This window comes from Curtobacterium salicis (assembly GCF_011759505.1).
Lineage (GTDB): Bacteria > Actinomycetota > Actinomycetes > Actinomycetales > Microbacteriaceae > Curtobacterium > Curtobacterium salicis.
In genome coordinates this window covers 1-56,351 of the sequence record NZ_JAAOYO010000001.1, presented here as the reverse complement: position 1 = coordinate 56,351, position 56,351 = coordinate 1, and the positions used below count along the sequence as shown (strand labels likewise).

55 protein-coding genes, 3 tRNA genes and 1 pseudogene (1 of these 59 running past the window's edge) are annotated in these 56,351 nt (G+C 71.2%); 14 read left to right on the top strand and 45 right to left on the bottom strand.

Going from position 1 to position 56,351, the window contains the following annotated elements; translation table 11 throughout:
- The 5 genes from trmD to E9228_RS00275 form a co-directional block, all read right to left on the bottom strand.
- Positions 1 to 29: the 5' end (the start) of a tRNA (guanosine(37)-N1)-methyltransferase TrmD gene (gene trmD / locus E9228_RS00295; RefSeq protein ID WP_166778665.1), read on the bottom strand. Its footprint begins 658 nt before the window's first position; 29 of the gene's 687 nt are visible here — the first part of the coding sequence; its start codon is at positions 27 to 29; the stop codon falls past the left edge of the window.
- Between the two features lie 3 nt (positions 30 to 32).
- Positions 33 to 629: a ribosome maturation factor RimM gene (rimM, locus tag E9228_RS00290; protein ID WP_341849709.1), complete on the bottom strand. Its 597-nt coding sequence runs from the start codon at positions 627 to 629 to the stop codon at positions 33 to 35.
- A gap of 19 nt (positions 630 to 648) precedes the next feature.
- The gene (locus E9228_RS00285) at positions 649 to 885 is read right to left on the bottom strand and encodes an RNA-binding protein (protein WP_110826143.1); all 237 of its coding nucleotides are present in this window, start codon (positions 883 to 885) and stop codon (positions 649 to 651) included.
- Positions 886 to 888: 3 nt separating this feature from the next.
- Positions 889 to 1,299: a 30S ribosomal protein S16 gene (gene rpsP / locus E9228_RS00280; RefSeq protein WP_166778664.1), complete on the bottom strand. Its 411-nt coding sequence runs from the start codon at positions 1,297 to 1,299 to the stop codon at positions 889 to 891.
- 184 nt (positions 1,300 to 1,483) lie between these two features.
- Positions 1,484 to 3,598, bottom strand: a complete 2,115-nt coding sequence (locus tag E9228_RS00275) for an oxidoreductase (RefSeq protein WP_341849708.1) — start codon at positions 3,596 to 3,598, stop codon at positions 1,484 to 1,486.
- A 94-nt stretch (positions 3,599 to 3,692) separates the two neighbouring features.
- Here E9228_RS00275 and E9228_RS00270 point away from each other — a divergent pair, with 94 nt between their 5' ends.
- The 5 genes from E9228_RS00270 to E9228_RS00250 all read left to right on the top strand — a co-directional run bounded on the left by E9228_RS00270 (position 3,693) and on the right by E9228_RS00250 (position 9,464).
- A complete protein-coding gene (locus tag E9228_RS00270; RefSeq protein ID WP_166778663.1) occupies positions 3,693 to 4,823 on the top strand; it encodes a glutamate--cysteine ligase in 1,131 nt (376 codons plus the stop codon).
- A 46-nt stretch (positions 4,824 to 4,869) separates the two neighbouring features.
- Positions 4,870 to 6,000 (top strand): tetratricopeptide repeat protein, encoded by a 1,131-nt coding sequence (locus E9228_RS00265; protein ID WP_166778662.1) that lies wholly within the window; start codon positions 4,870 to 4,872, stop codon positions 5,998 to 6,000.
- Between the two features lie 322 nt (positions 6,001 to 6,322).
- The gene (locus E9228_RS00260) at positions 6,323 to 7,120 is read left to right on the top strand and encodes a tetratricopeptide repeat protein (protein WP_166778661.1); all 798 of its coding nucleotides are present in this window, start codon (positions 6,323 to 6,325) and stop codon (positions 7,118 to 7,120) included.
- Entirely contained in the window at positions 7,117 to 8,385 is a 1,269-nt protein-coding gene (locus E9228_RS00255) for an ATP-binding protein (protein ID WP_166778660.1), read from the top strand. The genes E9228_RS00260 and E9228_RS00255 overlap by 4 nt, the downstream gene beginning before the upstream one ends.
- Positions 8,382 to 9,464: a tetratricopeptide repeat protein gene (locus E9228_RS00250; RefSeq protein ID WP_166778659.1), complete on the top strand. Its 1,083-nt coding sequence runs from the start codon at positions 8,382 to 8,384 to the stop codon at positions 9,462 to 9,464. Before E9228_RS00255 ends, E9228_RS00250 begins: the two co-directional genes overlap by 4 nt.
- Positions 9,465 to 9,561: 97 nt before the next feature.
- Here the strand turns inward: E9228_RS00250 and ffh are convergent, their stop codons facing one another.
- The 6 genes from ffh to ftsY form a co-directional block, all read right to left on the bottom strand.
- Positions 9,562 to 11,109 carry a signal recognition particle protein gene (ffh, locus tag E9228_RS00245; RefSeq protein WP_166778658.1) on the bottom strand — a complete coding sequence of 516 codons (1,548 nt, stop codon included), beginning with the start codon at positions 11,107 to 11,109 and terminating at the stop codon, positions 9,562 to 9,564.
- A 71-nt stretch (positions 11,110 to 11,180) separates the two neighbouring features.
- Positions 11,181 to 12,143: a DUF4337 domain-containing protein gene (locus tag E9228_RS00240; protein WP_166778657.1), complete on the bottom strand. Its 963-nt coding sequence runs from the start codon at positions 12,141 to 12,143 to the stop codon at positions 11,181 to 11,183.
- On the bottom strand, positions 12,140 to 12,511 hold the full coding sequence (locus E9228_RS00235) for a PadR family transcriptional regulator (RefSeq protein WP_215905453.1): 372 nt from the start codon (positions 12,509 to 12,511) through the stop codon (positions 12,140 to 12,142). Before E9228_RS00235 ends, E9228_RS00240 begins: the two co-directional genes overlap by 4 nt.
- A gap of 139 nt (positions 12,512 to 12,650) precedes the next feature.
- Positions 12,651 to 12,818, bottom strand: a complete 168-nt coding sequence (locus tag E9228_RS00230; RefSeq protein WP_166778656.1) for a hypothetical protein — start codon at positions 12,816 to 12,818, stop codon at positions 12,651 to 12,653.
- A 66-nt stretch (positions 12,819 to 12,884) separates the two neighbouring features.
- Positions 12,885 to 14,306: a hypothetical protein gene (locus tag E9228_RS00225; RefSeq protein WP_166778655.1), complete on the bottom strand. Its 1,422-nt coding sequence runs from the start codon at positions 14,304 to 14,306 to the stop codon at positions 12,885 to 12,887.
- Positions 14,303 to 15,172 carry a signal recognition particle-docking protein FtsY gene (ftsY, locus tag E9228_RS00220; RefSeq protein ID WP_166778654.1) on the bottom strand — a complete coding sequence of 290 codons (870 nt, stop codon included), beginning with the start codon at positions 15,170 to 15,172 and terminating at the stop codon, positions 14,303 to 14,305. The genes E9228_RS00225 and ftsY overlap by 4 nt, the downstream gene beginning before the upstream one ends.
- Positions 15,173 to 15,446: 274 nt before the next feature.
- Between ftsY and E9228_RS00215 the strand changes: the two genes are divergently transcribed.
- Positions 15,447 to 16,475, top strand: coding sequence for a TerC/Alx family metal homeostasis membrane protein (locus E9228_RS00215; protein WP_166778653.1), 1,029 nt, complete (start codon positions 15,447 to 15,449; stop codon positions 16,473 to 16,475).
- A gap of 72 nt (positions 16,476 to 16,547) precedes the next feature.
- Here E9228_RS00215 and E9228_RS00210 read toward each other — a convergent pair whose 3' ends face one another.
- The 7 genes from E9228_RS00210 to E9228_RS00180 form a co-directional block, all read right to left on the bottom strand.
- Positions 16,548 to 20,264 carry a chromosome segregation SMC family protein gene (locus E9228_RS00210; RefSeq protein WP_166778652.1) on the bottom strand — a complete coding sequence of 1,239 codons (3,717 nt, stop codon included), beginning with the start codon at positions 20,262 to 20,264 and terminating at the stop codon, positions 16,548 to 16,550.
- Between the two features lie 33 nt (positions 20,265 to 20,297).
- Positions 20,298 to 21,308 carry a bifunctional DNA-formamidopyrimidine glycosylase/DNA-(apurinic or apyrimidinic site) lyase gene (gene mutM / locus E9228_RS00205; RefSeq protein ID WP_166778651.1) on the bottom strand — a complete coding sequence of 337 codons (1,011 nt, stop codon included), beginning with the start codon at positions 21,306 to 21,308 and terminating at the stop codon, positions 20,298 to 20,300.
- 4 nt (positions 21,309 to 21,312) lie between these two features.
- Positions 21,313 to 22,044 (bottom strand): ribonuclease III, encoded by a 732-nt coding sequence (gene rnc, locus E9228_RS00200; RefSeq protein ID WP_166778650.1) that lies wholly within the window; start codon positions 22,042 to 22,044, stop codon positions 21,313 to 21,315.
- A gap of 13 nt (positions 22,045 to 22,057) precedes the next feature.
- Positions 22,058 to 22,261, bottom strand: a complete 204-nt coding sequence (gene rpmF / locus E9228_RS00195) for a 50S ribosomal protein L32 (RefSeq protein WP_110902027.1) — start codon at positions 22,259 to 22,261, stop codon at positions 22,058 to 22,060.
- A gap of 47 nt (positions 22,262 to 22,308) precedes the next feature.
- A complete protein-coding gene (locus tag E9228_RS00190) occupies positions 22,309 to 22,923 on the bottom strand; it encodes a YceD family protein (RefSeq protein WP_341849707.1) in 615 nt (204 codons plus the stop codon).
- A 68-nt stretch (positions 22,924 to 22,991) separates the two neighbouring features.
- Complete coding sequence (gene coaD / locus E9228_RS00185; protein ID WP_166778649.1) at positions 22,992 to 23,480, bottom strand: pantetheine-phosphate adenylyltransferase; 489 nt, start codon at positions 23,478 to 23,480, stop codon at positions 22,992 to 22,994.
- A gap of 70 nt (positions 23,481 to 23,550) precedes the next feature.
- Entirely contained in the window at positions 23,551 to 25,782 is a 2,232-nt protein-coding gene (locus tag E9228_RS00180; protein WP_166778648.1) for an ATP-dependent DNA helicase RecG, read from the bottom strand.
- A gap of 189 nt (positions 25,783 to 25,971) precedes the next feature.
- Between E9228_RS00180 and E9228_RS00175 the strand changes: the two genes are divergently transcribed.
- Positions 25,972 to 26,538, top strand: a complete 567-nt coding sequence (locus tag E9228_RS00175; RefSeq protein WP_166778647.1) for an RsmD family RNA methyltransferase — start codon at positions 25,972 to 25,974, stop codon at positions 26,536 to 26,538.
- A gap of 9 nt (positions 26,539 to 26,547) precedes the next feature.
- Here E9228_RS00175 and thiL read toward each other — a convergent pair whose 3' ends face one another.
- A complete protein-coding gene (gene thiL, locus E9228_RS00170) occupies positions 26,548 to 27,549 on the bottom strand; it encodes a thiamine-phosphate kinase (RefSeq protein ID WP_166779315.1) in 1,002 nt (333 codons plus the stop codon).
- 84 nt (positions 27,550 to 27,633) lie between these two features.
- Between thiL and E9228_RS00165 the strand changes: the two genes are divergently transcribed.
- The gene (locus E9228_RS00165) at positions 27,634 to 28,143 is read left to right on the top strand and encodes a DUF3515 family protein (protein WP_166778646.1); all 510 of its coding nucleotides are present in this window, start codon (positions 27,634 to 27,636) and stop codon (positions 28,141 to 28,143) included.
- A gap of 183 nt (positions 28,144 to 28,326) precedes the next feature.
- Here E9228_RS00165 and E9228_RS00160 read toward each other — a convergent pair whose 3' ends face one another.
- The 6 genes from E9228_RS00160 to leuC form a co-directional block, all read right to left on the bottom strand.
- Positions 28,327 to 29,472, bottom strand: a complete 1,146-nt coding sequence (locus E9228_RS00160; protein ID WP_166778645.1) for a D-alanine--D-alanine ligase family protein — start codon at positions 29,470 to 29,472, stop codon at positions 28,327 to 28,329.
- Between the two features lie 31 nt (positions 29,473 to 29,503).
- Complete coding sequence (locus E9228_RS00155) at positions 29,504 to 30,517, bottom strand: NAD(P)H-dependent glycerol-3-phosphate dehydrogenase (RefSeq protein ID WP_166779314.1); 1,014 nt, start codon at positions 30,515 to 30,517, stop codon at positions 29,504 to 29,506.
- Positions 30,518 to 30,623: 106 nt separating this feature from the next.
- Positions 30,624 to 31,436 (bottom strand): lysophospholipid acyltransferase family protein, encoded by an 813-nt coding sequence (locus E9228_RS00150; RefSeq protein WP_166778644.1) that lies wholly within the window; start codon positions 31,434 to 31,436, stop codon positions 30,624 to 30,626.
- Positions 31,433 to 32,800 (bottom strand): UDP-N-acetylglucosamine 1-carboxyvinyltransferase, encoded by a 1,368-nt coding sequence (gene murA / locus E9228_RS00145; RefSeq protein WP_166778643.1) that lies wholly within the window; start codon positions 32,798 to 32,800, stop codon positions 31,433 to 31,435. The genes E9228_RS00150 and murA overlap by 4 nt, the downstream gene beginning before the upstream one ends.
- On the bottom strand, positions 32,800 to 33,396 hold the full coding sequence (gene leuD / locus E9228_RS00140) for a 3-isopropylmalate dehydratase small subunit (protein WP_166778642.1): 597 nt from the start codon (positions 33,394 to 33,396) through the stop codon (positions 32,800 to 32,802). The genes murA and leuD overlap by 1 nt, the downstream gene beginning before the upstream one ends.
- A complete protein-coding gene (leuC, locus tag E9228_RS00135; RefSeq protein ID WP_166778641.1) occupies positions 33,396 to 34,847 on the bottom strand; it encodes a 3-isopropylmalate dehydratase large subunit in 1,452 nt (483 codons plus the stop codon). Before leuC ends, leuD begins: the two co-directional genes overlap by 1 nt.
- Before the next feature lie 147 nt (positions 34,848 to 34,994).
- On the opposite strand from leuC, the gene E9228_RS00130 reads away from it, so the two are divergent.
- Both E9228_RS00130 and E9228_RS00125 read left to right on the top strand, forming a co-directional pair.
- A complete protein-coding gene (locus tag E9228_RS00130; RefSeq protein WP_166778640.1) occupies positions 34,995 to 36,062 on the top strand; it encodes an FUSC family protein in 1,068 nt (355 codons plus the stop codon).
- A gap of 49 nt (positions 36,063 to 36,111) precedes the next feature.
- Entirely contained in the window at positions 36,112 to 36,537 is a 426-nt protein-coding gene (locus tag E9228_RS00125) for a GNAT family N-acetyltransferase (RefSeq protein WP_166778639.1), read from the top strand.
- A gap of 67 nt (positions 36,538 to 36,604) precedes the next feature.
- On the opposite strand, the gene E9228_RS00120 is transcribed toward E9228_RS00125, so the two are convergent.
- From E9228_RS00120 to E9228_RS00110, 3 genes are read right to left on the bottom strand one after another with little or no spacing between them, the layout of a single operon-like run.
- Positions 36,605 to 37,207 carry a histidine phosphatase family protein gene (locus E9228_RS00120; protein ID WP_166778638.1) on the bottom strand — a complete coding sequence of 201 codons (603 nt, stop codon included), beginning with the start codon at positions 37,205 to 37,207 and terminating at the stop codon, positions 36,605 to 36,607.
- Positions 37,204 to 37,578, bottom strand: coding sequence for a fluoride efflux transporter CrcB (gene crcB / locus E9228_RS00115; protein ID WP_166778637.1), 375 nt, complete (start codon positions 37,576 to 37,578; stop codon positions 37,204 to 37,206). Before crcB ends, E9228_RS00120 begins: the two co-directional genes overlap by 4 nt.
- On the bottom strand, positions 37,575 to 38,033 hold the full coding sequence (locus tag E9228_RS00110) for a fluoride efflux transporter FluC (RefSeq protein WP_166778636.1): 459 nt from the start codon (positions 38,031 to 38,033) through the stop codon (positions 37,575 to 37,577). Before E9228_RS00110 ends, crcB begins: the two co-directional genes overlap by 4 nt.
- Before the next feature lie 50 nt (positions 38,034 to 38,083).
- On the opposite strand from E9228_RS00110, the gene E9228_RS00105 reads away from it, so the two are divergent.
- Positions 38,084 to 39,280 (top strand): substrate-binding domain-containing protein, encoded by a 1,197-nt coding sequence (locus tag E9228_RS00105; protein ID WP_166778635.1) that lies wholly within the window; start codon positions 38,084 to 38,086, stop codon positions 39,278 to 39,280.
- Here the strand turns inward: E9228_RS00105 and E9228_RS00100 are convergent.
- The 5 genes from E9228_RS00100 to E9228_RS00080 form a co-directional block, all read right to left on the bottom strand.
- Positions 39,234 to 40,289 carry a glycoside hydrolase family 76 protein gene (locus tag E9228_RS00100; RefSeq protein WP_166778634.1) on the bottom strand — a complete coding sequence of 352 codons (1,056 nt, stop codon included), beginning with the start codon at positions 40,287 to 40,289 and terminating at the stop codon, positions 39,234 to 39,236. The genes E9228_RS00105 and E9228_RS00100 overlap by 47 nt on opposite strands.
- On the bottom strand, positions 40,286 to 41,542 hold the full coding sequence (locus E9228_RS00095; protein WP_166778633.1) for an ABC transporter substrate-binding protein: 1,257 nt from the start codon (positions 41,540 to 41,542) through the stop codon (positions 40,286 to 40,288). Before E9228_RS00095 ends, E9228_RS00100 begins: the two co-directional genes overlap by 4 nt.
- 61 nt (positions 41,543 to 41,603) lie before the next feature.
- The gene (locus E9228_RS00090; protein WP_166778632.1) at positions 41,604 to 42,542 is read right to left on the bottom strand and encodes a carbohydrate ABC transporter permease; all 939 of its coding nucleotides are present in this window, start codon (positions 42,540 to 42,542) and stop codon (positions 41,604 to 41,606) included.
- Positions 42,539 to 43,522, bottom strand: a complete 984-nt coding sequence (locus E9228_RS00085) for a carbohydrate ABC transporter permease (protein ID WP_166778631.1) — start codon at positions 43,520 to 43,522, stop codon at positions 42,539 to 42,541. Before E9228_RS00085 ends, E9228_RS00090 begins: the two co-directional genes overlap by 4 nt.
- Positions 43,519 to 44,829 carry a glycoside hydrolase family 125 protein gene (locus tag E9228_RS00080; RefSeq protein WP_166778630.1) on the bottom strand — a complete coding sequence of 437 codons (1,311 nt, stop codon included), beginning with the start codon at positions 44,827 to 44,829 and terminating at the stop codon, positions 43,519 to 43,521. The genes E9228_RS00085 and E9228_RS00080 overlap by 4 nt, the downstream gene beginning before the upstream one ends.
- A 140-nt stretch (positions 44,830 to 44,969) precedes the next feature.
- Here E9228_RS00080 and E9228_RS16840 point away from each other — a divergent pair.
- A pseudogene (locus E9228_RS16840) lies at positions 44,970 to 46,028 on the top strand (glycoside hydrolase family 76 protein); the annotation flags it as partial.
- A gap of 66 nt (positions 46,029 to 46,094) precedes the next feature.
- Positions 46,095 to 46,508 carry a carbohydrate-binding protein gene (locus E9228_RS16835; RefSeq protein WP_341849764.1) on the top strand — a complete coding sequence of 138 codons (414 nt, stop codon included), beginning with the start codon at positions 46,095 to 46,097 and terminating at the stop codon, positions 46,506 to 46,508.
- Positions 46,509 to 46,561: 53 nt separating this feature from the next.
- On the opposite strand, the gene E9228_RS00065 is transcribed toward E9228_RS16835, so the two are convergent.
- Positions 46,562 to 46,637: transfer RNA gene (locus tag E9228_RS00065), tRNA-Glu, on the bottom strand.
- Between the two features lie 33 nt (positions 46,638 to 46,670).
- Positions 46,671 to 46,746, bottom strand: a tRNA-Glu gene (locus tag E9228_RS00060).
- 118 nt (positions 46,747 to 46,864) lie between these two features.
- On the opposite strand from E9228_RS00060, the gene E9228_RS00055 reads away from it, so the two are divergent.
- Entirely contained in the window at positions 46,865 to 47,692 is an 828-nt protein-coding gene (locus E9228_RS00055) for a DUF72 domain-containing protein (protein WP_166778627.1), read from the top strand.
- On the opposite strand, the gene E9228_RS00050 is transcribed toward E9228_RS00055, so the two are convergent.
- The 10 genes from E9228_RS00050 to gltX all read right to left on the bottom strand — a co-directional run bounded on the left by E9228_RS00050 (position 47,682) and on the right by gltX (position 56,163).
- Entirely contained in the window at positions 47,682 to 48,326 is a 645-nt protein-coding gene (locus E9228_RS00050; protein ID WP_166778626.1) for an MBL fold metallo-hydrolase, read from the bottom strand. The two genes, E9228_RS00055 and E9228_RS00050, sit on opposite strands and share 11 nt — an antisense overlap.
- Before the next feature lie 60 nt (positions 48,327 to 48,386).
- Complete coding sequence (locus E9228_RS00045; protein ID WP_166778625.1) at positions 48,387 to 49,394, bottom strand: substrate-binding domain-containing protein; 1,008 nt, start codon at positions 49,392 to 49,394, stop codon at positions 48,387 to 48,389.
- A gap of 20 nt (positions 49,395 to 49,414) precedes the next feature.
- On the bottom strand, positions 49,415 to 49,678 hold the full coding sequence (locus E9228_RS00040) for a hypothetical protein (RefSeq protein ID WP_166778624.1): 264 nt from the start codon (positions 49,676 to 49,678) through the stop codon (positions 49,415 to 49,417).
- A 2-nt stretch (positions 49,679 to 49,680) separates the two neighbouring features.
- Entirely contained in the window at positions 49,681 to 50,505 is an 825-nt protein-coding gene (locus tag E9228_RS00035) for a carbohydrate ABC transporter permease (protein WP_208385464.1), read from the bottom strand.
- 74 nt (positions 50,506 to 50,579) lie between these two features.
- Complete coding sequence (locus E9228_RS00030; RefSeq protein WP_166779313.1) at positions 50,580 to 51,554, bottom strand: carbohydrate ABC transporter permease; 975 nt, start codon at positions 51,552 to 51,554, stop codon at positions 50,580 to 50,582.
- Between the two features lie 155 nt (positions 51,555 to 51,709).
- Positions 51,710 to 52,933, bottom strand: coding sequence for an ABC transporter substrate-binding protein (locus E9228_RS00025; RefSeq protein ID WP_166779312.1), 1,224 nt, complete (start codon positions 52,931 to 52,933; stop codon positions 51,710 to 51,712).
- A 260-nt stretch (positions 52,934 to 53,193) separates the two neighbouring features.
- Positions 53,194 to 53,484: a zinc ribbon domain-containing protein gene (locus E9228_RS00020; protein WP_166778622.1), complete on the bottom strand. Its 291-nt coding sequence runs from the start codon at positions 53,482 to 53,484 to the stop codon at positions 53,194 to 53,196.
- A 146-nt stretch (positions 53,485 to 53,630) separates the two neighbouring features.
- A tRNA-Gln gene (locus E9228_RS00015) sits at positions 53,631 to 53,702 on the bottom strand.
- 44 nt (positions 53,703 to 53,746) lie between these two features.
- Positions 53,747 to 54,670 (bottom strand): NAD(P)/FAD-dependent oxidoreductase, encoded by a 924-nt coding sequence (locus E9228_RS00010; RefSeq protein ID WP_341849705.1) that lies wholly within the window; start codon positions 54,668 to 54,670, stop codon positions 53,747 to 53,749.
- A gap of 5 nt (positions 54,671 to 54,675) precedes the next feature.
- The gene (gene gltX, locus E9228_RS00005) at positions 54,676 to 56,163 is read right to left on the bottom strand and encodes a glutamate--tRNA ligase (protein ID WP_166778621.1); all 1,488 of its coding nucleotides are present in this window, start codon (positions 56,161 to 56,163) and stop codon (positions 54,676 to 54,678) included.
- Between the last annotated feature and the right edge of the window lie 188 nt (positions 56,164 to 56,351).

Here is a 56,351-nt window from a genome sequence, read left to right as displayed (position 1 = left end):
GGGAAGATCGTGACGATGTCGATCCGCACGGATCAGTCCTCGTCGTCGGGAGCCGACGAGTCCGTCGAGGACGCATCCGACTCGGACGGGGTGACCGTCTCGGGACGGCTCATGTCCTCGGGGTCCTCGAACAGCCCCGTGGGCGGCGTCACCGTGACGGTGCCAGCGTCCAGGTCGACCGCGGGGACGATCGCCGCGACGAAGGGCACGAGGACCTCACCGCGGGACTCGGTGTCGACCGCGAGCAGGTCCTGGGCCGGCATGTGGTCGACCCGTGCGACGGTGCCCACCTGCACGCCGTCGCGGAGGACCGTCAGTCCGACCAGCTGGTGGTCGTACCAGGCGTCGTCTTCGCCGGTCTCTTCCTCGGTGTCCTGCTCGACCCAGAGGATCGCACGCGCGAGGGTCTCGGCGGCGCTGCGGTCGGCGATGCCCTCGAAGAAGGCGACCGGGTGTGCGTTGTACCAGCGCAGCTCGTCGAGCGCGATGGTCTTCCCCGACCAGGGAGAGTCGTCGGGGACCTGGAGCGTGAAGACGGCTCCGGGCGTGAACCGACGATCCGGGTCGTCGGTGTAGAGCTCGAGCTTGATGCCGCCCTTGAGCCCGTGCGCCTTGGTGATGCGACCCACCCGGAGCTGGGTCGTCTCCCTAGGAATCGCTGTCCACCACGTCGACCCGCACGCGCTTGCCGTCAGCCAGGGCCGTGACGAGCGTGCGGAGCGCCTTCGCGGTGCGACCGGCGCGACCGATCACGCGGCCGAGGTCCTCGGGGTGCACACGCACCTCGAGGACCTCGCCACGCGCAGAGGTGGAGCTGGCGACGCGCACGTCGTCAGGGTGATCGACGATCCCCTTGACGAGGTGCGTCAGCGCGGATTCGAGCAAGGACTACGCCTCGGTCGTCTCGTTGGCGGTCTCGGCTGCGGCCGGAGCGGCGGGGGCCGTCTTCTCCGACTTGGGCTTCAGGACGGCCTTCTTGGAGCTGTCGACCGTGAACGGCTGCTTCGGCTCGCGGACCTTGACCTTGGACTCGGTGTCCTTCTCGCCCTTGAACTTGGCCCAGTCACCGGTCAGCTTGAGGAGCGCGGCGACCTGCTCGGTCGGCTGCGCACCGACGCTGAGCCAGTACTGCGCACGCTCGGACTGGACCTCGATGAACGAGGGCTCCTCGGTGGGGTGGTACTTGCCGATCTCCTCGATCACACGACCGTCGCGCTTGGTGCGCGAGTCGGCGACGACGATGCGGTAGTAGGGCGCTCGGATCTTGCCGAGGCGCTTGAGACGGATCTTGACAGCCACAATGACTCCTGTTGCGTACGTGTTGTGGTTGAACCGGAACCGCGGGCGTGGGGGCACACACGGTGGAAGCTCGATGAGATCGCGATCCGCTGGATAGAGGGTCGAGCGGACACGATTCGACCGTTCATTCTTGCAGATTCCGGAGCGGGAAGCGAGCCACGTCCCGCGGCGCGTCGGCGGACCGCTACGGCGCCAGGCGGCGGACCGCCTCGAGCGCCTCGCTCGTGGCCCGGACGGCGTCCACACTGCGGGCATCGCGTGCGCCACCGACGACCGCGTACGGCACGTCCGCCGATCGCAGGCCCGTGGTCAACTCGTCCCGCGCCTCCTGCCCGGCACAGACCACGACGACGTCCGCCGGGACCGCGACCGCGTCCCCGGTCTCGTCACGGAGCCAGAGGCGGCCGGGCTCGATCCGCAGGTACTCCTGGACCCCGCCGACCATCCGGACCCCGGCGTCACGCAGCCGGCCGAGGGCGACCCACCGGGAGGTGAGGCCGATGCCGTGCCCGAACTTGCCGCTCCGGCGCAGCACCGTGACGAGGTCCCCGGGCCGGACCGAGCGGTGCGCGGTCGGCTCGCGTTGCGGCAGGTCCCCGACGATCTCGTCGGACACCGGCACCTGCCACCGCGCGCCGAACTCGGCGGCGCGGACGGCCTCGTCCGGGGACTCGGTGAGGAACGCGGCGGTGTCGATGCCGATCCCGCCGCCGCCGATGACCGCGACCGTCCCGTCGGGCACCCCGTCACGGAGGGCCTGCTCGTAGGTGAGGACGTGCGGCAGGTCCGCGCCGGGGACGTCGACCGCGCGGGGCGTCACGCCCGACGCGAGCACCACGGCGTCGCTGTCGACCAGGTCCTCGAGGGTGGCCGGACGACCGAGGTGGACCGTGGCGCCCCGCTCGACGAGTTCCGCGCGGGCCGCCCGCACGGGTCCGGCGTAGTCCTCCTTCCCAGGGATCTCCGCGGCCAGCCCGAACTGGCCGCCGAGCACGTCGGAGGCCTCCCAGAGCCGGACGTCGTGCCCGCGTCGTGCGGCGTCGACCGCTGCTGCGAGGCCCGCGGGTCCACCGCCGACCACGTCCACGCGCTTCGGCGCTGCCGTCGGCCGGAGTGGGAACCGCACCTCACGCGCGGCCCGCGGGTTCACCAGGCACGACACCGGCGCACCGACGACGGACCGGTCGAGGCACGCCTGGTTGCAGCCGATGCAGGTGTTCACCAGGTCGAAGCGCCCGGCCAGTGACCGTGCGACGAGCCCCGCGTCCGCCAGGAACGGCCGCGCGAGCGCGACGGCGTCGATGCGGCCGTCGGCCAGGACCGCTTCGCTGTCCCGCAGGTCCGTCATCCGGTTCGACGCGATCACCCGCACGTGCGGGTGGTCGGAGGCACGGACGACACCCGCGATCCGCCGCGCCTGCTCGATCCACGCGCCGTGCGGCACGGAAGCCTGGATCGTCGGGGTCCGGGACTCGTGCCAGCCGATGCCGACCGAGATCGCGTCGAGGCCGAGCGGCAGCAGCTCGAGCACCAGGGCGTCGACGTCCGCGTCGGTGGAGGACCCGGGCATCAGGTCGGCGCCGGAGAGCCGGATCGTCACGGCCAGGTCGGGCACGGCGGAGCGGACCGCACGGACGACCTCGATCGCGAACCGACGACGGCGTTCCGGGCTCCCACCCCACTCGTCGTCGCGGAGGTTCGTCAGCGGTGACTGGAACTGGTTGACGAGGTACCCCTCGGACGCCATGATCTCGACGCCGTCGAAACCGACCGCCGCAGCCGCACGGGCAGCCGCCGCGAAGTCCTCGATCGTCCGCCGGACCTCGTCGGCCGTCAGTTCCTCGGGCACCACGCCGCGCGCCGCCGCCCAGGGCAGTGCCGAGGGGGCGACGGCACGCTGGGGTCGGCCGTCACGGTCGGTCAGTCCCCCGACGAGTGCGTACCGGCCGGCGTGGAACAGCTGCGCCAGGACCGTGCCGCCCGCGTCGTGCACGGCGGCGACCGCACGGCGGAAACGCTCGTCGGCACCACCGACGCCGAACACCGCGAAGTCGGGGCCGCCGCGGGCCTCGTCGCTCACCGCGATGCCCCCGGTGATGATGCAGGCAGCGCCCCCGGCCGCACGCTCGCGGTAGAACTCGGCCATCGCGACGCCGCCGTCGTCCAGGACCTCGAGCCCGGTGTGCATCGACCCCATCACCACGCGGTTCGACAGGTGCAGCGGGCCGAGCGTCCAGGGCGACGCGACGGTGCGGAGCTCGGCGGGCACGTCGGCAACGGGCGGAACGACAGCGGTCACGCATCGAACACTAGGCGAACCTGCCCGCTCACCGGCAGACCGGACACGCCGGGCTCTCCGTTGTTCCGGCGGGACGGACGGGCAGGATGGCCCCATGGACATCCGGTTCTCCGAATCCGCTCCGTCGACCATCGGCGTCGAGTGGGAGCTGCCCCTCGTCGACCGTGCGACGGGTGACCTCACCCCGCGCGCCCCGGCGGTGCTCGCCGCGGTCCGCGAACGCCTGCACGATCCGGACCGGGTGACGGAGGAGCTCCTCACCAACACCGTCGAGGTCGTCACCGGCGTCCACCACAGCGTCGGCGGCGCCACCCGTGAGCTCTCCGGCATCATCGGCGAGGTCATCGACGCGGCCGAACCCCTCGACGCGCAGGTGATGTGCTCCGGCACGCACCCGTTCGCGCAGTGGGACCAGCAGGAGATCACGCCGGACAGCGAGCACTACACGACGCTCATCGACCGGACGCGGTGGTGGGGCCGGCAGATGCTGATCTGGGGTGTGCACGTGCACGTCGGCATCGACGACCGCGACAAGGCGGTCCCGATCATGAACGCGATGCTCGGCTACGTCCCGCACCTGCAGGCGTTCACCGCGTCGAGCCCGTTCTGGGCGGGCACCGACACGGGGTACGCGTCGAACCGGGCCCTGATGTTCCAGCAGCTGCCGACCGGTGGGCTCCCGCCGCAGCTCGGCGCCTGGGCGAACTTCGAGGAGGTCGTCGGTGACCTCGTGCACACGGGCGTCATCGACGGCGTCAAGGACCTGCGCTGGGACATCCGCCCCTCGCCCGGCTGGGGCACGATCGAGAACCGGGTGTCCGACGGCATCTCGACCCTCGACGAGGTCGGCGCCGTCACCGCGCTCGTGCAGTGCCTGGTCACCGAGAGCTCGGACCGGATCGACGCCGGCGAGACCCTGCAGGCGATGCAGCCGTGGTTCGTCCGCGAGAACAAGTGGCGTGCGGCCCGCTACGGCATGGACGCCGAGATCATCACGAACGTCGCCGGCGACGAACGACTGGTCACCGACGAGGTCCACGACCTGGTCGCCCGACTCGACCCGGTCGCCGAACGACTCGGCTGCCAGGAGGAGCTGCACCACCTCGACACGATGATCGAGCGCGGCGCCTCGTACCAGCGGCAGCTCGCGGTGGCGCAGGAGAACAGCGGCGACCTCCGCGCCGTCGTCCGACACCTGGTCGCGGAGCTCCGAGCGTCGCTCTGACCCTTCTGCGCCGAGCGGTCGCGCCGTGCCGCTACAGTCGTCCCCCGTGGCGGGGTCGGACGTGGGGCGGAGCGCAGGTGCGTCCGTCGAGCGTGCCGCCGCGCTCGTCGACGCAGGTCGGCCCGACGACGGCCTGACCGAGCTCGCCGCGGCGGAGCGCGAGCACGGGGAGACCGCTGCGGGACAGCGGGTGCGAGCCGTGGCCCTCCTCGACTCCGACCGGCTCCCGCTGGACGACGCCCTCGCCGACGCGGTGCGAGCCGCCCGCCGCGCCGTCGAGCTCGCGCCCGACGAACCGGCAGGCCTCCTCGTCCTCTCGATCGCCCTGCGCCAGGCCGGTGACCAGCGGGCGGCGGTCGTCGCTGCCCGAGATGCCGTCGCCGCCGACCCAGGGTCGTGGCAGACCCACCTGGCGCTGGCCGACGCACTGTCCGCGAACGGCCGCAGCCCCCGGGAAGCGCGGCAGGCCGCGGCACAGGCCGTGCGGCTCTCGCCGACGGAGCCGCTCGCACACCGCCGCCTCGGCGACCTGCTACGGGCTGCCGGCCGGGGCCGAGCGGCGCGGGCCTCCTGGAACCGCGCCCTCGCGCTCGCCCCCGAGGACCGCGGCACACGACTGAACGTCGCCGCCGACCGGCTCCGGCGGGGACACGAGGGCGAATCCGCCGTCGTGTTCGCGGGACTCCTCGCTCCGGACCCCGGCAACGCCCTCGCCCGACGCAACCTCGTCGTGAGCTTGCTCAACCCGCTCCACCGCATCCGGGTGACGCACTTCTCGATGGCCGTGTTCGGGGTCCTCCACTTCGTCGCGGCACTCGACCGCCCGGGTGGTCCGAGTCGCTGGACGACGGGGTTCCCGGCAGCGGTGGCGCTCGCCGTGACGGTTGCGCTCGCGGTGAAGTTCGCCGTCGGGGCGCGGCCACGGCTCCGCTGGCTGCTCGACTCGGCGAGCAGGGCGATTCCCGGGTGGAACGCGCTCATGGCGGTCCTCGCCGCCTCCGTCCTGGCCGCGGTGGTCGGCCTGTTCCTGCCACCCGTCGGCGGTCTGGTCGCGCAGTGCCTGGTGCTCGTCGGTGCCGTCGTCGGCACGGTCCTGCACGCCCGCGTCCTCCGAGCGCACCCGCTCACCCGTGCACGCGTGCACGACGAGGACGACGAACTCCCACCCTCCCGCTGACGCCTCCCGGCGGGTACGTCTCCGCAGGACGTCCCGCCAGGCTCCTCCCGCCGGGACCACCCCGCGAGCGCGGCCCGGCGGGCGCATCCCGACGCGACCGCCCGGCGCTCGGGAGGCCCGTGGCGGGCACGCACCGCGCCTCCAGACCGTCCCCCGGTCGCCCGCCCCTCGCGACCCGCGGGGTCGCCGCCATGTCGCGCTCCGCGAGACGCGGACTACCCCTGGTCGTGGGCCGGTGCAAGCGGCCGACCCACGGTAGCGTTCTCGCATGGAGCGGGGGAAGCGCGCCCGCGGTCGCGCGGCGCGCGGTGGACGACGCGCGGTGAGCGACCCAACGGAGCTGACGGCGCTGCTCGGCACCGCGCCGGAGGACCCCGACGTCATCGCGACCATGGGTGACGTCCTGGCGAACAGCGGCCGGCTCGACACCGCCGTGGTCGCGTACGAGCGCGCACTCGCCGTCGACCCGACGCACCGGCACGCCCTGCGGCGCCGAGCGGCCGTCGTCGGCGTCGCCAGGCACGACACCGCCTCGGTCGAGGGGTACTGGGGCATCGTCGCGGAGCGGCCCGGTGACGCGGCCGCGACGCAGGGACTGCGTCAGGCGGTGCTCGGGAGGATGCGGCGGCTCCGGGTCCTGCTCGGGACGGTCGCGGTCGGGACGCTCGTCGTCAGCGCGGACTGGACGGAGAGCTCCCCGGACCCGAGCGGCAGCGACGTCGCTGCCGGCTCCCTCGTCATCCGGCTCATCGGGTGGGCGATCGTGATGGCGGCGGCCGTGTCGACCGTCGTCGTTGTCCGCCGGTCACTCCGGCACAACCGGACCGCACTCATGCGGGTGGCGCGCGGTTGGCCGCTGCTCCTGGTTGTCCTCGCCGTGCCGGCGGGCTCGGCGCTGCTCGTCGTCGCCGTCGCGACCTCGGCGCTGCTCGGTGTCGTCACGGTCGCACCCCCGTGGTCCTGGCCGTGGCCCGGGCTCGCGGCGTTCACCCTGGTCATGGTGGCGTCGGTGCTCTCCGTCGCGCTGCACTGGCAGGCCAGTCCGCCCCCTCGCGCCGCCCGGAAGCACACCCACCGTTCCGCTGCACGATCCGAAGCCGACCCCGGAGGACCACGATGACCGACCAGGCGCCGAACGACGCTCCGCAGCGGGACCCGCTGCTCGACGCCCTGCGTCGTGCCGTGCAGGCGGCCCCGGACGACGTCGCGCTGCGGGTGCACCTCGGGCAACTGCTGCTCGACGCCGGGCGCACCGAGGAGGCGACAGCCGAGGCAGCCGCGGCACTCGCGACAGCACCGGCCGACTCCTCGGCAGCGGCACTCATGCTCGCGGCACTGCAGCCGGGCACCGGATCGCTCGCGGAGCCGGAGACCGCCGCGGCGCCCACGACCCAGGCCGCCCGACCGGTCCCGGAGTTCGACTGGCACGCGGCCGAACAGCAGGTCGACCACATCGCCGAGGCGGCGTTCGTCGACGACGGTGCCACGCCGGACGCCGACCCCTCGAGCGCCTGGTCCCCCGAGTCGTCGAGCGTGACCTTCGCCGACGTGGGAGGCATGGAACACGTCAAGGCCCGCCTCACCGCGTCGTTCCTCGCACCGCTCGCGAATCCCGAGCTCCGCGCCCTCTACGGCAAGAGCCTGCGCGGCGGGCTGCTCCTCTACGGCCCGCCAGGCTGCGGCAAGACGTACATCGCACGGGCGGTCGCCGGGGAGCTCGGCGCGCGGTTCATCAGCGTCGGCATCGCGGACGTGCTCGACCCGTACCTCGGCGTGAGTGAGCAGAACATCCGCGGGGTCTTCGAGGCTGCCCGGGCCGCCGCACCCTGCGTCGTGTTCATCGACGAGATCGATGCCCTCGGCCAGCGACGCAGCCAGACGCGGAGCTCTTCCGTCCGCGGCATGGTCAACCAGCTCCTCACCGAACTCGACGGCGTGGACGGCGGCAACGACGGGGTGTTCGTCCTCGCTGCGACGAACCAGCCGTGGGACGTCGACCCCGCCCTCCGCCGCCCCGGCCGTCTGGACCGCACGGTGCTCGTCCTCCCGCCGGACGCCCCGGCGCGTCAGGCCGTCTTCCGCTCTGAGCTCAGCCGTCGGCCGGTCGAGGGGATCGACCTCGCGACGCTGGCCGCCCGGACCGAGGGCTTCTCCGGCGCCGACATCGCCTACGCCTGCGAGGTCGCCGCCGAGCGGGCGCTCATGGACAGCGTCGCGACGGGCACACCCCGGCTCATCGGCATGGCCGACCTGACCGCTGCGGTCAGCGAGCTCCGCCCGTCGACCGGCCCCTGGCTCGATACCGCCCGCAGCGTCGTGACCTTCGGCGAGGACGACGGCACGTACGCCGAACTCCGTGCCTACCTGAAGAAGCGCAAGCGATGAGCGACGTCGCCGCCGTCGCGTCGGCTGCGGCGCTGCTCGACGCCGGTCGTCCCGAGGACGCCCTCCGAGCGCTGCGGGGGCCCCTCACCCGCTCGCCGGACGACCACGACACGCTCGTGCTGGCCGCGAGTTCGCTGCTCCGGCTCGACCGCTTCCCGGAAGCCGAGGCGACCGTACGACACGCACTCGCGCACGGGCAGTCCGCGGGTGCCCTGCAGGTCCTGGCGCTCGCCGCCGGCCGCCGGGGCGACAGGGCGACGCTGTGGGAGGCCATGACCGAGGCCGTGCACCTCGCTCCGACCGACTGGAACGTCCACGCGTCGGTGGTGGTCGCGGCGGTCGCCACACAGCGGTACCGCGATGCCGTCCTCGCCGGGGAGACCGCGGTGCGCCTCGCGCCGGACGCCCCCGGCGCGCACGTCGCCCTCGGGGACGCACTCCTGGCGTCGAACAAGGTGCAGCAAGCGCTCGAGGCCTACGGGACAGCCCTCGGCCTCGATCCGACCTCGACCGCGGCGCGGACGGGGATCGCGCGTGCGCAGGTCACCGCCCGCCGCCCCGGGGAGGGAGCCGCACGCCTGGTCGACCTGCTCGCCGAGGACCCGTCGTCGATCGCCCAGCGCAAGCAGCTGTTCCTCGCCGTCGACCACCTCAGCACGCTCACGATGCTCCCGCTGGGGTCCGCGGTCCTGGGGACGATGGCTGCCCTCTCATGGGCCCCGGGACACGGTGTGTCGAGCTCGGCGACCGGTTCGCTCGTCGCGTCCGGGGTCAACGCACTCGCGGTGGCGCTCGTCGTCGTCGCCCAGGTCCGGTTCTTCCGGTCCACGGCGCACCGACTCCGGCCGATCGTCCGGTCGGTCCGGCGCTACGGGATCGCGATCATGGCCCGGTGGGAGGCACTCATGCTCGTCACGGTGCTCTGCGCGCTCGTCGCGGCGTTCCCCGGGCCTGCACAGGTGTTCCTCACCGTGCCGGCGCTCGTGTTCCTGCTGCTGTCCTTCGCCTACCAGTCCCGCGCGCACGCCGAGCTGAGCGGAACACTCCACCGGAGGGAACGGCGACGCCAGCGTCGCTGACCTCCGAGCGGACCTGAGCGGTCGGAGCGGTGACAGAACGCGACGGGAGGCCCGGCACCAGCTGGTACCGGGCCTCCCGTCGTGTCGGGCGGTCGCGTCAGCGCTCGAGGAACTTCTGCAGCGAGGCCAGCTCCTCCTCAGAGGGGGCCTTCCCGCCCTTGCCCATGCCGAGCCCGAGGCCGGCACCGCTCGGGGCCTGCTGCGGCGCGGCCGGGGCACCCGCGGCGAGCGCCGCGCGCTTGGCCGGGTTGCCGACCTTCTTCTTCTTGGTCTGCGGCTGCTGCTTCTTGCCGCCGTGCATGCCCGGGATCGGACCCATGCCCGGCATCTGCGGCACACCGCCGCGGGCGACGGTCTTCATCATCTTCGCGGCCTGCTCGAAGCGGTTGACGAGGGCGTTGACCTCGGTCACCGTGGAGCCGGCACCGCGGGCGATGCGCAGGCGACGGGACCCGTTGAGGAGCTTCGGCAGTTCGCGCTCCTGCGGGGTCATCGACTGGATGATCGCCTCGGTGCGGACGATCTCACGCTCGTCGAAGTTGTCGAGCGCTTCCCGCATGCCCTTCGCGCCGGGGAGCATGCCGAGCATGCCCTTGATCGAGCCGGCCTTCCGGAGCTGCTGCATCTGCTGCAGGAAGTCGTTCAGCGTGAAGTTGTCGGTCGCGATCTTCTCGGCGACCGCGCGGGCTTCGTCTTCGTCGAACGCGGACTGCGCCTGCTCGATGAGCGAGAGGATGTCACCGAGGTCGAGGATGCGGCTCGCCATGCGGTCCGGGTGGAACGGCTCGAAGTCGTCGAGCCCTTCACCCGTGGACGCGAACATGATCGGGCGGCCGGTGATCGAGGCGACCGACAGGGCGGCACCACCACGGGCGTCACCGTCGAGCTTGGACAGGACGACGCCGGTGAAGTCGACGCCCTCTTGGAAGGCGCGGGCCGTGGTGACGGCGTCCTGACCGATCATCGCGTCGATGACGAAGAGGACCTCGTCCGGGTCGACGGCCTTGCGGATGTTCGCAGCCTGCTTCATCAGCTCGGCGTCCACACCGAGACGGCCGGCGGTGTCCACGATGACCGTGTCGTACTGCTGGTCGACCGCGGCCTTGATGGCGTTCTTCGCGACCTTGACCGGGTCGCCGACACCGTTGCCGGGCTCCGGGGCGAAGACGTGCACGCCGGCCTGCTCGCCGACGACCTGCAGCTGCTGGACGGCGTTCGGACGCTGGAGGTCCGCCGCGACGAGCATCGGGGTGTGGCCGTCCTTCTTGAGCCACTTGCCGAGCTTGCCCGCCAGCGTCGTCTTGCCGGCACCCTGCAGGCCCGCGAGCATGATGACCGTCGGCGGCCGCTTCGCGAACTCGAGGCGCCGCTGCTGCCCGCCGAGGATGCCGACGAGTTCTTCGTTGACTATCTGGACGACCTGCTGCGCCGGGTTCAGCGCCTTGTTGACCTCGTCCGAGAGTGCCCGTTCACGCACCGAGGCGGTGAAGGACTTCACGACCTCGAGCGCGACGTCCGCGTCGAGCAGCGCCCGCCGGATCTCGCGGACGGTGCCGTCCACGTCGGACGGGGTCAGCCGTCCCTTGCTCCGCAGGTTGCGGAAGGTCTCGGTGAGCCGATCGGAGAGTGAACCGAATTGCGCCATGATCCGACCATCCTACCGTCCGTGGCGTGCGCCCCGGGAGGCGCGGCACCGGCCCGTCACACCGGTGCCGTTCACGCGCGCTCGCGTCGGGACCGCTGCGGCACCCGACGGGCGATCACCAGGGCGGTGAGCGCCATCAGGGTCGAGCCCACCGCCATGAGGACCGATGCGGCGTCCTCTGCGGCGAAGTACCGGAGCGTGATGGTGCCGGCGACCGCCCACGGCAGCCAGGCCACGGCGAGCGCGGCGGCGAGGACACCGTGCCGACCGCGGACGAGTTCGACGACCGTCACGAGGACGAGCACCCCGACCACGCCGAGGAGCGCCGGATTCACCGCGGTCCCCCACAAGCCGGAGTCGCCGAACAGTGTCGACTCGAACGGGTGCCCGGTCGGCAGCTGCAGGCCGGCGAAGAGCGCGAGTCCGGCCGCCACCACCCCGAACGCGATGCCGAGGGCGCGGCGGTCCCGTGGTGCCCCGAGGTTCGCGACGACGACGAGCGCCGCCACCGTCACGAGTGTGGTCGTCCCGGGTCCGTTCCAGTTCTCGGTCGCCTGCACCGTGATGCGGGCGACGACGAGGCCGAGCACCGCGAGGACACCGGCCAGGTGGGCGAGCATCCGCTGCCGCCCGAGTGCGGCGAGCGCGCCGAGCAGGATCGGGACGGCGAACAGCACACCGGCGTTCCGGAACGGCCCGAACGCGGGCAGATCGGGCCAGGCCGTGCCGGGTGGTGGCCCCCACGGCACCCAGGAGACCGCCAGCAGGTAGACCAGGGCGAACCCGGCGGCGGCTCCGGTGCCGATCGACGCCGCGAGCACCCGGACGTCGTCCGGGACGACGGCGTTCACCCGTTCGCGGACTCCCTGCCACCGCAGCTCGGCGAGCTCGCCGGGTGCCGGACGACTGCGCCCCTCACCGTCGGCGACGTCGAGCAGCGTGCCGAGCATCGCCAGCCCGTGCGTCCGTCGCCACCGCGTCGGGTACCACCCGAGCGCCCTGCCGTAGTCCTGTTCCAGCCTCGTGTTCGTCACGACACTCCCCCCGGTCGGATGTGGATGCTGCGTGCGGCCGGGTTCGGCCGCCATGCGCTGAGCCGCGTCCGCGCGGCGGCGGCGTTCGCCTCGATGCGACGGACCTCGGTGTCGAGGGCGTCCGCTCCGGCGTCGGTGAGTTCGAAGTAGCGCCGGAGTCGCCCGTCGACCACCTCTTCCCCCGCACCGGCGACGAGCCCCTGGTCGAGGAGCCGGTCCAGGACGGCGTAGAGCGTGCCGACCTTGAGTCGGACCCGCCCGTCGGACAGTTCGGCGGCGTCCCCGATGAGGCCGTACCCGTGCTTGCGTCCTCCTGCGAGGGAGGTCAGCACGAGCAGGGTCGGTTCGCGCATCTCGGCGTTGCTCATGTGGCGAAGATACTCTGTCCATCATAGCATGGCAAGACCCGTCGTCGCCGAGTGCTGCAGCCTGCCGACCCGCCGCAGACGGACGGGAGGCTCCCCACCAGCTGGTGGGGAGCCTCCCGTTGCGTCGTGTCGCTGCGTGTCAGACGCGCGAGCCGCCACCGCGGACGCGTCGGAGGATCCAGCCGATGACGGCCAGGACGATGAGCACCAGGCCGATGAAGAGCAGGACCTTGAGTGCGGCGCTGACGATGCCGGTGACCAGCAGGACGACGCCGACGATGATCGCGATGATGAGCAGTGCGGGCATGGTGGGGTTCCTCTCCCAGTCGGTCAGTACGAGTCGTTCGGTCACGTACGAGCCGGACGGTACACGTCAGGAGCCGACGACGGCCGATCGGTCGTGGTCGCCCGCGTTCGTCGAGGGCGTCGGGACGGTGTCGTCGCGGTCGGCGTCGCTGTCGACGGCGTGGCTGCGGAGGAAGACCACCGCGAGGATCGGCAGCAGGATGATCTGCCCCCAGATGCCGATCGACTGGGCCTCGTCAGCCCAGCTCCGGGCCGTCATGCCGACCGCCTTCAGCGCGAACGCGTGGAACCAGCCGACGAAGAGCAGCAGGTTGGCGGTCATGTACGCGACGACCCACCACAGGCGGATCCGCACGACGACGAAGAACGGCGTCAACCACAGCACGTACTGCAGTGAGTCCACCTTGTTCGCGACGAGGTACGCGCAGAGCAGTGCCGCGCTGGTCTCGATCCACGGCATCCGGCCGCGTCGGAGCCCGATGAACAGCCCGATGAGCAGCACCGCGAGGACCGCCACGGCGGTCGCGCCGGTGGAGAGCAGGTTGAGCCGGTGTTGGACCCCCGGGTCCGTCTGGGCCGACCACGGCTGCAGCCCCCAGAACCAGATCGACATCGTGCTCGGGTCGATGTCACGTGTGCCCTGGAACCGGATCACCGAGAACCACGACGACGCGTTCACCAGCACGAACGGCAGGTTGGCGACGAGGACGATCCCGACCGCGCCCGCCACCGCGCCGGTGGCACGACGGAACCGGTCGCCCCAGGCCACTCCCGCGTCGACGAGGAAGGCGAGGGCGAACGGTGCCACGAACGCGAGCGGGTAGAGCTTGAACGCCCCGCCGAGCCCGAACAGCGCCCCGACGACCACGGCACGCCAGACCGGTGCCACACCCGCCGGCCACCGCACCGCCGCGAAGAGCCCGGCCGCGGTGCAGAGCACGGTCAGCAGGTCCCAGTTGTAGAGGGCGTAGAGGAAGAGCGGCGGTGTCGCGGCGAACACCCACGCCCGGCGTCCGGCGATGCGTGCCAGGAAGACCGTGACGAGCACGACCACGGGCACGAAGGTCAGCGCCGTCACGACGAGGAACCCGCGGAGCGAGTCGACGGGCAGGGCGCTGAGCCACGCCCACAGCCCGGTGAGGGTCGGGTACTCGAGGGTGCCGGGCGGCAGACCACGCTCGTTCAGCGCGCCGACGTAGGGGAACACGTGCGAACCGAGGTCGCGGATCCCCCAGAGGCTGAGGGTGTCACCGAGGCAGGCGTGCCGCGTCACGTAGGCCAGGTCGAGCCCGTCGGCCGCGCACTGCAGCTTCTGGAACAGGCTGCCGATCGTCAACGCGACGGCGACGGCGCACATCACGACGAGTTCGACGACGGAGACGGTGCCGGGCGCCCGAGTCGTCAGACGGGACAGGGCCGTCAGACCGGACAGGCTCGGGCGGTTCGGGCGACGCAGGCCGGTGGCAGGGGGTGCCGATGGACCGCTCACCCGACGAGGTTCTGCACGAACACGTGCGGCGTGAAGCCGGTGAGGTCGTTGATGCCCTCGCCCTGGCCGATGAGCTTGATCGGGATGCCCGTCTTCTCCTGCACGCTGAGCACGAACCCGGCCTTGGCCGACCCGTCGAGCTTCGTGATGACGAGGCCGGTCACACCGGCACCCTCGATGAACGCCTGCGCCTGGGCCAGGCCGTTCTGCCCGGTCGTCGCGTCGAGGACGAGCAACACCTCGGCGATCTCGGTCTGCTTCTCGACGACCCGCTTGATCTTGCCGAGCTCGTCCATCAGACCGGCCTTGGTGTGGAGCCGACCCGCCGTGTCGATGACGACGATCTCGATCCCCGTGCGGATCGCCTGCTCGACCGTCTGGTACGCGACGGAGGCCGGGTCCTGCCCGGGCTGCGAGGGCCGGACCACGTCGACGCCGGCACGCTGGGCCCAGGTCGCGACCTGCTCGACGGCCGCCGCGCGGAACGTGTCCGCGGCACCGACCAGGACGGTCCGGTCGTAGGTGCGGAGGAACTTGGCGAACTTGCCGATGGTCGTGGTCTTGCCCACGCCGTTCACCCCGACGACGAGGACGACGGCCGGACGGGCGCTGAGGTTCAGCGTCGTGTCGAGCTTCGAGAGCCGTTCCTCGAGCACCTCGCGCAGCATGCGGTTGAGGTCGGCGGGGTCGGTCGTGCCGTAGCGGTCGACCCGGGCGCGGAGGTCCTCGATGATCTCCTCGGAGATGTCCGGCCCGAAGTCGGCGCCGATGAGCGCGGTCTCCAGGTCCTCCCACGTCGTCTCGTCGATGGTCTTCCGCTGGAAGAGACCCCGGAGCCGGGAGGACAGTGACCAACTACTCGCCATGTTCCCAGCTTAGAGGGGCCCGGGTGAGCGCGACCTTCGGTAGTGTCGGAGATGCGAAGGGGAGTATTCCCTCTCGGCGACCCCGTCAGTACGGCCCGGAACGACCCGGACCCGGGGCGTCGGTCGCGGCCCAGCTCGGAACCGACATCGTCGGGACCCGGACGGACCGCGGCGGAAGAGACCTTCAGGCTCTGGCGTACCCGTTTTCCGGACCACCTCCGTGGTCGGAGCTCGTCGATGGACGATGTGGTGCGCCCCTGACCTGGAGGTTCCAGTGGACGTTCCCCTGTACGTGTGGCTCATCACGATCGCAGGCATCCTCGCCTTGCTCGTGTTCGACTTCTTCTCGCACGTGCGCACCCCGCACGTGCCGCACATCCGCGAATCGGCCTTCTGGTCGGTCGTCTACATCGCCCTCGCGATCCTCTTCGGCGTCGGCGTCTGGGTGTTCGGCGGCGGGCAGGCCGGCGGTGAGTACTTCGCCGGGTGGTTGACGGAGAAGGCGTTGTCGGTCGACAACCTCTTCGTCTTCCTCATCATCATGACGACCTTCGCTGTGCCGAAGGAGTTCCAGCAGAAGGTCCTGCTGGTCGGTGTCGCGATCGCCCTCGTCGCCCGCGGTGTCTTCATCGCCCTCGGCGTCACCATCATCGAGAACTTCTCGTGGGTCTTCTACCTGTTCGGCATCCTGCTGTTCTGGCTCGCCTGGTCGCAGGCCAAGGGCGGCGACGAGCACGGTGCCGAGGACGGCGACTCGAAGCTCATCCGTCTGCTCCGCCGGGTCATCCCCACCTCGGACCACTTCGACGGCGACCGCATGACCACCCGCGTGAACGGCAAGCGCCTGTTCACCCCGATGCTCCTCGTCATGGTCTCGATCGGTCTGACGGACGTGCTCTTCGCGCTCGACTCGATCCCCGCGATCTTCGGCCTGACGCAGGACGCGTTCATCGTGTTCACCGCGAACGCGTTCTCGCTGCTCGGTCTGCGCCAGCTGTACTTCCTCATCGCCGGGCTGCTCGAACGACTCATCTACCTGGGTCAGGGTCTGGCCGTCATCCTCGCCTTCATCGGCGTGAAGCTCGTCTTCCACGCGCTGCACGTCAACGAGGTGCCGTTCATCAACGGCGGTCAGCACGTCGAGTGGGCCCCGGAGATCCCGATCTGGTTCTCGCTCGGGTTCATCCTGCTGACGATCACCGTCGCGACGGTCGCGAGCCTCGTGGTGTCGAAGCGTCGCCAGCAGCGCGGCCTGACCCCGTCGGGAGACGAGCCGTCGGAGGTCCAGGCGGACGCGAAGTAGGCGTTCCACGGCACGGACGGGAGGCCCGGTACCAGCTGGTACCGGGCCTCCCGTCCGTCGTCTGGTCGCCGGTCAGGCCACTGCCGGCTCGGCGGCGGGTTCCGGCCGCTGCACCCGCTGGCCGACGACCGCCGAGACGCCGTCCTGCCGCATCGACACCCCGTAGAGCGCGTCCGCGATCTCCATCGTCCGCTTCTGGTGCGTGATGACGATGAGCTGCGACGCCTCGCGGAGCCGGCCGAACACGGTCAGCAGGCGGCCGAGGTTCGCGTCGTCGAGGGCCGCTTCGACCTCGTCCATGATGTAGAACGGGCTCGGCCGGGCGGTGAAGATCGCGACGAGGAGCGCCACCGCCGCCAACGACCGCTCACCGCCGGACAGCAGCGTCAGGCGGTCGATCTTCTTGCCCGCGGGCTTCACCTGCACGTCGATCCCCGTGGTGAGCATGTCGTCGGGGTTCGTCAGCGAGATCGAGCCCGAGCCGCCCGGGAACAGGATCGGGAACACGACGTCGAACGCCGCCTGCGTGTCCTCGAACGCCGACGCGAAGATCGTCTGCATCTTGCCGTCGAGCTCCTCGATGATCGTCAGGAGGTCGGTGCGGGTCTGCTGCAGGTCCTCGAGCTGCTCGGTGAGGAACGCGTGGCGCTGCTCGAGCGCCTGGAACTCCTCGAGCGCCAGCGGGTTCACCTTGCCGAGCCGGCCGAGGTCCCGCTCCGCGGCGGCCAGTCGGCGCTCCTGCTCCTCGCGCATGTACGGGGTCGTCGGGACGTCTGCCGGGTCGACGTCGGGCGCCTCGAACTCGGGGAGGGCCGGACCGCCGGGCAGGGTCGACTCCGCGTCCACGAGCTCGGTGTCGGCATCGAGCTCGGTGTCGGCATCGGTCTCGGCCTCGGGGGTCGTGTCGCCGGCCGCGGCCGCCGCAGCCCGGGCAGCATCCCGGTGTCGACGCGCCAGGACCCGCGGGTCGACCAGCACGTCGACGGGCACCGGCACGTCGGGCCCGTACTCGGCCACCAGGACGGACTCCCCCAGCCCGAGCTCGCTCTGCGCCCGGTCCAGGACCCCGGTGACGTGCAGGCGCTTCTCGTAGATCTCCATCTCGAGCGAGTGCACGCCGTCGGTGATGCTCTGCAGCCGGTCACGCAGTTCGCGCTCCTCGTTCCGGATCGTCTGCAGTTCGGTGTTGCGGCGGGAGCGCTCAGCCTCCTCGGTCGCGAGCTGCACCCGGGCCCCGGCCAGCGACCGATCGACCGCCGTCAGCACCACCGGCAGGTCGGCGAGCACGCCCTCGGCCGAGGCGATCTGCGCCCGGCGGATGACCGCGAGGCGTGCCGCTTCCTCGGCGGCGGCACGCTCGGCCTCGAGCTGCCGCTCCAGCTGCTCGGCGCGCCGACGTTCAGCACGCGCGCGCTCCCGGGCGGTCTCGACCTGCAACCGGTGCTCGATCTCGGCCGCACGGGCAGCGTCGACCGCGTCCTGCGCCGCGGGGCGGGCCGAGGCGTCGACGACGGGCTTCGGCCGGTCGGTGAACACCCGGAGCGCCGCCTCCGCCTCGGCCAGCGCCGCGTCCGTCGCCGCCGTCGTGCCGTCGGTCTCCGCCAGGGCCGCACGCAGGCGGTCCACCTCGGCCGCCGTGTTCTCGGCACGCGCCCGGGCGGACGCGCTGGCCCGGTCGTACTCGGCGCTCGCACGGGCGTGCTCACGCGCGGCGCGGTCCGCCTCGTCCACCGCCCGTCGTGCCGTCTCGACCGCGGTGCGCGCGGCCTGGAGGCCCGTGGCCGCCTCCTCCGCCTCGGTCACGACGGTCTGTCGTCGCGTCTCCGCGGCGTCCCGGTCGGCGACGAGCTCGATGCGGGACGTCGTCCGCGCGCCGCCGCCGGTCACCCGGGCCGCGCGGACCAGGTCACCGGAGCGCGTGACGACCGTGGCGTCCGGGGCGGCGGCGAGCACGGCCTCCAGGTCGACGTCGTCGTCCGCGACCAGCGTGTCGGCCAGCAGCGCGGTGAGTGCGGCGGGGCCGTCCACCAGGTCGAGCGCCCGGCGGACCGCGGACGGCAGCACGGCCGGGAGCCGCGAACCGGAGCCGGCGACGTCGGCGACGACCACGTCGATGCGGCCGAGGTCGGCGGCACGTGCGTGCTCGACGGCGTCGAGTGCGGTCGCGCGGTCGTCGGCGAGGACCGCGTCGGCCAGGCCATCGAGCGCCGTCGCGACGGCGGCCTCGAAGCCGGGTGTGACGGTGAGGCGGTCGGCCAGACGGCCGACGATGCCGTCGCGGCCGGCGTCGATGACGGCCTGGGACCCGTCGCGCACGTCGATCGACAGCGCCAGGGCGGCGATCCGGGCGTCGAGTGCGTCCCGCTCACGTTCGAGCGTGTGCAGCCGGTCACGGTGGGCGTCGCGGTCGGACTGCGCGTGGTCGAGCTGCTCGCGCGCGGCGGCGAGGGCCGTGGTGAGAGCGTCCTCGTCGGTGTCGGCGGACGGGTCGCGGCCGACGTCCGCGAGCGCGGACGCCGCCTGCTCGGCGCGGGCGACGGCCTCGGTCAGCGACCGCTCCCGACGCTCGCGGTCACCGGCGGCCGATGATCGCCGTGAGCGGGCCACCTCGACCGCACTCGACAGGCGCTGCCCGTCGAGGTCGTGCTGCGCGACCAGTGCGGCCTGTGCGGCGATCTGCTCGTCGAGGGCGTCGAGCGCGGCCCGTGCGGCACGCACCTGCTCGGCGACCGTCGTCGTCCCGCCCTGCATCTGGCGCGCACGCTCGTCCAACCGGTCGGCCTCAGCACGGACCCCGGCGACCCGCTCCGGCGTGATCGTCGGGCCCTGCTGCGGCGCCTCGGCCTGCTGCGCCAGGAACATCAGGCGCTGGTTCGCGAGCATCGACAGGCTCCGGAGGCGCTCCTGCACGCTCTCGAGCCGGTGCACCACGGTCCGGGCGCGATCGACGTCGTCGCCGACCATGCTCGCCTCGACCTGCTGCTGACGCTGCCGGATCTGGTCGAGCCGTTCCTGCAGGACCCCGCGCTCGGACTTCCGGCCCGTCTCGACCGCCAGGTGGTCGCGCAGTTCGCGGCGGAGACGCACCACGTCGTCCGCCAGGAGCCGCGCCTTCGCGTCCCGGGCGACCGCGGCGACGGACTGGGCCCTGCGGGCGACCTCCGCCTGACGGCCGAGCGGCTTCAGCTGCCGACGGATCTCGCCCGCCAGGTCGGAGAGTCGGGTGAGGTTCGTCTGCATCGCCTCGAGCTTGCGGAGCGTCTTCTCCTTGCGCCGGCGGTGCTTGAGGATGCCGGCGGCCTCCTCGATGAACCCGCGCCGGTCCTCCGGGGTGGCGTGCAGCACCTTGTCGAGCTGACCCTGGCCCACGATGACGTGCATCTCGCGGCCGAGACCGGTGTCGCTCAGCAGTTCCTGGACGTCGAGCAGCCGGCAGTTCTCGCCGTTGATGGCGTACTCACTGCCGCCGTTGCGGAACAGCGTCCGGGAGATCGTCACCTCGGCGTACTCGATCGGCAGCAGGCCGTCGGCGTTGTCGATCGTCAGCGTGACCTGCGCACGGCCGAGCGGGCCCCGGGTGGCGGTGCCGGCGAAGATGACGTCCTCCATCTTGCCGCCGCGCAGGGTCTTCGCGCCCTGCTCGCCCATCACCCAGGCGAGGGCGTCGACCACGTTCGACTTGCCGGAACCGTTCGGCCCGACGATGCACGTGACACCGGGTTCGAACGCGAAGGTCGTCGGTTGCGCGAAGGACTTGAACCCCTTGATGGTCAGGCTCTTCAGGTACATGCGGTCTCCGGGGTCCTCGGCGTCCGCGTCAGGCTAACGCAGGCGGGCCCTGGGCCTCGGTTGGCACACGGGACAACGGTGGCTCGAGCGGTTCATCCACGGCTCGCGCACGATCGGCGTGCCGCACCGTGGGCACGGCTGACCCTGCTGTCCGTACACCGCGAGGCGCTGCGAGAAGTAGCCGGACTGCCCGTTCACGTTGACGTACTGCGCGTCGAAGCTCGTGCCACCGTCCTCGAGCGCGCGGCGCAGCACCGCCCGGACCTCGTCGAGGAGCCCGCGGAGGGTCGCACGCGGCAGCCGGTCGGCCGGACGGTCGTGGTGGAGCTTCGCGGCCCACAGCGACTCGTCGGCGTAGATGTTCCCGATGCCGCTGACGACGCCCTGGTCGAGCAGGACCCGCTTGATGCCGCTCGACCGCTTGCGCGCGGCGGCGAGGAACCGGTCGTCGTCGAACGCGGGGTCGAGCGGGTCGCGGGCGATGTGCGACACCTGGAACGGGATCCGGCGACGCCAGGCCGCGTCGGGGTCGAGCGTGTCGACGGCACCGGCGAGCCCTGCGGGAGCCCCGTCCAGCGTCGGCAGCATCCGGTCGATCGCCATCGACCCGAAGGTCCGCTGGTCGACGAATTCGAGCTGGACGGGCGCCTCGGCAGCGCCGTCTCGGTCCGTGCCGGGAGGCTGCACGTCGAGCACGATGCGGCGGTGCCGGGCTGCGGGGCGGTCGCGGCCGAGCAGGATCTGGCCGCTCATGCCGAGGTGGGCGACGAGGGCCTCGGGGTGCGCGTCGGCTGCTGCTCGGGGCTGCGCGTCGGCCGCTGGTCCGGGCTGCGCATCGTCGAGCAGGGGGAACCACATGAACTTGCCACGGCGGACGGCAGCGGCGATCGTCCGCCCGGTCAGGCGGTGTGCGAAGTCCTCGGCCGGCCCGTCGTGCCGGGTGAGGGCACGCTCGTCGAGCACCTCGACGTGGAGCACCCGTGCACCGGTGACCGCGGGTTCGAGACCGGCGCGGACGACCTCGACCTCGGGGAGTTCGGGCACCTGGTCAGGCCCCGGTGGTCCGCCCGGACAGTCGCGTCCAGGCGTCGAGCGCGGCCGACATCTCGGCGGTCTTCTTGCTCGTCCCGGTGCCGGTGGCGATGTCCTCGCCCTGCAGCACGACGGTGGCGTGGAAGGTCTTGTCGTGGTCCGGACCCGCTTCGGTGATGCGGTACGCGGGGTTGCCCAGGGTCAGCGACGCGGCGAGTTCCTGCAGGCTCGTCTTCGGGTCCATCGCCGCACCGAACCGGGCGGGGTCGACGAGCAGTGGCGCGACGAGGCGCAGCACCAGGTCGGTGGCGGCGTCGGCTCCGGCGGACAGGTAGGTCGCACCGATCACGGCCTCGACCGTGTCGGCGAGGATGGAGGACTTGCCGCGGCCTCCGGTCTGCTCCTCGCCCTTGCCGAGCCGGAGGAAGACACCGAGCCCGATGTGCCGACCGATCTCGGCCAGGGCCACCGTCGAGACGAGGCTGGCGCGCCGCTTGGCGAGCTCGCCCTCGTCGAGCTCCGGGTAGTCCCGGAAAAGTTTGACCGTGACGGCCTGCCCGAGGATGGAGTCGCCGAGGAACTCCAGCCGCTCGTTGTGCCGGATGCCACCGTGCTCGTACGCGTACGAGCGGTGGGTCAGCGCGAGCTGGAGGAGCTCGAGGTCCACCGGGACACCGAGCAGGTCACGAAGACGAACGACGTCCGGCCCCACGGGGCTGGACCCCGCGGCGCCGGACGTCGCAGTCATGAGTGCTGTCCGATCAGACGTCGGCGACCTTGCGGCCCTTGTACTCCATGTACAGGGGGGTGCCGGCGGAGTCCTCGACGACCTTCGCACGGTGCGGGAGGCTGTAGACGACCTTGCCGTTCTCGATCGTCTTCACGAGCTGGACCGGTGCGGCCTTCCACTGCGATCGACGGGCGTGCGTGTTCGCACGGGACTGCTTGCGCTTCGGGACGGCCATGGTGGTTCTCTTTCGTTTGGTCGGTGGTCAGTCGCGGATGGTGGCGGTCACTCGGCCTGGTCGGCCGGCGCCCGCTCCTCATCCGCGGTGGTCTGGTCAGCGGCGTGGTGCCCGCTGGGGTTCTGGTGCTCGTTGCTGTCGTTGCTGTCGAACTGGATCCCGCCGAGCGCTGCCCAACGGGGATCGGTGACCGACGGAGCCGGTCGTTCGCCGATGTCCGCCAGGCGCTCACCCGTCACCGGGTCGAGTCCTGGACAGTCCGGTCGGCAGAGCGGGGTGAACGGCAGCGACAGCACCACCGCGTCTCGAACCACCGGTTCACAGTCCACGTGGTCTTCGTGAACCTGGTAGTCGAATTCCTCCGAGGCATCATACGCGAACAGTTCCGCGAATTCGACCTCGATGGGCTCGCTGATGTCGATGAGGCAGCGCGAGCACTCCCCCGTCGCCTCGGCCCGGGCGTGTCCGGAGACCAGGACGCCCTCGTGCAGGCCCTCGAGCTTGACGTCGAGGTGCATCTGGTCGCCCTCGCGCACCGCGATCAGACCGGCGCCGAGCGTGCTCGGCACGGCGATGTCGACCGAGACCTCGCGCATGTCGCCCGCACGCTGTGCGAGGTCACGCACACGCAGGGCGTAGGGGCTGTTCACGGGGGAAGACACGATCAACCAGCCTAGCGCGCCTGAGCCGAGGAGTCGAGCACCCGACGCGTGTCGGGGTGGTGTCGGCCTCAGTGCCGGTCGGCGAGCGCGCGGGCGACGACCTGGGGAACGTACGGCGTGACGTCCCCGCCCAGGCCCGAGACCTGCCGGATCAGCGAGCTCGACACGTGCGCCCGTGCGGCGTCCGGCAGCAGGAACACCGTCTCGACCCCGGCCAGGTGGCGGTTCATGATCGCCATCGGGGTCTCGTACGCCACGTCCTCGCCGGAGCGGACGCCCTTCACCAGGATCTTCGAGCCGACCTGACGGCAGTAGTCGACGAGGAGCCCGGCGGTCCACTCCCCGACCACGACCGTGCCGGGCACGCCGACCTCGGTCAGGGACTCCTCGATCAGACGCACCCGGTCGCCGGCGTCGAACAGCGCGGCCTTCTTGTCGGGGTTGTGGACGACGAGCACGTGGACCTCGTCGAACAGCTCCGCCGCACGGGCGATGACGTCGAGGTGGCCCAACGTCACGGGATCGAAGGAACCGGGCACCACGGCGATCTTCGTCATGCAGGCGACCATACCGACCCGGTCCTGACCCGCCGCGGCGCCGTCCGGCCTCGTGCCGATCGCGTCCCGGTCAGTTCTTGCCGAGGAACGCCGCGTCGGACTCGTCCAGTCGCCGTGCCAGGGCGTCCAGCAGCGCCGGGCTGCCGCTGAGGTCCGGGTCGCGCTCGAGGAGCCGCTCGGCCTCTTCGCGGGCGTCGATGATGACGTCCGCGTGCTGCACCACCCGCAGCAGGGTGAGCGAGGACCGTCCGCCGGACTGGCGTTCACCGAGGACGTCGCCCTCGCGGCGGAGCTCCAAGTCGACCCGTGCCAGTTCGAACCCGTCGTCGGACGCCGCGACGGCGTCGACCCGCTCGCGCGAGACCGTTTCGGCCTCGGCGTGGGTGACGAGCAGGCAGACGCCGGCGTACTGCCCGCGGCCGATGCGTCCACGCAACTGGTGCAGCTGCGAGACGCCGAACCGGTCGGCGTCGAGGACCGCCATCATCGAGGCGTTCGGCACGTCCACACCGACCTCGATCACCGTCGTGGCGACGAGGACGTCGACGGCGCCGTCGGCGAAGGACGTCATCACCCGGTCCTTCTCCTCCGAGGTCATCCGTCCGTGCAGGACCTCGATCCGACGTCCCTGGAGCACGGGCATCGTCCGCATCCGTTCGGCGGTCGCCGTCACGGTGGCGGGCTTCCGGGCCGGCGTGCCCTCCGGATCGCCGTCGGCCGTCGGACCGGGTGCACCGTCGTCCTCGGCGTGCGCGTCGTCGATGGCCGGGCAGACCACGAACGCCTGCCGACCGTCGGCCAGTTCCTCGGCCATCCGCGTCCAGATCCGGGACTCCCACCCGGGGTGCTCGGCCAGGCCGACGGTGAAGGTCTCCACCCCGGCGCGACCGGAGGGCATGCCCTGGATGGTCGAGACGTCGAGGTCACCGAACACCGTCATCGCGACCGTGCGCGGGATCGGCGTGGCCGTGAGCACGAGCACGTGCGGCGGGGTCGCGCCCTTCGTCCGCAGGGCCTCACGCTGCTCGACGCCGAAGCGGTGCTGCTCGTCGACGACCACCAGCCCGAGCTCGGCGAAGTCCACGCGGTCACCGAGGAGCGCGTGCGTCCCGACGACGAGGCGGGAGCCGCCGGAGGCCGCCGCCAGCAGCGCCCGTCGGCGTTCGTCGGTCGACTGCGAACCGGTCAGGATCACCGGACGGAGCGCCGCCGCCAGGTCGGGGCCGAGGAACTTCACGATCGACCGGAGGTGCTGCGCGGCCAGGACCTCCGTCGGGGCGATCAGGGCGGACTGTCCGCCGGACTCCGCCACGGTGAGCATCGCCCGGATGGCCACGAGGGTCTTGCCGGAACCGACCTCACCCTGCACGAGCCGGTGCATCGGCCAGGTGCCCGCCATGTCCTGGGCGATCTCCGCGCCGACGGTCCGCTGGTCGTCGGTGAGCGTGAACGGCAGGGTCGCGTCGAACCGCTCGAGGATGCCACCAGGAGCCGCGACCCGCGCCACCGACGCCGTCGCACGCGCCGCGATCCGGCGCTGCACCAGGGCGGTCTGCAGCACGAACGCCTCGCGGTAGCGCAGGGCGTCCTGGGCGCGCTTGAAGTCCGCGACCTTCTCGGGTCGGTGCAGCATCTCGAGTGCCCTCCGGAACGGCACCAGGTCGAGGCGCGTCCGTACCGACGCGGGGATCGGGTCGGCGACGTCCGGCAGGGTGTCGAGGACGATCCCCATCGCCTTGGCGATCTGCCACGAGGACAGCGACGCGGTGGCCGGGTAGATCGGGATCGGCTGGCGGGAGAAGCGGATGGCCTCGTCCGACTCCGGGTCCGCCGTCGCCCGGGGGTCGTCGGCGTCGAAGAGTTCGTAGTCCGGGTGGGCCAGCTGCCGGGCGCCGCGGTAGTCGCCGACCTTGCCCGCGAAGATGCCCCGAGCGCCGACCACGAGGTCCTTCGTGCGCCAGCCCTGGTTGAAGAACGTCAGCGTCAGCAGGCCCTTGCCGTCCCCGATCTTCGCTTCGAGGATCGATCCCCGACGTGCCCGCATCGTGCGCTCGCGGACCTCGACCACCTCGGCGACGATCGTGACGGGCTCGCCGATCGCCAGGGAGTCGAGGGCGGTCAGCGCACCGCGTTCGGCGTAGCGCCGGGGTGCGTGCTCGAGGAACTCCCCGACTGTCCGGTGCCCGAAGGCCTTCTCGATCGCCTTCGCGGTCCGGCCGCCGACGACGTTCGCCAGCTTCACGTCGAGCGGCGCCGGTCCCCACTGGACGTCGGGCGTGGCGGGCGCGGAACCATCAGGCACGGAACCTGCAGGCACGGAACCGTCCGGCACGGGGCCGTCGGGCACGGGGCCGTCGGGGGTCGTCGGAGCGGTGTCGGCGCGGGAGGTGACCACAGGCCAACGGTACCCGGCACGACCGACCTGCCCCGGGCCTCCCGGACGCCTGTGGAGAACGCCGGACGGCCGTCGATCGCCCGCTACGGTGGCTGCATGACCCGCATCATCGCCGGCGCCGCCGGCTCCACGACGCTCCGGGTGCCGAAGTCCGGCACCCGGCCGACGAGCGACCGCGTGCGCGAAGCGCTCTTCTCGTCGCTCGAGTCGCGCGGGCTGATCGACGACACGTCGGTCGCGGACCTCTATGCCGGCACCGGGGCGCTCGGACTCGAAGCGGCGTCCCGGGGTGCGGTGGAGGTCTCGCTCGTCGACCGCGCGGCACCCGCAGCGGCCGCGTGCCGAGAGAACGCGAAGGCGGTGCAGAAGCGTGTACCGGGGGTCCGCATCGCGGTGCACGCGCAACCGGCGCTCGGGTACCTCCGGACCACGGCCAAGACGTTCGACCTGGTGTTCATCGACCCGCCGTACGAGGTCCCCGAGTCGGAACTCACCGATGTGCTCGACGCACTCGTGTCCCGCCTCACCCCGGAAGCGGTCGTCGTCGTCGAACGGGGCACCCGGTCGCCGGAGCCGACCTGGCCCGCCGGCCTCACGGCGTTCAGCAAGCGGTCCTGGGGCGACACCGTCGCGTGGGAGGCCGTGGCGGACGCCGCCGGCTGAGCCCGGCGTTCAGCCCGCAGCGCCGTCCCAGTCGGCGTACGGGTCCCAGCCCGTCGTCGGGACCACGTCCCCGCCGCGCACCAGGTCGGCGCCGTGACTGGCGTCGCTGCGCGCGGTGACCACTCCGATGCGTCGGAACCCACCCGGGAGGTCCGTCCCGGCCGGGAAGGTCGCCAACAGCCCGTGGTCCTCGCCGCCGTGCAGCGCGACCGGGTCCAGCGCCGGCTCGACGTCGAGCTCCAGCGTCACCCCGCTCGCTCGGGCCAGTCGGCCGGCGTCGATCGCGAGACCGTCCGAGAGGTCGAGCATGGCGGTCGCCCCGGCAGCGGCCGCGAGCGGCCCGTCGGCGATCGGTGGGACCGGGCGGCGCTGTCGGGCGACGTCGGGGTCGGTGTCCGCCCCGCTCGCCCGCACCCGGTCGGCGTCCGGCTCACCGGTGTCGTCGACCCCGGCACGGAACAGGCGGGCGAGACCTCGCGCGGCCGGTCCGAGCTCCCCGGAGACCGCCAGGACGTCACCGGGGCGCGCGCCGGAACGGACGACGGGGGCGCGTCCACCGAGGTCGCCGAACGCGGTCACGGTCAGCGAGAACGTGGCCGAGGTCGACAGGTCACCGCCGACGACCCCGATGCCGGGGGCGAGGGCTTCGATCGCGAGTCGGAACCCGTCGGCGATGCCCTCGAGCACGGCCACCGGGGTCTCCTGCGGGGCGGCGATGGCGACGACGAGGCCCGACGGCACCGCACCCATCGCGGCGACGTCGGAGAGGTTCGTGGCGGCGGCCTTCCAGCCGACGTCCTCCGGCGAGGACCACGCCCACCGGAAGTCGGGGCCGTGCACCATCATGTCCGTGGTCACGACGAACCGTCCGTCGGGAGCGGCGACGATCGCACAGTCGTCGCCCGGACCCAGCAGCGGCGATCCGGGCGGCAGGCGTCGGGTGACCCGGTCGAGCACCGCCAGTTCCCCCAGTGCCCCCACCGTCGATGCAGCGGCCGTCGGTGCGGTCACCGTCGGAGCCGCCGCCGTCCGGGCCCGGCCGTCGGGGCTCTGCTCGTGCGTCGCGTCCACACGAGAACGGTAACCTGGACGCCGATGGACACCGCACCCCGCCGCCCCCGGACCGCCACCCGCAGCCGGCTGGGCAGCGCTCTCGGTGGCCTCGTCCTCGCTGCGGCGGTCGTCGTGGGTCTCACCGGCTGCACGAACGCGGTCGCCATGCAGGCCGCCCCCTCGGCGAACGCCGCCGCCTGCGCCGGTGCGCAGGTCCGGCTGCCGGCGACGCTGAACGGCACGCTCCCGCTGCGGAACACCTCGGCGCAGGCGACCGCCGCATGGGGTTCCCCCGCGGCGGTGCTGTACCACTGCGGCGTCGCCGTGCCGACGGTGTCCGACCTGCCGTGCTTCGCGCAGGGCTCGGTCGACTGGATCCGGGACGCCCGGGGGCAGAACGTCGTCTACACGACGTTCGGCCGGTCCCCGGCGGTGCAGGTCGTCATCGACACGAAGCGTGCCACGGCGGACGCCCTGCAGGACCTCGGCGACGCGGTGTCGACCCTGCCGAAGGACGGACACCGCTGCCTCGATCCGCAGGACGTCAGCTAGGGCGCTCGGCCGCAGGACGTCGGTCAGGGCGCTCGGCCGCAGGACGTCAGCCAGGGCGCTCGGCCGCAGGACGTCAGCCAGGGCGCTCGGCCGCAGGACGTCAGCCAGGGCGCTCGGCCGCAGAACGTCAGCCAGGGCGCTGGGCCGCAGGACGTCGGTCCGGACACACGGCGCCCCGGAGCGTCACCGGACCGCGATGCGTCCCAGCTCGATGAGCTCCGCGACGAGGTCCGGGTAGGCCAGGCCGGACGCTGCCCAGCACCGCGGGTACATCGAGAACGGCGTGAAGCCCGGCATCGTGTTGACCTCGTTGACCACGAAGCCGTCGTCGGTCAGGAAGCAGTCGACGCGCGCCAGTCCGGCACCGCCGATCGCCTCGAACGCCCGCGCACCGATCGACCGGATCTCGTCCGTCTCGGACTCGGTGAGCGGGGCCGGGCAGAGCAGCTGCTCGTCGCCGCCCAGGTACTTGGCCGTGAAGTCGTAGAAGCCGTCCTCGGCGACGACGATCTCACCCGGCAGGCTGGTCCGCGGCGTGCCGTCGCGGCCCTCCAGGACGGCGACCTCGACCTCGCGCCCGATCACCCGCGGCTCGACGATGACCTTGCTGTCGTGCTCGAACGCCAGGTCCATCGCCGCCCCGAGCTGGGCGGGGTCGTCGACGCGCGAGACGCCCATGCTCGATCCGGCCCGGGCGGGTTTGACGAAGAGCGGGAACCCGTGCGCGGCGACCGACTCGGCGACGTCGACCGGGTCGGACTGCCACTGCCGACGCAGCACGGTCGTCCACGGCGCGACGCGGAGGCCGGCGTGTTCGAGCACGGCCTTCGCGACGTGCTTGTCCATCGCCAGGGCGCTCGCGAGCACCCCGTCACCGACGTACGGCAGACCGGCGGTCTCGAGGAGGCCCTGGATCGTGCCGTCCTCACCGAACGGACCGTGCAGGATCGGGAACACCACGTCGACCGCTCCGAGGGACTCCACCGACCCGTCGGGCAGCTCGACGAACAGCTCACGGGAGTCGCCCGACACCGGGAACCGGACGCGGGTGCCGTTGTCCGGCACGGTCGGCAGCTCCTGGCCGCGCAGCGCCCAGTCCGACGGGTCGTCCGCCTGCAACGTGAAGGCGCCGTCCTTCGTGATGCCGATCGGCAGCAGGTCGTACCGGTCGCGGTCGACGACGTCCATGATCCCGCCGGCGGTCACGCAGCTGATCTCGTGCTCACTCGACCGCCCACCGAACAGCACGGCGACGGTGGTGCGCTCGTCGGCGTCGCTGACGACCAGCTCGGCGTCGGTCGGTTCGGGTGCGGGCGCGGTGCTGCTCATGGACGCTCCAAGCGGTGGGTACCGGGACCGGTCACTCGCCCTGGGGCTCGTCGGTCTCCGTGAGGTGCGGCGCGATGTTGCGCGGATCGAGCCTACCGGCGAGGACCTCGCCGACCTGCCCGACGATGGGCATGTCGACGCCGTTCGCCCGAGCCAGTTCGAGGATCGGCGCGACCGAGGCCAAGCCCTCCGCGGTCTGGTTCATCTGCCGGACGACCTCGTCGAAGCGGTACCCCTGGCCGAGCAGCCGGCCCGCGGTGTTGTTCCGCGAGAGCGGCGACTGGCAGGTCGCGATGAGGTCGCCGAGGCCCGCGAGCCCGGACAGCGTCGACGGCTGCGCGCCGAGGGACACGGCGAACTCGGTCATCTCGGCGAGGCCGCGGGTGATGATCGAAGCCTTGGTGTTCTCGCCGTAGCCCACCCCGTCGACGATGCCGATGGCCACCGCGATGAGGTTCTTGAGGACCCCGCCGAACTCCGTCCCGATGACGTCGGTGTTGATGAACGACCGGAAGTACGGGTTCGTCGCGACCGCGGCGACGGCGGTCGCGGTGTCGGCGCTCGAGGACGACACCACGGCGGCGGTGGGCTGCCGGCGCGCGATCTCGAGCGCCAGGTTCGGCCCACTGGCGACGGCGATGCGGTCCTGGTCGATGCCGAGGCCCTCGAGCAGCACTTCACTCATCCGCAGTCCGGTGGCCTTCTCGACACCCTTCATCAGGCTGACGACGGGCACGTCCGGCGGCAGGAGCTCGCGGATCGCGGCGAGGTTGGAGCGAAGGGTCTGGGACGGGACCGAGACGTACACCTGCTCGGCGCCGGCGAGCACCGCGGCGAGCGACGTCGACGCGGTCAGGGTGCGCGGCAGGTTGATGCCGGGCAGGTAGTCCGAGTTCCGCTTGGTCTCGGTGATCTCGCGTGCGACCTCCGGCCGGCGCGCCCAGACGACCGTCTCGGCACCGCCCTCGGCGAGGACCTTGGCGAACGTGGTCCCCCAGCTGCCGGCGCCGATCACGGCGACCCGCGGTCCGTCGGTCGACTGCATCACGACGCGGATCGCCGCGGTGTCGACCGCCCCGCGTGCGGCGACGGAGGGGTCCGGGTGGTCGTCGTGGGGTCGGAGACCGGGGGCGGTCCCCCGGTCGGCTGCGTCACTCAAACTTGCCGGTCTCCTTCTGGCGGTTCGCGCTCGGGTCCCAGCGCTTCGCCGGGGCCCGCTCGCCGCGGAGCTGCTCGACGAGCTTCGTGATCTCGGCCATCAGCGCGTCGGTGACCTCCTGCAGCAGCGCCTGGTCGATCGGCTTGCCCCGGTACGCCGACAGGTCCATCGGCTCGCCGAAGAGGATGTCGACGTGCGCCTTCCGGAACAGGTTGAGACGTTTCGAGTACCGCGGCAGGATCCGCTGCGTGCCCCAGTGCGCCATCGGGATGAGCGGCACGTCGTTCTCGAGCGCGATCCGGGCGGCACCGGTCTTGCCCCGCATCGGCCACAGGTCGGGGTCACGGGTGAGCGTGCCCTCGGGGTAGACGATGACGGCGCCACCGTTCCGGACGAGGCCACCGCCGCCCTGCAGCGGGTTGCTGGACCGCGTCCGCCCGGACCGTTCCACCGGGATCTGCCCCATGCCCGACATGAGCTTGCCGACGACGGGCACGTCGAAGATCGACGCCTTGGCCAGGAACAGCGGCGGTCGGCGGCTCACCCAGACGGCGGTGCCGACCACCAGCGGGTCGATGTTCGTGTAGTGGTTCGGTGCGAGCACGAACGCCCCGTCCGCCGGGAGGCGGTTCGGGCCGTGCCAGCGGTACGCCGCCACCCACCGGAACAACGGGATCACGAAGACCGAGGTGATCCGGAACGCGACGTTCAGGTCACCATGCTTCCAGCGCCTCCCGGGGTTCGGGAGGCCCGTGGTGACCTGGTCCACCGCACCGGCTCGGGCGTCGGCCGGCTCGGTGCTCATCCCGCGAAGTCGAAGTCCGCGCCGAGCTTGCGCAGCTTCGGGATGAAGTGCTCGTACCCGCGGCTGATGATGCCGACGTTCGTGATGTGCGACTCCCCCTCGGCGGTCAGCGCCGCGATGAGGTGGCTGAAGCCGCCGCGGAGGTCCGGGACGCGGACGTTCGCACCGTGCAGCTTCGTCGGGCCGGTGACGACGGCCGCCTGCTCGAAGGGGCGACGGGCGACGCGACGGTCGTGGCCGGGCAGGCCCTCCTTGTGCACGACGATGTCGGCACCCATCTCGTTGAGTGCGTCGGTGAAGCCGAAGCGGTTCTCGTAGACGGTCTCGTGCACGACGCTCTGGCCCTCGGCCTGCGTGAGCGCCACGACGAGCGGCTGCTGCCAGTCGGTCATGAAGCCGGGGTGCACGTCGGTCTCGATGACGACGGGCTTGAGGACGTCGAGCTCGCGGTAGAACCGGATGCCGTCGTCCTGGATGTCGAACCCGCCGCCGACCTTGCGGAAGACGTTGAGGAACGTCATGAGTTCCTGCTGCTTGGCGCCCTCGACGAAGATGTCGCCGTTCGTGGCCAGCGCGGCGGAGGCCCAGCTCGCTGCCTCGTTGCGGTCGTTGATCGCGCGGTGCGTGTACCCGCGCATCGACTTGACGCCCTCGATGAAGATCGTGCGGTTCGGCTCGACCGTGACGATCGCGCCCATCTTCTGCAGGATCGCGATGAGGTCCATGATCTCGGGCTCGATCGCGGCGTTGCGGAGCTCGGTGGTGCCCTCGGCGAGGACGGACGAGAGCAGGACCTGCTCGGTCGCGCCGACGCTCGGGTAGGGCAGTTCGATGTTCGCGCCCTTGAGGCCGTTCGGGGCCGTGATGTGGATGCCCGAGACCTGCTTGTCGACGACGGCGCCCATGGCGCGCAGCGCGTCGAGGTGGAAGTCGATCGGACGGTCGCCGATGCGGCAGCCCCCGAGGTCGGGGATGAACGCCTCGCCCAGCTTGTGCAGCAGCGGGCCGCAGAAGAGGATCGGGATGCGGCTCGAGCCGGCGTGCGCGTCGATCTCGGCGAAGTGCGCCGACTCGACACGGGACGGGTCGAGGATGAGCTCGCCGCGGGCCGGGTCGGTCACGCGGACGCCGTGCACCTCGAGCAGGCCGCGGACGACCTTCACGTCGGAGATGTCCGGGACGTCCTTGAGGATCGACGGGGTGTCGCCGAGGAGCGCCGCCACCATGGCCTTGGTCGCCAGGTTCTTCGCGCCACGGACCTCGATGCGCCCCACGAGGGGCTTGCCCCCGCGGATGACGATCTCGTCCGACTTCAACCCGACGCGCGCCCCTGCAGCTGCTGCGTCCTGTACGAGAGAGTTCACTACTTCACCGGCAATGTCTTCGGCCGCCAACTGGAGCGGCATTGTTCGAACTCCGTGATCGAGGTCTCGTCACGGAGGGTGAGCCCGATGTCGTCGAGCCCTTCCATCAACCGCCAACGAGTGTAAGCGTCGATCTCGAAAGCCACGTCCACGTCGCCGATCGACACGCGCTGTGTCGCGAGGTCCACCGTCGCCTCGATCCCCGGCTGCGCCTCGATGGCGGCCCACATCCGCTCGATCTCGGGCTCGGACACCATCGCGGTGACCAGTCCCTGCTTGCCGGCGTTGCCCTTGAAGATGTCCGCGAAACGGGGTGACACGACCACGCGGAAGCCGAAGTCACGCAGTGCCCACACCGCGTGCTCGCGGGAGGACCCGGTGCCGAAGTCCGGTCCGGCGACCAGGACCCGGGCGCCCTGGTAGGCGGGCTGGTTGAGCACGAACTCGGGGTCCTGGCGCCAACCCGAGAACAGTGCGTCCTCGAACCCGGTCTTCGTGACGCGCTTGAGGTAGACGGCCGGGATGATCTGGTCGGTGTCGACGTTCGACCGCTTCAGCGGTGCGGCGATGCCGGTGACGGTGCCGATCTTCTCCATCAGTGGTTCCCTCCAGCGGTCGCCGGCACGGCCAGGTGGGCGTCGTCGTCTTCCAGGTCCCACGGGCTCGAGAGCGTCCCGCGGACGGCGGTCGCGGCGGCGACCAGGGGCGAGACCAGGTGGGTCCGGCCGCCCTTGCCCTGCCGGCCCTCGAAGTTGCGGTTCGAGGTGGAGGCGCAGCGCTCCCCCGGCGCGAGCTGGTCGGGGTTCATGCCGAGGCACATCGAGCAGCCGGCGAAGCGCCACTCGGCCCCGAAGTCGGTGAACACCTTGTCGAGCCCCTCGGCCTCGGCCTCGAGCCGGACGCGCGCGGAGCCGGGTACGACCATCACGCGCACGCCCGGTGCCTTCTCGCGGCCCTCGATGACGGACGCGAACGCCCGGAGGTCCTCGATGCGGGAGTTCGTGCAGGAGCCCATGAAGACCGCGTCGACCGCGATGTCCTTCATCGGGGTGCCGGCCTGGATGTCCATGTACTCGAGCGCCCGGGACGCGGCGGCGCGGTCGTTCGGGTCGGCGTAGCTGGCCGGGTCCGGGACGGACTCCGACAGCGAGACGCCCTGGCCGGGGTTCGTGCCCCAGGTGACGAACGGTTCGAGCGTGTCCGCGTCGATGAAGACCTCGGCGTCGAAGACCGCGTCGTCGTCCGTGGCGAGGGTGTCCCAGTACGCGACGGCGTCGTCCCAGTCGGCACCGGTCGGGGCGTGGTCGCGGCCCTGCACGTAGTCGTACGTGGTCTGGTCGGGGGCGACCATGCCGGCGCGGGCGCCCGCTTCGATCGACATGTTGCAGATGGTCATCCGGCCCTCCATGGAGAGCGCCCGGATCGCCGACCCGCGGTACTCCAGCACGTAGCCCTGGCCGCCGCCGGTGCCGATCTGCGCGATCACGGCGAGGATGATGTCCTTCGCGGTGACGCCGGCGCGGAGCGTGCCCTCGACCGTGACGGCCATCGTCTTGAAGGGCTTCAGCGGCAGGGTCTGCGTCGCCAGGACGTGCTCGACCTCGCTGGTGCCGATGCCGAACGCCATCGCACCGAAGGCCCCGTGCGTGGAGGTGTGCGAGTCGCCGCACACGACCGTGATGCCCGGCATGCTGAGGCCGAGCTGCGGACCGACGACGTGCACGATCCCCTGCTCCTTGTCGCCGAGCGAGTGCAGGCGGACGCCGAACTCCGCGCAGTTGCGGCGGAGGGTCTCGATCTGGGTGCGGCTCGTCGGGTCCGCGATCGGACGGTCGATGGCGAGCGTCGGGGTGTTGTGGTCCTCGGTGGCGATGGTGAGGTCCAGGCGTCGCACCGGGCGACCGGCCTGACGGAGACCGTCGAAGGCCTGTGGGCTGGTCACCTCGTGCACGAGGTGGAGGTCGATGTACAGGAGGTCGGGGTTGCCGTCCTCCCCCTTGACGACGACGTGGTCGTCCCACACCTTCTCGGCGAGCGTCCTGCCCATGCCCGTGCCTCCTCGCTTCGCGTTCCGACACCGCTGTCGCGGCGCCGTCCGAGCACTCTAGCAGCTTGGTATACCAATCGCAGGCCGCCGGCCGGGAGGCCCGCCCCGAGTCGACGACACCCGTCGCGGTGAGAGGATGGTCCGGACATGACGACAGCTCCGCACTCGACCCGCACCGTCAACCTCGAGGGCGCAGCCCGCGCTGCGATCGCGGGCGGCGTCCCGCTCGCGCTGCTCATCGGACTCGGCATGCCGCAGTACGCCGCGTTCGCGATGTTCGCCGGTTTCACCGCGATCTTCGGCGCGACCGAGCCCTACCGGCAGCGTGCCGTGACCACCGGCGTCGCCGGGGCCCTGCAGGTCGCGTGCATGGCCGCGGGCATCGCGGTGTCGCTGCTCGGAGCGCCGCTCTGGCTGCAGGGCACCGGCCTCGTCGTGGTGCTCGTCGTCGCGGTGGCCACGCTCAGCGCCCTCCGGACGATCCCCGCCCAGCCGATCTTCCCGGTGTTCGCGTTCGTGGTGTCCGCCCTCGTCCCGCTGCGCACCGGCGACCTGCCGCTCGTCGCCACGATCATCCTCGGCTCGGTCGCCTGGGCATGGCTCGTCGCGATGTCCGGGGCGGCCTTCCGACGTGTCCTGCACCCGCACGCGCCGCACCGGTTCCGCCCGCTCGCGGACACGAAGCACCGGTCGCTGGCGGTCCTCGGCACGTCGGCGCTCTGGGAGACCATCGCGCTCAACGTCGTCGGCGCGCTCGTGGCCGGCACGGTCGCCGAGGTCCTGCCCGGTCTCGGCCACCCGTACTGGGCCGTGATCGCCGTCGTGTCGACGCTGCCGGCGCTCCGGCAGCGCCACACCGTCTCGCGCGCCGTGCAGCGTGTGGTCGGCACCGTCGGCGGCACCGTGGTCGCGGTCGGGATCCTGCTGCTCGAGCCCTCGGCGTGGTGGATCGTCGTCATCGCCGTCGTCGGGCAGTTCGCGGCCGAGATCTTCGTCGCCCGGAACTACGCCGTCTGCCTGCTCTTCCTCACGCCGCTGGCCCTGGCGGTGTCGTGGCTGAGCCTGCCCGAGGCGCCGGGGCTCCTGGCGCTCGACCGCATCGGACAGACGCTGCTCGGTGCCGTCGTGAGCGTGGTGCTCCTGGCGGTCGGACGCGCGGTCGAGCGACGGCGTGGACGGGCTCTGGGGGCGACCAGCAGCATCCGCACGGTCTGACCGCGGCGCGCCCGTCGGTCGCGGCGCGCCCGTCGGGCACGCTGGGGGCATGGACACGTCCGACGACTACACGCTGCTGCCGACCGCCCCACCGCTCGAGGACTACCTGCGTCTGCGGCGTGACTCCGGCCTGACACCGGTGACGGCCGAGCAGGGCGCGCCGGCGATCGCGGGCGCCTGGTCCGCGTGCCACGTCGTCGACGCCGCGGGCACGCCGGTCGCGATGGGCCGGGTGATCGGGGACGGCGGCTGGTACTTCCACGTCGTCGACGTCGCCACCGACCCGTCGCACCAGCGCCAGGGTCTCGGCCGCGCGGTCGTCGAGTGGCTCGTGGCGGACATCCGCGAGCGGGCTCCCGAGGGTCCGTACGTGTCACTCATCGGGGACCCGCCCGGGCAGCGGCTGTACCGGTCGCTCGGGTTCGAGGACGTCGCGCCGAGCATCGGCATGGGGATCGTCCTCGACGCGGACTGAGGCGCCGGAGGTCCGTTCGCGGGCCGGCGGGCGGCGGCTGACACCGCCGCCCGGGCTGGCGGCCGTCTCAGGACGGGGTGATGTTCCAGGCGTCGATGACGGGCCGGCCGTGCTCGTACCCGAGCGTGCTGACCGTCGCCGTGCCGAGCTTCAGCACCGCGCCGTCCTGCGGCGCCAGGCGGATCCACGCGGCACCGAGGGCGCGGAGGACGTGTCCGTGGGCGACGAAGATCGCGTCCTGGCCCTCGGCGAGGACGGGGCGGGCACGGTTGATGACCCGCTCGACGCGGACCCGCACCTCGGCGGCGTTCTCTCCGGGCGTGTCGCCGGCCGGGACGCCGTCGGTCCACAGGTCCCACGGACCGTGACGCTGGACCTTGATCTGCGGCGTCGTCAGCCCCTCGTACGCGCCGTAGTCCCACTCGTACAGGTCCTCGTCGAGCTCCGGGTCGACACCGATGATGCGAGCGGTCTCACGGGCACGGGCGAGGGGGCTCGACAGCGCGAGCGCGAAGTCGCGGTCCGCCAGGTAGCGGGCGGCGCGCTCGGCCTGCACGACGCCGTTCTCCGTCAACGGGATGTCGGTGCGGCCGGTGTGCTGCCCGCTCTTCGACCACTCCGTCTCTCCGTGGCGGACGAGGACGAGTTCGCCGGGGCGTTCCGAGGTCATGTGTTCCTTCCGAGCTGGAGGCCGAGCGCCGCAGCGCCGACCGAGACGACGAGCATGCCGAGGCCGTTCAGGACGGCGAGCCGGGTCTTGCCGGATCGGAGGAGCTGCACGGTCTCGACGCTCGCCGTCGAGAACGTCGTGTACCCACCCATCATGCCCGTCCCGAGCACGGCGACCATCGGGGCGGCGAGTGTGCCGGCCTCCCCCAGGCCCGTGACGAACCCGAGGACGAGCGATCCGGACACGTTGACGAGCAGCGTGCCGAGGGGGAAGCCCGTCACCCTGGTCTTGACGACCCCGTCCAGGACGAACCGGAGGGCCGCTCCGACACCGCCGCCGAGCGCGATGACCAGCAGGGTCAGGGGGGTCACCGCACGGCCCGCTTCGCCGAGGCGCCCGCGACCGCGAGGCCGGCGACCACCGCGGCGAGCCCGAGCACGACCGACAGCAGCGCGTACCCGCTGCCGGCCGCCCACCGACCGTCGTCGAGCAACCGCGCGGTGTCGTCGGCCAGGGTGCTGTACGTCGTGAACCCACCGAGCACGCCGGTGCCGAGGAACAGCCGGAGCGAGCGACGGTGTCCCTGGTCCGGCCCCCGGCGGGCGAAGGCCTCGAGCAGCAGGCCGAGGCAGAAGGCACCGACGACGTTGATCACGAGGATCGTCCAGCTGATCCCGTCGACGGCCGGGAGCGCCTGGGCGAGGAGTGCCCGGACCGCGGTGCCGACCGCCCCACCGAGTGCCACGAGGGCGATGAGCGACCAGCGGGCGTGCGGCGGTCGTTCCCCGGCTGGACGGCTCGCGCCTGCCTCGTCCGTGTCCCGCATGCGCCTCCGATCGCCGACCTGCCGTCGCGATGGTACCGCCGGGCCTCGCCGTGCCGGACGGGACCGCCACGCTCATCTGCTCTTGTCGTATTATCAATAGACGTATTGAGGAGCCGATGATGCTGTACCAGTCGACGTTCGAAGACCTCCGGTCCCGCATCCGGTCCGGCGAGTTCCCGGTGGGGGCGCGGCTCCCGTCCGAAGCCGACCTCCTGGCGCACTACGACATCAGCGCGATCACGCTGCGGCGAGCGCTCGACATGCTCCGCGAGGACGGGTACGTCGCCCGGCGCCCACGGGTCGGTACGACCGTCGTGAGCACCGAGCCGACGGCACGCCTCCGGCCGACCGACCGGATCGACGTCGGGGTGGTCCTCACCAACTTCGACGACACCTTCGGCACCCGCGTCCTCGAGGGCATGCTCGACGAGGCCGGCACCGCCACCGACGTGATCGTCAAACGCACCCACGGCGACCACGATGCCGAGGACACCGCGATCCGCGCGCTGGCGGCACGGGTGCAGGGCCTGGTCGTGTTGCCGAGCAGCTCCGAGTTCATCCCACCGGGGGTCCTCGAGCTCCTGCCCACGGGGTTCCCGGTCGTGATCCTCGACCGTCGGTACGAGGGCATCCCGGTGTCGGACATCTCCACGGACAACATCGGCGCCGGTGCTGCGGCGACCGAGCACCTGTTCAGCCTCGGGCACCGGCGGGTCGCCCTCGTCACCTCGGACAGCCGGGTGACGTCCAACGACGACCGTCGGCGCGGCTGGGTCGGTGCGCACGCGCGGAACGACAAGGCGCTCGACGACGCGCTGGCGTTCCACGACGTCGAGTCGACACTGCCGGGTTCGACCGACCGTCCCGAGGACGACGTCGCCCGGCTCGTCGCGTTCGTCGAGGCGCACCCGGAAGCGACGGCGTTCGTCGCTGGTGAGTACAACATCGCGCTGCTGCTCCGCGACGCGCTGGAGCAGGTGGGCAAGCGGGTTCCCGACGACGTCTCCGTCGTCTGCTTCGACCACCCGGACGCGACGTTCGATCGCCGACTGTTCCGTTTCACGCACATCGCACAGGACCAGCCCGGGGTCGGTCGTCAGGCCGTGGCCCAGGTGCTGCGGCAGGCACGGGGCGAGAGCGGCTCCCGGAAGATCCTCGTGCCTGCGCAGCTGGTGGTCGGCGCGTCGACCGCGCCGCCGCCTACCGGTCGAGACGGGCGCGCAGCTCGGTCGCCATCGCGGCGCTGAGCTGCGTCGAGTACGGCACGGGGCCGGCCGGGCGCTCGGTCCAGTCGTTGGCGGCCGGCCGGTCGAGCTCCTCCGGGAACGCCCCCCAGAGCGCGTCGGTGCTGGCACGGACGAACGCCGTCAGGGCGACGCGGTCGGCGTCCCCGTCCGGCAGCCGCTCCAGGAGGAGCCCGAGGTACCGGTAGTAGACGCCCTTGAACAGGCCCTCGTCGCCGCCGTCACCCTCCTGGCGGAAGACGACGCCGTCGGACAGCTCGGTGACCGCGGTCCGAGCGGTCCGGACCGCGACGGCGAGCAGGTCGTCGTCCGGTCGACGATCGGCGAGCTCGACGGCGGCCCCGACGTACAGGCCCTGGTTGTAGGTGAACCGCCACTGCGTGTCCACCCGGCCGTCGCCTGCCCGGTTGACGCCGTCCTCGACGAACCCGTCGGCTGCGTCGACGAGGTGGTCGGTCAGCCAGTCGAACGCCGTCTCCGCGTGCTGCACGAACCGGTCCTCCCCGGTGCTCCGGTGCAGCCGGGCGCCGAGGATGACGAGCGGTCCGTTGGCCGGGGTGTTCTTGTACGCGAGCTGCTGCTTGCGCCACGCCAGGCTCGTCCCGCCGGTGTCGTTCCAGCCGTGTTCGACCACGTGGTCGAACAGGGCGACGGTGTCGTCGAGGTACCGCTGCTCCCCCGTCGCACCGTGCAGCCGCAGGGTCGCGAGGGCGAACCAGAGCATGTCGTCGAAGTAGTCGTTGAACAGCGAGCCACCGTTCCGCTCGACGATGTTCCGGTGCACCGTTCGCGCCTGCTCGAGCCGGACCGGGTCGCCGCTCCGCTGGAACGCGTCGAGACGGACGTCCAGGAGGTGTGCGAGCCACCAGTAGTTGAACGTGCTGTCGTCAGCGTCCTGCACCGGCCACGAGTTGTGGAGGTACTGCGGCCACGGCGCTCCGTAGAGCCGCTCGATGCTGTCCTGCATGCGGTCGGCGCGGTCTGCCCAGACGCCGGTCATCGTGTCGGTCACTTGCGGTTCTCCTGGAGGATGCGGTCGCCCTGTTTCGCCGCCTGGGCGAGCGTCTGCTCGGCGGTCAGCTGGCCGGACATGAACTTCTCGAGCGCCGGGGTGAGGGCCTTGCCCTCGACGTCGCTGTAGCCGGGCACGCCCGGGCGGACGGACGCGTAGTCGAGCGTCTTCACGAACCCGGCGTAGCGCGGGTCGTCGGTGAAGAACGGGTCGTTCGCCGATGAACGGTTCGCGGGGATCCACCCCGAGACCTTGGCGAAGTCCACCCCGTTCTCGGCCTTCGTGGCCCACCACTTCTCGAACGCCCAGGCGCCGTCGGCCTGCTGCGCCCCGGTCGGGATCGCGAGGCCGAAGCCGCCCATCACGGCGCCCTTGTCACCGCTCGGACCGGCGACCGGTTCGGTCACGCCCCACTGCAGGCCGTCGGCCTTCTCGAGGTTCGGCACGTCCCACGGCCCGTCGTACTTCATCGCCGCCTGGCCGGCCGCGAAGACGTCGTTGCTGTCCCCGAACCCGTTCGTGTAGACGCCGTCGTCCATCAGGCTCTTCCAGAAGTCGAGCACCTCGACCCCCTGTGGGCTGTCGAACGCCGTCTTCGTGCCGTCCTTGCTGAGGAGTTGCCCGCCGGCCTGTTGCAGCCACATCGAGAACAGGCCGGGGTCGTTCAGCATGAACCCGGACTGCTGGAGTTTGCCGCCCTTCGTGACGGTCAGCTTCTCCGCGTCCTTCTTGAGTTCGTCCCATGTCGTCGGCGGCGTGAGTCCGGCCTCCTTGAAGAGGTCCTCGTTGTAGACGAGCGAGCGGTTGTCGACGAGGAGCGGCAGTCCGTAGAGCTTGCCGTCGACCCGCATCTCGGACAGCGCCTGCGGGTAGAACTCCTTCGTGTCGACGTGGTCCTCGTCGACCCGGTCGTCGATGGCCTGCAGGGCACCCTTCGGTGCGTAGAGCGAGGTCTGGTAGCGGTCCCAGAGCACGAGGTCCGGGACCTTCCCGCCGGCGATCGCGGTGAGCAGCTTCTGTTCGACGAGTTCCTGCGGGACGTACTTGACCGTGTACTTGGTCTGCGCCTTGTTGAAGGCGCTGGTCATGGTGTTGATCTGGTCGACCTGGTCACCGGACCAGGAGCCCCACATGGTGACCTCCTGGCGGCCGTCGGCGCCGGTGGCGCCGGACGACCCGGAGGAACAGCCCGTGAGGACGAGCGCGGCTGCGGCGAGCGCGGCGGCTGCGCCGAGGAGACGACGTGACGTCATTGTCGTGTGCTTTCTGCTGAGCGGGGGCCGACAGACCGGCACCCCGGGTGGACGGGATGAGCTACTTGGTGCCGGCGTGCGCGATGCCCTCGATGATCCAGCGCTGGGCGAGGATGAACACGACCAGGACCGGGAGCATCGTGATGATCGTCCCGGCCATCAACGGGCCGTAGTTCGTCGTGTAGTTGTTGACGAAACCGGCGAGCCCGACCTGGACGGTCATCATCTTCGGGTCGTTGAGCACGATGAGCGGCCAGAGGAAGTTGTTCCAGCCGGCCTGGAAGCTGAGCAGACCGAGGACGGCGAGCCCGGCCTTCGTGAGCGGGAAGTAGATGACCGCGAAGATCCGGAACTCGCCCGCGCCGTCGATCCGGGCCGCTTCCCCGAGTTCGTCGGGGAGCGACTCGAAGAACTGCTTCATGAAGAACACCGCGAACGCGCCGGCGGCACCCGGGACGATGACGGCCCAGTACGTGTTGATGAGGCCGAGGCCGCCGTTGCCGCTCAGGTCGTTCCCGCCGAGCAGCGGGAAGTGTCGCAGGATCAGGAACGTCGGGATCATCGTGACGATGCTCGGGACCATGAGTGACGACAGGAAGGTGACGAAGACCGCCTGGCGTCCGGCGAACCGCAGCTTCGCCAGGGCGTAGCCGGCGAGCGAGCCGAAGAACAGGTTGGCGACGGCCCCACCGACGCCGAGGACGAGCGAGTTGACGAAGTACCGCCCGTACGGGACGGTCGTCACGGCCTGCACGAAGTTGTCGACCGTCGGGTGCTGCGGGACGAGGGACAGCGAGTGGGCGAGGATCTCGCCGGCTGGCTTGAGCGACGTCGCGAGCGTCCAGATGAGCGGTGCGACGGTGACGATGCTGACGAGGCAGACGCCGATCCACCAGGCGGTCGTCTTCGTCCGGCGGACGGCAGCGGCCCGTCGTCGGAGCTGCTGTCCGTCGCGGCTCGGAGCGGCGGCGGATCCGGTCGGTGTGGCGGTCGCGGTCATCGTTCGGAGTCCCTGTTCGTGAGGCGGGCGTTGACGAGGGAGAACGCGAGGATGATCACGAACAGGATGAACGACAGCGCGGAGGCGTAGCCCATCTGCAGGGACCCGAACCCGCGGTCGTAGATGTAGTAGACGATCGTCACGGTCGAGTTGCCCGGACCGCCCTTCGTCAGGACGTACGCCTGGTCGAACACCTGGAAGGCGTTGATGATGAGCAGCGTCGAGACCAGGAACGTGGTGCGGCGGATGCTCGGCAGCACGACGTACCGGAACACCTGCCAGGCGTTCGCACCGTCGAGCCGTGCGGCCTCGCGGAGGTCCGGCGACACCCCCTGCAGTCCGCCGAGGAAGATCATCATGTTCCCGCCGAAGCCGGCCCAGACGCTCATCATGACGATCGCGAACATCGCCCAGTGCGAGTCGTAGAGCCACGCCGGGCCGTTGATGCCGAACCAGCTGAGCGCCTCGTTGAGCAGACCGTGCTGCGGGTTGAGCACCCAGTACCAGATGGTCGCCGTGGCGACCGTCGACGAGACCACCGGGATGTAGAAGAGCGTCCGGAAGACCCGGACCGCTCGACCGCTGCGGTTGAGCAGGAGCGCGGTGGCGATCGCGATCACCAGTCCGAGCGGGACGTAGAGCACCGTGTACAGGACGGTGTTGCCGAGCGCCGTCCAGAAGAACGGGTCGGAGGCGATGTCGACGTAGTTGTCGAAGCCGGTCCAGGTCAGCGGCCCGATCACGGCGTAGTCGCTCAGGCTGACCACGGCCGCGATCACGACGGGCAGGGCGGTGAAGAGCAGGAAGAGCAGGCCGGGCAGGGCGAGGAACACCCATGCGGCACGGGTCTGCTGCTTCCGGGTGGCACGGACGCCGCCGCCGCGCTCGGTCCGCCGGCGCCTCGGTACCGGTCGCGGCAGCGCCTCGTCGGTCTGCCCGGCGACGACCGCCTGCTCCTCGGGCGTGGTGATGACGCTCATCGGGCGCCCCGGTCCGACACCGGCGCCGAGAGCGCCGCCGGTGCGGTGCGCAGTCCGGCGAGGTCCAGCACGAACTCGCAGAACATCGCGTTGGCCCAGGAGAACCAGGGTCGGGTGTACCCGGTGGGCTCGTCGACGTCGAACGACTCGTGCATGAGCTGCGTCCCCGCGTGCGTCGCACACAGCTGTCGCAGCAGCCCGGCGCGTTCGTCAGCGTCAGTCGCGGTGAGCCCCTGCACGGCGAGAGCGATCGGCCACACGTTGCGCCCAGGGGTGTGCGGGCTGCCGATGCCGCTGCCCGTCGCACCGCTGAACCAGTACGGGTTCGTGGGTGAGAGCACGGCGGCACGGGTGCGCCGGTAGAGGGCGTCGTCACGGTCGCACCAGCCGAGCATCGGCAGGGACAGCAGGCTCGGGACGTTCGCGTCGTCCATGAGCAGGGCCTCGCCGGCGCCGTCGACCTCGTACGCCAGGACCTCGCCGTGTTCGGGGTGGTCGACGACCCCGTGCGCACGGATGGCCGCGTCGATCTCGTCCGCCAGGGCGGTCGCCCGTCGCGTCAGCTGGTCGTCGTCGAGCACGACGGCGGCGAGCAGGGCGACGTGCCGCAGCTCGGTGACGGCGAAGGCGTTGCCGGGGACGTTGAACCCGAGGGTCGTCGCGTCGTCGCTCGGCCGGAAGGCGCTCCAGGTCAGTCCGGTCCGGGCGGTGACCGGCCCGAGACCGTCCCGGACGAGGGTGTCACTCGGCAGCAGCGGGTCAGGTCGCTCGAACCGGTACGTCGAGGACGTCTCGTGGTCTTGCTCGACCGTCCAGAGGTCGATCGCCACGGTGGCGACCTCGGCGAAGCGGTCGAGGTGGTCGGTCCTCCCGGTGCGTTCCCAGAGGTCGAACGCCAGTCGGATCGGGTAGCAGAGCGAGTCGATCTCGTACTTGCGTTCCCAGACCCACGGACTCATCTCGGTGTGGTCGTCCGTGTGCCCGGCGCCGTCCGGAGCCCGGTTGAACGCGTTGGCGTAGGGGTCGATCATGACGTACTCGAGCTGGCGTCGGGAGACCGACGCCACCGTGTCGGCCAGGCCCGGGTCGTCCGCGAGGAAGTGCAGGTAGGGCGTCAGCTGCGCGGTCGAGTCCCGCAACCACATCGCGGGGATGTCCCCGGTGACCATGAACGTCGTGCCGTCGGGCATCGTCGTCATCGTCGTCGAGAGGGTGTTCGCGAAACAGTTCGCGAACACGGCCGCGACCTCGCTCCCCATCCGGTCCTCGACCTGCTGGGCGACCCTGCCCACGAGGTCTGCATGCATCTGAGCCACGTTGCTCCCTTGACTTCCGTTGGTTCTCCTCCAACTATATTGATTAGCCCGATCCACGCAAGAAGTAGTTCAAGTATACTTTTTGCGTCTGCGCAGGGCAGGAGGATCGGCAACGGATCGAAGGAGATCCCATGCAGCACAGGATCGTCGGCATGCTCATCGCGAGCGCCGTCGCGACCGCCACGCTCACCGGCGTCGGCCTGGCGAACGACCCGGGGCGCGCCTCCGCCCTGACCGCCACGCAGGCGACGGACGCGTACGACGCCTTCGTCGCCACCTACTGGGACGCGGACGCGAAGTACTTCACCACCTACAGCGACCGGCAGGTCCACCAGGAGCACGCGGTCGGCCCGCAGGGCGGGCTGTACACCGACTACTGGTGGGAGGCCCAGAACTGGGAGGCGGTGATGGACCGCTACGAACGCACCCATGACGCGGCGAGCCGGCAGATGATCGACGACGTCTTCGACGGCTGGCAGGCGGCGTACCCGGACTTCCGGCAGAACGACTGGAACGACGACATGGGCTGGTGGGCACGCGGTGCGGTCCGCGCGTACGAACTCACCGGCGAGCAGCGGTTCCTCGACGAGTCGGAAGAGGTCTTCGGGTTCATCGCGCAGTACGAGGACACGACGTACGGCGGCGGCATCTGGTGGAAGAACGTCGACGTCGGTGACGGCACGAAGAACGAGAAGAACATCGCGACGAACGGCACCGCCGTCCAGACCGCGCTCCGGCTCTAAGCCGCCACCGGGGACACCACGTACCGCGACACCGCGGAGCGGCTCTTCACCTGGTTGCAGAGCCAGTTCGACCGGAACGGCCACATCCGGGACCACGTCAGCGGGACCGGCCAGTTCACCGACTACGACTGGACCTACAACCAGGGGCAGTACGCCGGCGCTGCACTGCAGATGTACCTGCTGACGAACGACCAGCAGTACCTCACCGACGCCACCCGGGCCGTGGACTGGGCGGTCACGAACCTCACCGTCGCCGGGACCTTCGTGAACGAGGGCTCGAGCGACACCCAGGGCTTCAAGGCGATCCTCACCCGCGACATCCGTGACCTGATCGACGACGCCGGACAGACCCAGTACGAGTCGGTCCTCACCGCGAACGCCTCGCAGGCCGCTGCCCACGTCTCCCCCGAGGGCATCGGCGGACCGGACTGGACGGCACCCACACCGTCGATCGCCTCGACCCCGCAGCAGTCCCTCGCCGCCTCGGCGACGGTCGCGGTCCTGCAGCAGGCCGTGCCCGACGGGTCTACCGCCGTGGTGCAGGGCGACGGCGTGTACCAGGCCGAGAACGTCGACCACCCGGGCATCCCCACCGAGGCCTCGAACGCCGGGTTCACCGGGAGGGGCTACCTCGCCGGGTGGAACGCCGTGGGCACGGCGGCGACCGTGCACGTGAACGTCGCTGCAGCCGGGACGCACACGCTCACGCTCCGGTACGCCGCTGCAGCCGGCACGGCGACCCAGACCGTGAGCGTCGGCGGCGGCGCACCCGTCAGGGTCACCTTCCCGGCGACCGCCTCGTGGTCGACGTGGGCCACGGTCACGGTGCCGGTCCAGCTCGCCACGGGCTCGAACGCGGTGGCGATCACCACCACGACCAGCAGCGGCAACTACCTGAACCTGGACCGCGTGGCCGTCTCGCTCTGACCGCGCCGCGGAACGACGAAGGCCCCCGCCGGATCCGGCGGGGGCCTTCGTGCTGGTGACCCCAGCGGGATTCGAACCCGCGTTACCGCCGTGAGAGGGCAGCGTACTAGGCCGCTATACGATGGGGCCGCGGCGATGTGTCGGTTCGGAGTGTGTCACTCGTGGTGACCCCAGCGGGATTCGAACCCGCGTTACCGCCGTGAGAGGGCGGCGTACTAGGCCACTGTACGATGGGGCCGTTCCGACAACTCGACAAGTATTGCACAGGGTGTGAGCGAGCGCCAAAACGGTCGGGTCCACGCCGGTGTGTCGCCATGCCGGACCGGGCATGTGGAGCCTCGGCGTACGGTGAGCCGATGAGCGTGCGCATCGGGCTGTCCGGCTGGCAGTACGACTCGTGGCGGGGCGACTTCTACCCCGCGGGCCTGGCGAAGCGACGCTGGCTGGAGCACGTCGGCACGCAGTTCACCACGGTCGAGGTCAACGGGTCCTTCTCCGCGCTCCAACGCCCGTCCCGGTACCGCTCCTGGCGAGCAGTCGTCCCGGCCGACTTCCGCTTCGCGCTGAAGGGTGGCCGCTACCTGACCCACATGCTGCGGCTGCGGAACGTCGACACGGCGCTGGCGAACTTCTTCGCGTCGGGCCCGCTCGAGCTCGGCCCGACCCTCGGTCCGGTGCTCTGGCAGCTCCCGGAGCACGTCGCCCCCACGCCCGAGGTGCTCGACGCGTTCCTCGCGCTCCTGCCCCGCACCCACGGTGCGGCCGCCGCGCTCGCCGCCGGTCACGACGCGAAGGTCGTCGAACCGTCCACCACGGCCGAGGACCCGGCACTGCCGATCCACCACGTCCTGGAGGTGCGCTCCCCCGACGCCGTGACCCCGGACCACCGCGCCGTCCTCCGCGCGCACCGCACCGCGCTCGTCGACTCGCACGCCGGCGACTTCCCCCGCTTCGTCGACGACACCGACGCGCCGCTCGCGTACCTCCGGCTCCACGGCGCACCGCACACGTACCACGACGGCTACGGCCGGGAGGCACTGGTCGGCTGGGCGGACACCGTCCGCCACCACGTCAGCGCCGGACGCGACGTCTGGGTGTACTTCGACAACGACGCGGAACGCCACGCCCCGTGGGACGCGCTGGAGCTCGGCAGGCTGCTCGGGCTGCCGCCCCTCAGACGGTGAACGACTCCCCCGGCGCGAGCACGACGACCTCGCCGGCGGGCTCGACGACCTGTCGGATCCGCTCGGTGTGCCCCGCGAACCCGATGTCGGACAGCGTGGCCTCGTGGATCGGGAACGCCCGTCGGGGGGCGACGGCGGCCAGGTGGTCCATCAGTTCACCGATCTTCAGCCACGGTGCGCCGACCGGCGTCGCGAACACCTCGACCGGCACCCCCGGGTCGATGTAGGCGTCCCCGGGGTGGAACAGCGTGCCGTTGACGAACACCCCGGTGTTGTCGACGACCGGCACGGACGAGTGGATGAGTTGGTGGCGCGTGCCGTGGAAAGTCAGGGTGAACGCGCCCACGGTCCGGGTGTCACCGTCCGTCACCACGTCCACCACGACGGACCCCGGAGCGGTCGCTCCGAGCGCCGACGCGACCCCGGCCGGCCCGAACACCGGGATGCCGGGGTTCCGCTGCAGGATCCGCGCGAGCTGCTCGGCCGTGCCGTGGTCGGGGTGCTCGTGCGTGACGACGACGGCGACGACGCCCGTCACGTCGACCGGGCGGGTGTACGCGCCGGGGTCGATGACCAGACGGTCGCCGTCCTGCTCGACGACGAGACAGGCGTGCTCGAGTTTCGTGACCAGCATGCGGCCGAGGCTACGCCGGGGCGGCGGGGGGCCGACCGACCGCGACGCCGGACGACCCGTTCACCGGCACGGCCCGGCGGTCGTCCGCCGCACGACGAGCCGCGCGGCGGACGGCGGGAGCGGTCCCGGGGACGCACCCTGGGCCTCCAGGACGACCGTCCGTGCGGCCACGCGCCCCTGGGCCTCCGGGTCCTGCGCGACGGTCGTCAGACCGAGGACCTCGCCGTACTCGTGCCCGTCGACACCGGTGACCGAGACGTCCCGCGGGACCTCGAGGCCGAGCCGGTGGGCGGCGACCACGACGCCGAGCGCCATCTCGTCGGACGCGCAGACCACCGCGGTCGGTCGGTCCGGCGCGGGGACCTCGAGCAGGACGGCACCCGCAGCGACCCCGCCGGCGAACGAGAACCGGCCGTCCGCGTACCGGTCGGCCCGGACCGGCGCTCCGGCGCGCGCCATCGCCTCGGTGAACCCGTCCCGACGGAGGTACGGCACGGCGACGGTGAACCCGGCCTCGTCCTCACCGCCGACGTAGGCGACCTCGCGGTGCCCGAGTCCGGTGAGGTGCGCGACCGCGAGCGCCGCCACCTCGTGGTCGTCGACGCCGACGTTCCGCAGGTCGTGTGCCGGCCCGCCGATCACGACGGTCGGCAACTCGCTCACCTGCAGCTCACGCCGTTCGGTCTCGTCGAGGACCAGCGACAGCAGCACGAGCGCGTCGACGCGCTGCCGCAGCATCGCTCGTCGGAACGCCCGGTGCCGGTCGCCGCCGGGACCGCCGAGGTTGTAGAGGACCAGGTCGTAGCCGGCGGCGCGGAGTTCCGCGTCCACCCCGCCGAGTGCCTTGGCGGTGAACCACCGGTCGATGACCGGCAGGACGACGCCGACCGCGCGTTGCCGCCCGGTGGCGAGGCCGGCCGCCGCCGAACTCGGGACGTACCCGAGCTCGTCGGCGACCCGTCGGACCTGGTCGACCGTCGAACCCGCCACGGTCGGCAGGCCGCGGAGCGCCCTCGAGACGGTTGCCTTCGACAACCCGGTGGCCTGCGCGATCTCCTGGATCCCCACGGGGCCTCCCGGGAGGCCCGTCAGCGGCCCGACGCGCGCGTCACGGCCGGCGTGTGGTCGCGCCCGGCGACGTCCGCGGTCCGGTGGAGCACCCGACGTCGCCACCGGTCCAGGAGGACGATCGCGACGACGGCCGCGAGCAGGGTGAGTGCCCACCCGAGCGCGGGCCGTCCGGTCAGCTCGCAGAACACGGTGACGGCGAGGAACAGCAGGCCGAAGCACCCGACGAACCCGATGGCCTCCTCGATCCGCGACGTCGGGCGGAGCGGCGCGCGCTGTGCCACCGTCAGCCCTTCACGCCGCCGGCGGTGAGACCGGCCACGATGCGTCGCTGGAACACGAGCACCAGGATGACGAGCGGGATCGTGACGATCGTCCCCGCTGCCATCACGGCGGTGTACGGCTCCTGGTGCGGCTGCGAGCCGGCGAAGGACGCGATGGCGACCGTGACCGGCTGCGTGGCGTCGCTCGAGAGCTGGGACGAGATGAGGTACTCGTTCCAGGACGAGATGAACGCCAGGATCGCGGTCGTGAACACGGCGGGAGCGGCCAGCGGCAGGATGATCCGGCGGAACGCCTGGATGCGGGTGCACCCGTCGATGCGTGCGGCCTCCTCGAGGTCCCACGGCATCTCGCGGAAGAACGACGCGAGCGTGTAGACCGTCAGCGGCAGCACGAACGAGATGCTCGGCAGGATGAGCGCCTGGTAGGTGCCCATCCAGCCGATGTCGGTGAACAGCTGGAACAGCGGCGAGATGAGCGCGACACCCGGGAACATCGACGCGGCGAGGATCGCGCCGGCGATGAGGGACTTGCCGCGGAACTCGAGCCGGGCCAGCGCGTACGCCGCGGTCGTGCCGACGAGCAGGGCGATGATCGTCACGACGCCGCCGATGAACACGCTGTTCAGCAGGGCGCGCCCCAGGTGGTTGCCGAGCGCGGTCGAGAACGCGGTCGTGTAGTTGTCGAGTGTCACGTGCGTGAAGAACGGCGTCGGGTCGAACGTGTACCCGACGTCGCGGAACGACGTGACGATCATCCAGTAGAAGGGCAGGAGGCACCACAGGGTGATGACGCCGGCCTGGATGCCGGTGCGGAGCTTCGGCCCCATGTGGCGCTTCACCCGGACATCGGCGCGTGCGCCAGCACGTTCGGCGGGAATGCGGAGACGGTCTGCTGCGAGGGTCACTTGAGCTCGCCCTTCTGCTGTGCTGCCTGGGTCTGCACGACGTTCGCACCGAGGAACCGGACGAAGACGAACGCGACGACGAAGACGACCACGAACGTGATGGTGGAGAGTGCCGAGGCGGAGTTGAAGCCCTGCCGGATCTGGTCGACGACCAGCACCGACAGCGACACGGTCGCGTTGCCGGAACCACCACCGCCGCCGGTCATGATCGCGATGAGGTCGTAGATCCGGAGCGCGTCGAGCACCCGGAACAGGATCGCGACCATGAGCGCCGGCTTGACGAGCGGCAGCGTGATGTTGACGAAGCGCTGCACGGTCGAGGCGCCGTCCATCTTGCCGGCCTCGTACACCTCGTCCGGGATCAGCTGCAGTCCGGCCAGGATGAGCAGCGCCATGAACGGCGTGGTCTTCCACGTGTCGGCGATGACGATCGCGAAGCGGGACGCCCACTCGTCGGAGAACCAGAGCACCTGGTGGCCGATGACGTGGTTGAGCACACCGTTCGCGTCGAATATGAAGTACCAGAGCTTCGCGGTGACGGCGGTCGGGATGGCCCACGGGATGAGGATCGCCGCGCGGACGAGGGCACGTCCCCGGAAGTTGCGGTTCATGATGATGGCCATCCAGAGCCCGATGACGGTCTCGAGCGCCACGGTCACGACCGTGAAGAAGAACGTGTTGCCGAACGCCGTCCAGAACTGGGAGCCCAGGTTGCCGGGCGGGCAGGCGGCGTTGCCGCACTGCTGGCCGAGCCAGTGCACGTAGTTGGTGACGCCGGCGAAGCCGCCCGCGACGAACAGGCCGGTCGCCTTGTCGAGCCCCTGGTCGAGTTGGAACGACTGGATGACCGCGCTGACCACGGGGTAGCCGATGACGATCGCCAGGAGCACGAGGGTCGGGCCGATGAGGTAGACGGCCCATCGGCCGTGGTCGGCATTCAGCCCGCCCTTGCGGCGTTCGGGCGGCTCCATCCCCTGGGGTTCGGGGATCGCTGCGGGGATCTCGGTTGCTGCTGACACGGACGGCCTCCTTGCCGGTGTCGGGAACGCACAGAGGGAGGACGGGAGGGACGTGGTCGCGTGACCACGGCCCTCCCGTCAGCGGACGGCGTCCGCCGCCCGCTGTGTCAGTTGCCGCTGCCGTCGGTCGCCGACGTGAGGGCGGCCTGCATGTCCTGCATCGCCGAGTCGACGGACTTCGACCCCTTGAGGGCGGCGTAGGTGTTGTCCTGGATCGCCTTCGTCACCGCGGGGTAGAACGGTGTCACCGGACGCGGTTCCGCCGACTTGATCGACTCGAGGAGCGTCGGGAGGTACGGCAGCTTCGCCGTGAGCTCCTCGTCGGTGTAGAGGTCCCCGACCACCGGGGCGAGCGAGCCCTGCGTCGCGAAGAACTTCTGCGTGTCGTTCGAGATGAGGAACTCGAGGAAGTCGTGCGCGGTGGCCTTGTGCTTCGAGTAGACGCTGATCGCAGCGTTGTGGCCACCGAGGGTGGACGCACCGACGCCGTCGGCACCCGGGATCGGGGCGATGCCGAAGGTGTCCTTCACCTTGCTGGAGCCGTCCGTCTTCGCGAGGCTGTACACGTACGGCCAGTTACGCAGGAACAGGAGCTTGCCGTCCTCGAACGCCTGGCGGCCCTGCTCCTCCTGGTAGGTGATGGCCTCCTTGGGGATGTTGCCGTCCTGGAACGCGTCGACGAGCTTCTGGAGCCCGGCCTTCGCGTCCGAGGTGTCGACGTCCGGCTTGCCGCTGCCGTTGAGGACAGCGCCACCGGCACCGTTGATCGCCTCGGAGGCGTTGACCGTGAGGCCCTCGTACTTGGCGAACTGTCCCGCGTAGCAGCCGATGCCGGCGTCCTTCGCGATCGAGCAGTCCTTCATCATCTCGTCCCACGTCGTCGGCGGGGTCTTCACGAGGTCCTTGCGGTAGTACAGCAGCGCGCCGTCGGAGGTCTGCGGTGCCGCGTAGAGCGTGTCGTTGTACGTCGCGGTCTTCACCGTCGACGGCAGCAGTTTCGACGTGTCGATCGCCATGTCACCGGTCAGCGGGGTGAGCCAGCTCTTCGCGGCGAACTCGGCGGTCCACACCACGTCGACGTCGACCACGTCGTAGTTGTCGTCCTTCGCCTGGAAGTGCTGCACGAGGTCGTCGTGCTGCTGGTCGGCCTGGTCGGACTGCTCCTTGAAGGTGACCTTCTCGGAGCCGTGGGCCTTGTTCCACTTGGCGATCAGCGGGCGGACGACGTTCGAGTTGTCCTTGCCCTGGACGTAGGTGATCGGTCCGCGGCTGTCCTGCCCGCTCTTCGCGTCGTTCGAGGCCGAGCTGCCGCTCGAGCAGCTCGCGAGCATCAGGCCGACGACCGCGATCCCTGCGATCGAGGCCACGCGGCCCTTCGCACGTGTGTTCTTCACAGCGTTGTCTCCTCATCGAGATCACCAGGAGCGTCGCCGGACCGTGCCCGGCGACGCTGCACTGGAGCAGGCGACGCTGCCTGCTGAGCGAGGACGCTACGCCCCGGACGGGGGTGGTGCAACCGGTTGCACGCGCACCGTGACCGGAGCGTTACAGAGGCGTGACCATCGACCGGCCGTGCGCTGCGCGTGGGTCGTCAGGCGCCCGTCGGGGGCAGCGTCTCCTGCGCGAGGTGCGCCTGCTGCGCCCGCTCGCTGTCGGCGATGAACCGCTCGGCACCGTCACGCGGCATCGACGACTGGCCGCCGCAGTAGGCGCACTGCAGCACGTAGCGCCCGTGGCCGAACGGGAAGACCGGCACGAAGAACAGCGTGAACCAGGTGCGCAGACGGTGCAGGCGTTGCGCGGCCGTCGATCCGCACAGGGTGCAGGCGAAGAACAGCACCCCGACGAGGGCGGAACGCGAGCGGCTGCCGAAGATGATCATGGGTCCCCCTGGTCGTGTCGCACCCCGACGGCGTCCGGGCGTGGCGGCGATGTGGCCGCTCTGGTGCATCGACCATAGCCCGCGGAGCGGGTCCGGGAACGACGAAAGCCCCCGGTTTCCCGGGGGCTTTCCGTCTGTTCGACTTGCTGGGGTACCTGGACTCGAACCAAGAACGACGGTACCAGAAACCGCTGTGTTGCCAATTACACCATACCCCAAAGGCCTGACGGCCCCGCGCCCCCGTTGTCCGGGGCACGATCAACTACTGTACAGCATCCCGGGGGTCTTCGAGACCACCGATGAGGTCGCGGTGCACGGCCGCTGCGGTGGAAGCGCCGTGACCCGCAGCGACGATGAGCTGCTCGGGACCGGGCGGGGTGACGTCCCCCACCGCGTACAACCCGGGCAGGTTCGACCGCCCGAGCCGGTCCACGCGGACGAAGCCCTGTGCGTCACGGTCCAGGTCCGCGTCGACCCAGTCGAGGTCGGCGTGCCACTCGGGCCGGACGAAGGCGCCCGTCCGCGGCACCACGCTCCCGTCGGCGAGCCGGACCCCGGTCATCCCCGAGCGGTCACCCTCCAGGTCCGCCAACGGACGCTCGTCGACGCGGATGCCGGCAACGGCGAGACGCGCACGCCCCGCGTCGGACACCGGGGCGACCCCGTTCGTGAAGACGATCAGGTCGTCCGTCCACGACCCGACGAGCAGCGCGCGGTCCACGACGTCGTCGGTCTCGCCGATGAACGCCAGTGGCGCCCCGGCCTTGTCGTACCCGTCACACTCGACGCAACTGTGCACGTCCGTGCCGTAGAACGCCCGGAGCGACGGCAGCGCCGGGAAGGACTCACGGAGGCCCGTGGCGATCACCACCGCACGTGCGGCCGCCGAGACCTCGGCACCCCGCCACGTCCCGTGCACGTTCCAGACGCCGTCGGTCTGCCACACCCGGTCGACGACGGCCTGCGCGACCGTCGCCTCGGGGTAGCCAGCGACCTCGTCCCGCCCGAGCTTCCGGAGCTCGAGGGGCGAGATGCCGTCCCGCGTGATGAACCCGTGCGAGCGGAGCGTCGCGGCGTTCCGCGGCCGGTTGGCGTCGACGAGCAGCACCGTCCGTTTCGCCCGGACCAGGTTCAGGGCAGCGCTCAGGCCCGCGGGACCCGCACCGATGACGACGACGTCGACCACGGAGGTCAGCGAGCCGCGAGGGAACGGAGCCGCGTGAGCGTCGACTGCTTGCCGAGGATCTCCATCGACTCGAAGAGCGGCGGGCTGATCCGACGACCGGAGACCGCGACGCGGAGCGGACCGAACGCCACCCGCGGCTTCAGCTCGAGGCCGTCGATCAGCGCCGTGCGGAGGGACTGCTCGATCGCGGCCGTGGACCAGTCGTCGAGTTGCTCGAGTGCGGCGATGCCGGCCTGGAGGACCGGGGCCGGGTCACCCTTGAGGGAACCGAGCGCGTCGTCCTCGACCACCAGGTCGTCGTCCGGGGTGAACAGGAACCCGAGCATCGCCGGTGCTTCGCTGAGCAGCTGCATGCGCTCCTGCACGAGGGGCGCGGCGAGCTCGAGCACACGCTCCTGCTCGGCCGTCGCCGGCTCGTCGAGGAACTCGGTGAGGTAGGGCTCGAGGCGGCCGCGGAAGTCGTCGGCGTCGAGCAGACGGATGTGGTCGCCGTTGATCGACTCGGCCTTCTTGTGGTCGAAGCGCGCCGGGTTCGGGTTGACGTCGGTGACCTCGAACGCCGCGACCATCTCGTCGATCGAGAACACGTCACGGTCGGCACCGATCGACCACCCGAGCAGGGCCAGGTAGTTGACGAGCCCCTCGGGCACCATGCCGTTCGAGCGGTGGTGGAAGAGGTTCGACTCCGGGTCGCGCTTCGAGAGCTTCTTGTTGCCCTCCCCCATCACGTAGGGCAGGTGACCGAACTGCGGGATGAACTGCGCGAGCCCGATCTCGAACAGTGCCTCGTACAGCGCGATCTGGCGCGGCGTCGACGACAGCAGGTCCTCGCCTCGGAGGACGTGGGTGATCCCCATCAGAGCGTCGTCGAGCGGGTTCGTGAACGTGTACAGCGGCTTGCCGTTGGGTCGCACGACGACGAAGTCCGGGAACGAGCCCTGCGGGAAGGTGATCTCACCGCGGACGAGGTCCTGGAAGCTGAGGTCGCGGTCCGGCACCCGGAGACGCAGTGCCGGCGAACGACCCTCGTCGCGGAAGGCCTGCCGCTCGGCGTCGGTGAGGTCACGCTCGTGGTTGTCGTAGCCCTGCTTGGGGTCACGACCGTTCGCGACGTTGCGCGCTTCCATCTCCTCCGGCGTGACGTACGACTCGTAGACGTGGCCCGCCGCGGTCAGCTGCGTGATCGCGTCGGCGTAGACGTCGGCGCGCTCGGACTGGCGGTACGGACCGTGCGGTCCCCCGACCTCCACACCCTCGTCCCAGTCGAGGTTCAACCACCGCAGCGCCTCGATGATCTGCGCGTACGACTCCTCGCTGTCGCGAGCAGCGTCGGTGTCCTCGATGCGGAACACGAGCTTGCCGCCCGTGTGCCGGGCGTACGCCCAGTTGAACAGGGCGGTGCGGACGAGGCCGACGTGCGGCGTTCCGGTCGGAGACGGGCAGAACCGGACGCGGACGTCGGAACCGGTGGCAGAAGAGAATGGCGCTGTCATGACGCCCTGATCCTACCGCGGCCACCCGCTGGACCGACGGACGAGCTGCAACGACGAACTGCCCCGGGAATGCAGAAAACCCCTGACGGGATGGAGCGTGATGCTCCACCCGTCAGGGGTTTTCTGTGAAAAGAAGTCCGGCGGCGTCCTACTCTCCCACAAGGTCCCCCTTGCAGTACCATCGGCGC

Coding starts and splice junctions, on each gene's coding strand:
- E9228_RS00270 (WP_166778663.1), top strand. CDS start 3,693: ATGGACATCCGGTTCTCCGAATCCGCTCCGTCGACCATCGGCGTCGAG.
- E9228_RS00255 (WP_166778660.1), top strand. CDS start 7,117: ATGACCGACCAGGCGCCGAACGACGCTCCGCAGCGGGACCCGCTGCTC.
- E9228_RS00250 (WP_166778659.1), top strand. CDS start 8,382: ATGAGCGACGTCGCCGCCGTCGCGTCGGCTGCGGCGCTGCTCGACGCC.
- ffh (WP_166778658.1), bottom strand. CDS start 11,109: ATGGCGCAATTCGGTTCACTCTCCGATCGGCTCACCGAGACCTTCCGC.
- E9228_RS00235 (WP_215905453.1), bottom strand. CDS start 12,511: ATGAGCAACGCCGAGATGCGCGAACCGACCCTGCTCGTGCTGACCTCC.
- E9228_RS00230 (WP_166778656.1), bottom strand. CDS start 12,818: ATGCCCGCACTGCTCATCATCGCGATCATCGTCGGCGTCGTCCTGCTG.
- ftsY (WP_166778654.1), bottom strand. CDS start 15,172: ATGGCGAGTAGTTGGTCACTGTCCTCCCGGCTCCGGGGTCTCTTCCAG.
- E9228_RS00210 (WP_166778652.1), bottom strand. CDS start 20,264: ATGTACCTGAAGAGCCTGACCATCAAGGGGTTCAAGTCCTTCGCGCAA.
- rnc (WP_166778650.1), bottom strand. CDS start 22,044: ATGACTGCGACGTCCGGCGCCGCGGGGTCCAGCCCCGTGGGGCCGGAC.
- rpmF (WP_110902027.1), bottom strand. CDS start 22,261: ATGGCCGTCCCGAAGCGCAAGCAGTCCCGTGCGAACACGCACGCCCGT.
- coaD (WP_166778649.1), bottom strand. CDS start 23,480: ATGACGAAGATCGCCGTGGTGCCCGGTTCCTTCGATCCCGTGACGTTG.
- E9228_RS00175 (WP_166778647.1), top strand. CDS start 25,972: ATGACCCGCATCATCGCCGGCGCCGCCGGCTCCACGACGCTCCGGGTG.
- E9228_RS00165 (WP_166778646.1), top strand. CDS start 27,634: ATGGACACCGCACCCCGCCGCCCCCGGACCGCCACCCGCAGCCGGCTG.
- E9228_RS00160 (WP_166778645.1), bottom strand. CDS start 29,472: ATGAGCAGCACCGCGCCCGCACCCGAACCGACCGACGCCGAGCTGGTC.
- E9228_RS00155 (WP_166779314.1), bottom strand. CDS start 30,517: ATGCAGTCGACCGACGGACCGCGGGTCGCCGTGATCGGCGCCGGCAGC.
- E9228_RS00150 (WP_166778644.1), bottom strand. CDS start 31,436: ATGAGCACCGAGCCGGCCGACGCCCGAGCCGGTGCGGTGGACCAGGTC.
- leuD (WP_166778642.1), bottom strand. CDS start 33,396: ATGGAGAAGATCGGCACCGTCACCGGCATCGCCGCACCGCTGAAGCGG.
- leuC (WP_166778641.1), bottom strand. CDS start 34,847: ATGGGCAGGACGCTCGCCGAGAAGGTGTGGGACGACCACGTCGTCGTC.
- E9228_RS00130 (WP_166778640.1), top strand. CDS start 34,995: ATGACGACAGCTCCGCACTCGACCCGCACCGTCAACCTCGAGGGCGCA.
- E9228_RS00125 (WP_166778639.1), top strand. CDS start 36,112: ATGGACACGTCCGACGACTACACGCTGCTGCCGACCGCCCCACCGCTC.
- E9228_RS00120 (WP_166778638.1), bottom strand. CDS start 37,207: ATGACCTCGGAACGCCCCGGCGAACTCGTCCTCGTCCGCCACGGAGAG.
- E9228_RS00110 (WP_166778636.1), bottom strand. CDS start 38,033: ATGCGGGACACGGACGAGGCAGGCGCGAGCCGTCCAGCCGGGGAACGA.
- E9228_RS00095 (WP_166778633.1), bottom strand. CDS start 41,542: ATGACGTCACGTCGTCTCCTCGGCGCAGCCGCCGCGCTCGCCGCAGCC.
- E9228_RS00090 (WP_166778632.1), bottom strand. CDS start 42,542: ATGACCGCGACCGCCACACCGACCGGATCCGCCGCCGCTCCGAGCCGC.
- E9228_RS00085 (WP_166778631.1), bottom strand. CDS start 43,522: ATGAGCGTCATCACCACGCCCGAGGAGCAGGCGGTCGTCGCCGGGCAG.
- E9228_RS00080 (WP_166778630.1), bottom strand. CDS start 44,829: ATGCATGCAGACCTCGTGGGCAGGGTCGCCCAGCAGGTCGAGGACCGG.
- E9228_RS00055 (WP_166778627.1), top strand. CDS start 46,865: ATGAGCGTGCGCATCGGGCTGTCCGGCTGGCAGTACGACTCGTGGCGG.
- E9228_RS00050 (WP_166778626.1), bottom strand. CDS start 48,326: ATGCTGGTCACGAAACTCGAGCACGCCTGTCTCGTCGTCGAGCAGGAC.
- E9228_RS00035 (WP_208385464.1), bottom strand. CDS start 50,505: ATGGGGCCGAAGCTCCGCACCGGCATCCAGGCCGGCGTCATCACCCTG.
- E9228_RS00030 (WP_166779313.1), bottom strand. CDS start 51,554: ATGGAGCCGCCCGAACGCCGCAAGGGCGGGCTGAATGCCGACCACGGC.
- E9228_RS00025 (WP_166779312.1), bottom strand. CDS start 52,933: ATGCTCGCGAGCTGCTCGAGCGGCAGCTCGGCCTCGAACGACGCGAAG.
- E9228_RS00020 (WP_166778622.1), bottom strand. CDS start 53,484: ATGATCATCTTCGGCAGCCGCTCGCGTTCCGCCCTCGTCGGGGTGCTG.
- gltX (WP_166778621.1), bottom strand. CDS start 56,163: ATGACAGCGCCATTCTCTTCTGCCACCGGTTCCGACGTCCGCGTCCGG.